The following is a 57671-nucleotide window of genomic DNA, read 5'->3' on the forward strand; positions in this document are numbered from 1 at the left end:
ATGATTCGCCATCACCAGCTTGTAGACGCCCTCGGTGACCTTCACCAACGTGAACCGAATCAACGGGGGCACAGCCATATCGAAGCGCACAGCTGCATCGGCAGCCAACAACTCAGCCAACGCCTCATCGCGCGCGACCTCGTCGTCGATGTCGCTCAAATCGACCTCGCGCCACGGCACAGTCAGGTCCTCGAGAACGACCGATACCGGCTCGCCGGCGCTGTCGGCGACAAACGCGGTCCGCAGATTCGCATACCGATCCAGCACACCCTGAGCCGCGCCGCGCAGGCGCGCGGCATCTACGACACCCGCCAAATCGAGCACCATCTGAATCGAGTACATATCGACCGACGCGTCGGCGAGCAACGCGTGGAACAACAACCCCGACTGCAGCGGCGCCAACGGCCAGACATCCACGACACCGGCGAACCGAGACTCGAAGGATTCCAAGTCCCTCTGCCGCACCTGCACCAGATTCACATCCGACGGGGTCAAACCACCCGCGCCCGGCGTCTGCGTGTGAGCGGCCAAGGCCGTCAACGCATCCATCCAGTGATCAGCCAATTCGGTGACGTCGGCGTTGTCGAGCAGCGTGGTCGGGAACCCGAACGTCGCCCGCAGCGAACCGCCGAGAACTACCGCGTTGATGTCGATTGCAGCCATTGCAGGCATGTCCGCATCGGGTGATACGGACAGGTCACCGAGGTCGCCAGCCGGCATCCAGCCGAAGTCGGCCATGCCCTCCGGAACATCGCCCGCCGAAATCCGGCCGAGATAGTTGAAGCTGATCTCTCCGGTCCTGGCTGAAGCAAGGTCCGACGCGTGGTCGGCGGCCAAGTACTTGAGGACGCCAAAGCCAACGCCCCGGTTGGGTACTGCGAGTAACTGTTCCTTGACGGCCTTCACTGCGGCACCCGCCGCGGGTCCGCCTGCGAACGCGTCGTCGACGTCGATCCCGCGCAGATCGATCCCGACCGGGAAGATGCTGGTGAACCAGCCCACTGTCCGCGCGAGGTCCGCACCGGGAACGAGATCTTCCTCGCGGCCATGGCCCTCGAGGCTGACGAGCGTGGCGGTCGCATCGATTCCGCGGCGCTGCCGCCAGCGCAGCAACGCCAGTGCCAGTCCCGCCAGCAAACCGTCGTTCGCGGCGCCGTGGTACAGCCTGGGAAGGTCGGTGAGCAGTGCATCGGTGACGGGCTCGGGGACGGTCACGGAGAACTTCTCCACCGTCGATGCGAGATCGACCGTGGCGTCGAGTGGCCGATCGCCGAGCAGCGGGTCAGCGACGTCCACGATCTTGCGCCAGGCTGGTAGTTCGGCGAGCAGCTCGTCGCTGTGGGCGCGGTCGGCGAGTCCGTGGGCCCACCGACGCATCGAGGTGCCCACCGCAGCGAGTACTGGCTCGGCGCCGGACAACAGCTGAGCCCACGCGGACACAAGATCGGGGATGATGATTCGCCAGGACACACCGTCGATGACCAGGTGGTGCGCCACGATGATGAGTCGGCCCGATCGGGAGCCTGCGGAAGACTCGGCATCGACAATCGGGTCGAGCCAGACGAACTGCAGCACAACACCGTCCGCAGGCGCGAGCCGTCCCGCCGCAGCTTCGAGCTCTGAATGTGCGAGCGTCACCAGATCCTCGTCGGTGCTGCTCGCCTCGAACGGAACATGTGCGATCAGGTCGTCGACGGCGACCGAATCGGTATCGCGAGTCTGCAACTGCCACTCGCCATCTGGGTCGCGAAACAGCTTGGCCCGCAACATGTCATGGCGATCTATGACGGCTTTCAGCGCTGCCGATAGACCCGCCCGGTCGATACCTCTCGGCAGTTCCAGCGCAATCGACTGGGTGTAGCGATCGAAGCCGCCGCCACGCTGCACCATGAACGACACGATCGGCGTCAACGGCATGTCGCCGACGCCGCCACCTGGAAGCTCTTCCAAGACAATCGGACCCGCATCGTCGCCGAGGACGGCAACTTCTGCCAACCCTCGTACGGTCTTCTGTTCGAAGACATTGCGCGGCGTGAAGTAGACACCCCGCGCCTTTGCTCGCGACACGAGCTGAATCGAGACGATGCTGTCTCCGCCGAGGGCGAAGAACGAATCCTCGACACCGACTCGGTCCACACCGAGGACGTCCGCGAAGACTTCTGCGATCGTCGTCTCCATCGGTGTTTCCGGTGCGCGGAACGGTCTGTCGCTCACGAACTTCGGGGCAGGCAGCGCCTTCCGGTCGAGCTTTCCGTTGGCCGTCAACGGCAGGGCGTCGAGCACAACGAGCGCGTCGGGGACCATGTAATCGGTAAGGAAGCCCGACACATGCTCGAGGACCGCCGCGGTATCCACCGCGGCACCGGATTCAGTTACGACATAGCCGATGAGACGTTCGGTCGAATTCTCACCGGTCCAGACTGCGGCCACGGCGTTGGCGACACCTGGACCGGTCTTCAGCACGGATTCGATCTCGCCCAGTTCGATGCGGAAGCCACGAAGTTGCACCTGGGAGTCGCTACGCCCGGCGTACTCGAGCTGACCGGCGGCGTTCCACCGCGCGACGTCGCCGGTTCGATACATCTTGGCACCCGGCGCGCCGAACGGGTCGGCAACGAAGCGCCCGGCGGACAATTCGGGCCGGCCGAGGTAGCCGCGCGCGAGTTGCCCACCCGTCACGTAGATCTCACCCGGCACGTTGACGGGAGTCGGGTGTAGCCGCGAATCGAGAACGTAGACACCGAGTCCCGGTACGGCACGGCCGATCACGCTTGCCGAAGAACCGTCCGCCATCGACGACGTCAGCTCGAGGTACGAGACATGGACCGTCGTCTCCGTGATTCCGTACATGTTGACCAGCCGCGGCGACGCATCATCGTGCCGGTCGTACCAGCGTGCAAGCTGCTTCAGATCCAGGGCCTCGCCGCCGAAGATGATGTGCCGCAACTGCAGTGGGTCGGCAGCACGATCGGCACGATCTGCCTCGATAAGCTGGTAGAACGCCGTCGGCGTCTGGTTGAGAACCGTCACCCCTTCTCGGCGAAGAAGTTCGAGGAACTCCTCCGGGGTGCGTGACGTGAAGTAGTCCACCACCACGAGTTTCCCGCCGTGCAACAGCGGCCCCCACAATTCCCACACCGAGAAGTCGAAGGCATAGGAGTGGAACAACGTCCACACATCGGTTTCGTCGAAGCCGAACCGCTCGCGCGTATTGGCAAACAGCCGAACCACATTCGCGTGCGGAACAAGCACACCCTTCGGAGTGCCCGTCGAACCGGACGTGTAGATGACATAAGCGGTGTTCGCGGGGCGCAACGGTCTGCGCCGTTCGTCGTCCTCGAGCGCCGAACCGTCACCGGCCGTGAGATCGATCGCGTCGAGATCGATGATGGGCACATCGCCGACCGGCAGATCGGCGCCCGACGCGGCGGTCGTCACGGCACAGACAGGCTTCGAGTCCGACAGCATGAAAGCGAGTCGTTCGGCCGGATAGGTGACATCGATCGGCAGGTACGCCCCACCCGCCTCCAGCACCGCGAGCAACGCGACGACCAAGTCCAGGGAGCGCGGTAGAGCCACGGCAACGAGCGATTCGGCGCCGACGCCTTCGGCAATCAGCTTGCGTGCGAGACGATTTACGCGCTGCGACAGGTCGCTGTAGGTCAGGGACCGGCCATCGTGCACCACTGCCACTCGATCGGGGGTGCGTCGCGCCTGCACTCCGAACAGTCCGATCAGGGTCGCATCGGCCACATCGCTGCCGGGCTCGTTCCAGTCGTGCAACAGCCGGTCATGTTCCGCCGCATCCAGGACGGCAATATCGCCGACGACGATGTCGGGCGTACCGACGACAGCGCGCAGCACGCGGTCGAACTGCTCGACGAAGGTGGCGATCGTCGCCTCGTCGAACAGGTCGGTGGCATAAGTGACCACGCCAGACATACCCGCAGCCTCGCCGTGCTCGCCGATGTGCTCGGAAAGTGTCACTTGCAGATCGAATTTCGCGATGGCCAGGTCGAAATCCACTGCGGATACTTGCAACTCCGGGAATGTCAGATCGGTGCGCGCGAGGTTTTGGAACGTGAGCATCACCTGGAACAGGGGGTGCCGCGCTTGCGAGCGTTCGGGGTTGAGCACCTCGACAAGGCGCTCGAACGGAAGATCCGCATGTCCGAATGCGCCCAGATCTGTCTCCCGAGCGCGCTCGAGGAGATCGGTGAACGAGGAATTCGGATCGACCTCGGTGCGTAGCACCAGCGTGTTCACGAACATTCCCACGACGTCGTCGAGCGCTTGCTCGCCACGACCCGCGACCGGCGTGCCGATGGCAATGTCGGTGGTGCCGCTCAGTCGAGCGAGCAGTACGGCGAGTAGAGCGTGCGCGACCATGAACGTCGTCGAATGGTGCTCTTTCGCAATGGTGTTCATTCCGGTGTGGAGGTCCGCGTCGATCGCGAAAGCGAAGTCGGCACCGCGGTTCGAGGCAATCGCCGGACGCGGCCGATCCACTGGAAGGTCCAACTGGTCCGGCAATCCGGACAGCCTCGTACGCCAGTAATCGATCTGTTGCGAGATGAGCGATGCGGGATCGTCCAGCGAGCCGAGTACCTCGCGCTGCCAGATCGCGAAATCTGCGTACTGCACCGGCAACGGCTCCCAGTTCGGAGCGTCACCATGGGTTCGCGCCAGGTAGGCCACCATGACATCGCGGGTCAATGGCCCCATCGAGAATCCGTCACCACTGATGTGGTGAACGACGACCGCGAGCACATGGTCGCGCGCATCGAGAGCGAACAACTGAGCGCGGACGGGTACCTGGGTTGTGACGTCGAAGCCACGCGACACGAAATCCCCTACGGCGGAGAGGATGTCGTCAGCCGCGACAGCCACCGGCGTCAAATCTGGAACCGCGACCTCGGCCGAGACGATCTGCTGATAGGCGGTCCCGTCGTATTCGGGATAGAGCGTTCGCAACGACTCGTGGCGCCACAGAACGTCGGTCACGGCGTCGCGCAGCGCCGTCACATCGAGCTCTCCGGACAGTCTGATGGCAATCGGCAGGTTGTTCACCGCCGAATCCGAATCGAACCGGTTCAGGAACCACATCCGCTGCTGCGCCAACGACAGCGGAATCCGCTCGGGCCTGGTCTGGCGTCCCAATGGCAACCGACTATCGCCGGTGTGCGACTCGGCAGCAGCGGCAAGCGCTGCGACAGTAGAGGATTCGAACAACATCCGCACCGGCACGCGCGTATCGAGCGTCGCACCGAGCCGCGCGACGACCTGTGTTGCGATCAGCGAGTTGCCACCGAGTGCGAAGAAGTCGTCGTCCAGTCCGACCCGTTCGATACCGAGCACATCGGCGAACACCCCGGCCACGATCTCCTGCACGGGCGTGGTCGGTGCACGAAACTCGCGGTCTTGCAACGTCGGTGACGGCAAGGCCTTTCGGTCGAGCTTGCCGCTGGTGTTCAGTGGGAACTCGTCGAGCACGACGATCGCCGACGGCACCATGTAGGGCGGCAACCCGTTTCCGACGGCGGAACGGAGGGACTGGCCATCGAGGGCCGCGGCCGGGGCGCCGACGACGTAGCCGACCAGCTGATCGCCCTGGGGTGCAGTCATCACAAGTGCTGCAGCCTGAGTCACGCCAGGTTGGGCCAGGAGTGCCGTTTCGATCTCGCCCAGCTCGATTCGCTGCCCGCGGAACTTCACCTGGAAGTCGGTGCGTCCGATGTAATCCAACCCGCCCGCACCGTGCCAGCGCACAAGGTCGCCCGTGCGATACATCCGAGCACCAGGGCCGCCGAAGGGGTTGGCCACGAACCGATCCGACGTCAGATCCGGCCGGCTCACGTAGCCGCGTGCCAGCTGGCCACCGCCGAGATACAGCTCACCCGGCACGCCGTCTGGTACTGGATGCAGCCGGGAATCGAGCACGAAGATCTGAGTGTTCCACTCCGGCAACCCGATCGGAACGGCACCGACCGCGGAAGCGGCCGGCGAGTAGGTCACCGACACCGCGGCCTCGGTCGGTCCGTACAGGTTGTGCACGGCTGCGCCGCTGACCTCAGCGAACGCGGCAACCGTCGCCGGCGGGAGCGCCTCGCCGATGACGAACACGTGGCGCAGCGATTCCAAGTGGCCGGCTTCGACGTGGGCGGCGAACACCGCGAGCATCGACGGCACGAAGTCGGTGACCGTGACCTGCCGAGCGGCGATCGTCTCAGCGAGGTACTGCGGATCGCGGTGGCCGTCCGGGGCGGCGACGAGCAGGGTCGCGCCGACCCGCAGCGGCATGAAGAATCCCCATAGCGACACGTCGAACGTCGTCGCTGTCTTTTGCAGGTACACGTCGGTCGGAACAAGTCCGTACTCGGCCTGCATCCACTCCAGTTGGTTCACGATCGCGGCGTGCGAGACGGCGACGCCCTTCGGCATTCCGGTCGAGCCCGACGTGAAGATGACGTAGGCCGGACTCTCGGGACGTACGGTCCGCAGCCGCTCGGACGAGCGGACCGGAGCGCCGGAGTGCGTCGACAGGTCGAGCGAATCGATCGACACCACTTCGACATTCGCGGTGGTAGCGAACTCGTCTCGCGACGTCGACAGCACACAGACCGGGTTGGCCGTCGCAAGAATGTGGGCAATTCGCTCGGCGGGGTGGTCCGGGTCCAACGGCACATACGCGCCACCGGCGCGCACCACGGCATACATGGCAACGACCAGATCCACGGACCGGCGAATCGCAATGCCTACCAGCGACTCCGCGCCGACTCCGCGGGAAATCAGGTCCCGCGCAAGCTGGTTGACGCGAGCGTCGAACTCCGCATAGGTGAGCTGACCGTCGTCCGACGCAACGGCCACTGCGTCCGGTGAACGCAGTACCTGGCGGTCGAACCCGTCGAGCAACAGCACGCCCTCGACCGCGTGCGCGGTCGCATTGCGGTCCCTCAGCGCGACAAGCGCTTCGCGCGAGTCGAGAATGTCGATGTCGCCGACCACGACATCTGGGTCGACCGCAACCACATCCAGGATCCGGAGAAAGCGGTCGGCAAATTTCGCGACCGTCGACTCGTCGAACAGATCAGTGGCGTAGGTGAGCATCGCGGCCGTCGGTTCCTCACCAACGCCGGATCCGGTCGAAACCGTCAGTTGGAGATCGAATTTCGCGGCGGCACCGTCGAAATCGACGCCACCGACGGTCAGACCGGGCAGCTCCAGCGTCGGCCGTTCCATGTTCTGGAAGAACAGCGCCACCTGGAACAGCGGGTGATGCGCCGCCGACCGAACCGGGTTGAGTATCTCGAGGAGCCGCTCGAATGGCAGATCCGCGTTCGAGAACGCATCGAGGTCGGTCTTCCGCGCCTGAATCAGCAGGTCGGTGAAGAGTAGGTCGTCGCGAACATCGAGGCGCATCGCCAACGTATTGACGAACATGCCAACCATGTCGTCCAGCGCGGCTTCCCCCCGGCCTGCGATCGGAGTCCCGATCACGATGTCGGATGTCGCGGACATTCGCGCGAGTAGCACCGCCAAGGCCGCATGCACGACCATGAACGGTGATGCATCGTTCTCGCGCGCCACCTCCCTTATCCGGCGATCGGTCGCGGCGGCGATCTCGAAATGAAACAGCGCTCCGACGTTCGACTCGACCGACGGGCGCTGCCGGTCCGCGGGTAGGTCCAGCCGATCCGGTAACCCAGCGAGTTTAGTTCGCCAATAGGCGGTTTGGTGGGCCGCGAGGGAGTTCGGATCCTCTTCGACGCCGAGCAACTCACGCTGCCACAGCGTGTAATCGGCGTACTGGATCGGTAGCGGCATCCACTTAGGCGGCGTCCCGGCCCGCCTCGCGGTGTAGGCAACGACGACGTCACGGACGAGCGGGGCCATCGAGACGCCATCGGCCGCGATGTGATGCACAACGAGCGCAAGGACGTGTTCAGCGGGCGCCAGCCGAAGCAGCGCCATCCGCAGCGGGACCTCGCGCGTCACGTCGAATCCGCGCATCACGAAGTCTCGCACCCAGTCGAGCAGCCGATCTTCGCTCAGCGAGGTCGGTGTCAAGTCGGGACTCACATCGGCCACCGGATGAATCTGCTGGTAGCCACGTCCGCCGACATCCGGGTAACTGGTTCGCAAAGCCTCGTGCCGGTCGAGAACGTCGGTCACCGCGGCCTGCAGAGCCGCGACGTCGAGGTCGCCCGAAAGCCGGATCGCGACGGGCACGTTGTTTGCGGCCGACGTCGGGTCGAACCGGTTCAGGAACCAAAGCCGCTGCTGCGCTAGCGAGAGCGGAATCCGCTCCGGCCGGGTTCTCGGGGTGATGGCCGGGCGCGCACCCTCGCCCTTTTTCGGTTCGATCGCCGCCGCCAGACCCGCAACCGTCGGGTGCTCGAAGACCATGCGCGCGGGAAGCCTGGCATCGAGCAACGCGTTCAGCCGGGCGGTGACCTGAGTCGCGATCAACGAGTTGCCGCCGAGCTCCATGAAGTTGTCGTGCCGGCCGACCTGCTCGATAGGCAACACGCTCACGAAGACTTCGGCGACGATCTCTTCGACCGATCCCTCTGGCGCCTCGTATTCGCGAGCCTCGAATATAGGTTCCGGCAAGGACTTACGATCCAACTTGCCCGCGCCCGTAAGCGGGATCGAATCGAGCTTCATGATTACCAGCGGCACCATGTGCGCGGGCAGCGTTCGCGAGACGAATGCGGTGAGCTCATCCGGCTCGAACGGTCGGTCCGGCTCAACGAGCACATACGAAACGAGAATGGTTTCCCCGGTTGCTGATTCGCGACCCAGAGTGGCGGCAAACTCGATATCGGGGTGGGCTGCGAAAGCCGCATCGATCTCACCGAGCTCGATGCGGTAGCCGCGTACCTTGACCTGCTGGTCACTGCGGCCGACGAACTCGATCATTCCGTTCGGCCGGGACCGGACCAAGTCGCCGGTGCGATAGAGACGCGATCCCGGCTCGCCGAGCGGGTCCGCGACGAACCGCGCCGCCGTCAGCGACGCCCGGTCGTGGTAACCCCGCGCCAATTGCGGCCCGTACACATAGAGTTCGCCACCTGTATCGACCGGGACGGGCTGCAACCGGCTGTCGAGGATTCGCTCCCCCGTACCCCGGATCGCAGCGCCGATAGTCACAGGCTCCCCCGGTACCAGCGGTTCGCTGATATTGGTTACGACCGTCGTCTCGGTCGGTCCGTAGGCGTTGAACATCTTGCGCGGCCCGCGAACAAATCGGCCAACGAGTTCCGGCGACCAGGCTTCACCGCCGGTGACGACGACTCGCAGGTCGTCCAGCCCAACGGGATGCATCGAGGCGAGCGCCGCCGGCGTGACGAACGCGTGTGTTACGCGTTCGCGGCGAAGCAGGTCCGCGAGCTCGTCGCCGCCGTAGATCGTCGTCGGTGCGATCACCATCGTTGCGCCCGCACCGATTGCGAGGAGCAGTTCGAGCACGGACGCGTCGAAGCTAGGCGACGCGAAATGCAGGGTGCGCGAGTCGCCGCCGACCTCGTACCGCTCCCGTTGCTCGTCGCAGAGGCTTCCGAGGCCGGCGTGGGTGACGACGACACCCTTGGGAGTCCCGGTCGACCCGGAGGTGTAGATGACGTAGGCGGGGTGATCCTGCTGCAACACACGACTGCGATCGGCGAACGACACGGCGTCGTCGGAGAACCCGGCCAGTGCGGCGCTGACCTCCGGCGAGTCGAGGACCAGCCATTCGATATCCGTGGGTAGCTCCGCAGCGACTGCCGACACCGTCAGGCCGACCTTCGCCCCCGAATCGGTGACCATGTGGGCGACCCTGCCGGGCGGATACGCCGGGTCGACAGGCACGAACCCTGCGCCCGACTTCGCAACCGACCACACCGCCATGACCGACTCGATGGACCTCGGGATGCCCACCGCGACAATGTCCTCGGGGCCGATTCCGCGGTCGATCAGAAGTCGCGCGAGCCGCGAGGTCTGCCTGTCGAGCTCTTCGTAGGACACCTCTCGGCCCTCGAACACACACGCAATCGCGGCTGGATCGCGCTCGACGGCGGCCGCCAACAGCTGCGGCAGAGTCTTCCCCCGTCGTACGCGGCGCGCGGGACGCCGTCGGCGACCGTCCGATGGTGGCGGAGAATCAAGCCGCTCACTGTTCGAGTTCGCGGCTGTCTCGTCCATCATCATCAGAGCTCGACTCCTCGCCCGTGGGCATCTGCCCGCGATATCACGTACATCCGAAACGCCCCGGCGCGACGATCGCGCCGGACCTGATTACGACGGTCAACGGCTCAATTCTCCAACACCCGTTCGATCTCCACTATCGACCGGCCCGCCCAACGTCCCGCGTCGGCAGCGGGCATGCGACCGCCGACGACGAGTACGGCCTCCAGATCCTCGGAATCCGATACATCGATCGAACCGAGGAGTTGCGGCGCCGCGAAGAGGTGGGTCACCCAGCCGTCGATGATCGCGTTGTCGATGTCGTCTTCCTTACCGACGACGACAGATGTGGCACCCGCGACTGCCGCGACCACTGATTCAAGCATCGCACCCGCCGAGTTGGGGTCACCCACGAACGAGGTGCGCGACTCGAAGTCGACCGGCGATTCGGCGTGCACGCGGTTCACCGCGGCTGCCACCGCATCGAAGCTGGCAACTACGATCCCGCGCGAATCGCTGGCATCGACGAACATCGGGTCGTCGCCGCGCAGCGCTCGACTCCTGTCCACGTAGGTGATCGGGTGGCCGGGCAGTCCACCGACCTCTGCCGCGAACGTCGGATCGTCGAGGATCAGCCACTGCACACCCTCGATCCGCTGACCGTTGCCCGCCGCAATGCCGAGTTCGACGGGCACCGGCCAGCTCGCCGCCTCGGTGTCGGCGACCTGCGCAGAGTCGACCCCGAGGACCGCGGCACCGGTCTTGAGAACCGCCCACCTCGCGATCGCCGAGTCGATGGATCCGCCGAGCGCCACCGCGACGGCAGTCCCCGGTCCGGCACCACGGCCGATGAGGGCGCGCGCCAGTTGGGACGACCGCTGGTCGAGTTCCCGATAGGTGAGTTCATCCTCGCCCCTGGCCAGCGCCGGGGCCTCGGGATCGTCCTCGACCGCAGCACTGACGACTCCGGCGAGCGCGGTGCCACTGCTGACGACCGGACTTGCTTCGACCGAGTCACCTCGGCTGGCCGCGAGCAATTGCTCACGCTCTTGCGCATCGAGCAGGTCGATATCGCGAATCGCCACGTCCGGATCGGCGGCGACTGCCGCTAGCACCCGGTTGAGCCGTTGCCCGAACTTTTCGACCGTCGAGGCGTCGAACAGATCCACGGCGTAGGTGATCGCGACCGACACGTCAGCGGGTGACCCGTCGTCGTTGTGCTCGGCGTGCACCTCGAGTTGCAGGTCGAACTTCGCCGGAGATTCGGCGCCGTCGAGTGTCGTGATCGCCAATCCTGGCAGCTCGAACGACGACCGCTCCAGGTTCTGGAAGGCCAGCGCGACCTGGAACAACGGATGATGATCACTCTGCCGACGGCTGACCACCGCGTCCGCAACCTGTTCGAACGGGATGTCGGCATTGGTGAACGCCGAAAGGTCGGTCTCGCGAATTCGCGCGAGGAAATCGCCGAACCTTTCCGGCTGCTCGACCGGCGTCCGCAGGGCAACGGTGTTGACGAACATGCCGACGAGGTCGTCGAGGGCACGCTCACCGCGGCCGGCGAGCGGCGCGCCGATGACGATGTCACTCGTCCCCGATGTCTTTGCGAGCAAGACGGCGAGACCGGCGTGCAACACCATGAACAGCGACGACTGTCGGGACGTCGCGACGTCGATCAGCCGACCGTGCACCTCGGCGGGCACCGTGACGCGGACGACCTCACCACGCATGGACTGCACCGCTGGGCGAGGCCGGTCCGTCGGCAGGATCGGTTGTTCCGGGGCACCCGCCAGAGCCTCACGCCAATACTCAAGCTGACGCTGAGCAGGCGAATCCGCCTGGTCGACGGTGCCCACCACTTCGCGCTGCCAGAGCGTGTAGTCGACGTATTGCACCGCGAGTGGCTGCCACGCAGGTGGCGCGCCGGCGACGCGCGAGACGTAGGCCGTGACCATGTCGCGGGCGAGCGGCGCCAACGATGCACCGTCCATGACGATGTGGTGGGCCACGAGGACGAATGCATAATCCTCGGTGCCCAGCCGGATCAAGCTGACCCGCACCGGCGCCTGCCGGGCGACATCGAATCCGGCCCCCATCACTTCGGACACCCGCGCAATCGGATCGGCGGGTTCGTCCGCCGCGAGATCCAAGGTCGCGACCACTTCGGCCGTTCCCAGCACCTCCTGGCGCGGGGTGTCGATGATCGTCGGGAATCGAGTCCGCAAGGACTCGTGCCGGTCGATGACATCGGCGACCGCGGCTTGCAGCGCCGCGACGTCGAGTGTCCCGGTCAGCCGCAGACCCAACGCGACGTTGTAGGCCGACGAGGCAGGGTCGAGCTGGTTGAGCACCCACATCCGTTGCTGCGCAAGGCTCAACGGAATCGGGTCCGGACGTTCCATGCGGGTGAGCGGAAGGCGCCCACCGGTTGCCGAACCCACGACCACCCGGCCTGCCAGTGCACCGACAGTGGGTGATTCGAAGATGTCACGCACCCCGATGTCGGCGTTACATACCTCGTTCAGCCGCGCGACGAGGCGCATCGCGGACAGCGAGTTGCCACCGAGGGTGAAGAACGAATCGTCGACACCGACCCGCTCGACCCCGAGCAATTCCGCGAACACCTCGGCAATCGTCGCCTCGGTCTCCGTTTCGGGCGCGCGAAATGCTTTGTCACTGAGGAGCTCCGGCGCAGGCAGTGCCCGGCGATCCAACTTGCCGTTCGCCGTCAGCGGCAAGGCATCCAGCACCACGACCGCTTCCGGAACCATGTAACCGGTCAAGAACTCCGACACGAACTCCTTTACGGCTGCCGGATCCACGTCCGCCCCAGCCTCGGGGACCACGTACCCGACCAACCGATCACCGAGAAGGTCATCGGAGCGCACCAGAGCAACGGCCTGCGCCACACCCGCCGCAGTTCCCATGGCCGCCTCGATCTCACCCAACTCGATGCGGAACCCGCGCAACTGCACCTGCGAGTCACTACGACCCGCGTACTCCAACTGTCCGTCGGAGTTCCACCGCGCGATGTCTCCGGTGCGATACATCTGCTCGCCTGGACCACCGAACGGATTGGCCACAAACCGGCCCGCACTCAAGCCTGGCTGCCCCACATAACCTCGCGACAGCTGTTCACCCTGCACGTAGATCTCGCCCGGCACACCCACTGGGACAGGACGTAACCGCGCATCGAGCACCACAGCACTCAACCCCGGCAACGCGCGACCGATCACCGACGCCGCTCCCGTGCGAGCATCCTCCGGCGTGACCGTCACGAACGAAACATGCACCGTCGTCTCGGTGATCCCGTACATGTTCACCAAGCGCGGCGTTCCATCAGGGTAAAGCTGGAACCAGCGCGACAACTGCCCGAGATCGAGTGCCTCGCCACCGAAAATGACGTGGCGCAAGGACAATTCGGCCTCCACCAACCGCTGTGCCTCGGCGAACTGATAGAACGCCGACGGCGTCTGGTTGAGCACCGTGACCTTCTCCGCCGCCACCAATGCCACGAAATCGGCGGGCGAACGCGAAGTGAGGTAGTCCACCACCACGACGGACCCACCCCGAGTCAGCGGACCCCACAATTCCCACACCGAGAAATCGAAGGCGTACGAATGGAACATCGTCCAGACGTCGCTCTCGTCGAACTCGAACAGCGGCTGCGTATTCGCGAGCAACTCCACGACATTGCGATGAGCTACCGCCACGCCCTTCGGCCGCCCGGTCGACCCCGACGTGTAGATCACGTACGCCACGTTCGACGACCGCAGTGGCGCCACCCGATCCGCGTCGGTCACGACGGAGGCATCGAACCCGGATACATCGATCTCGTCGACCAACACCACCGGCACGGTCTCCGGAATCGTCACCTCCACAGCTGAACTCGACACCACACACACCGGCGCAGAATCCGTCAACGTGTACGCGATTCGGTCCGCAGGGTAGGTCGGATCCACCGGCACGTATCCGCCACCGGCCTTCATGACCGCCAGCAGCGTCACCACCAGTTCGGCATCCCTTTCGAGCACCACGCCGACCAACTTCTCCGGACCGACGCCCACCGAAATCAGGTACCGCGCAAGACGGTTCGACCGCGCAGCGACCTCGCCGTACGACAACCGCTCACCACCGAATACCACTGCCACGGCATCGGGGTTCGCTGCCGCGCGCGCGTCGAACATCGACACCAACGTCAGGGCCGAATCGACCTCGACCCCAGCCGAATTCCACTCTCGCAGCACGCGCTCACGCTCGGCTGCACCCAGCAGATCGATATCGCCGACCACCACCGCAGGATCCGCCGCGACCGCTGCCAGTACCCGCACGAACCGGTCCGCGATCAACGCCACCTGGTCGCGCGCCACCACCGACGGCAGGAACTCGAAGGTGAGGTGCAGTTGTGCTCCCGCACCGACGATCAGGGACAACGGGTAGTGCGGCGAATCGTTGGATGCGATGCCTTCGATCGACATCCCCTCGATAGCACCGGCCTGTTCGGCCAACCCAGCAGCGTCCACCGGATAGGACTCGAACACAGTCAAGGTGTCGAACAACGCTCCCGCACCTACGGCACGCTGAATGTCGGCCAGACCCACGTAATGGTGATCGAGTAAGTCCGCCTGCTCGCCCTGCAACCGCACCAACAACGACTCGACGGGTTCGTTCGCATCGAATCGCACTCGCACCGGCAGCGTGTTGATGAACAAGCCGACCATCGACTCCACGCCGGGCAACTGCGGCGGACGACCCGACACGGTCGCACCGAACACCACGTCATCGCGACCGGTCAACCGGCCCAACAACATTCCCCACGCCGACTGGACGATCGTATTCATCGTCACACCCAGCCGCGCACCCAACGACGCCAGCGCAGCCGTCGCGTCCTCTTCGAGGCCCACGGCGTAATCGTCTGTACGAGTCGTCACTGCCGCAGCAGGATCGCTCGGCACGAAGATGGTCGGCTCCGCGCCGGACAGCGCCCGCGACCACTCCAGCAACGACGCCGCCGGATCCTCTTGCGTCAACCAGGCCAGATACGACCGATACGACCGCGCGCGACCCAATACGGACGCATCCCCGCGCGTCGCGTACAGGACCAGCAAGTCCTTCATCAGCAACGGCATCGACCAGCCGTCGAGCAGAATGTGGTGATTCGACGCCACGAGCTTGTAGGTATCCGCGGAAGTCTTGACCAAGGTAAATCTGATCAGGGGCGGTTGGGCGAGATCGAAATGGGTGGCCTGATCGGTCATGAGCACGTCGGCGAGGGCGCGGTCGCGATCCTCCGGGGCTAGCTCACTCAGATCGACCTCCCGCCACGGAACGTCCACCGACTCGACGACGACCTGCACCGGGGCACCGGCAGCGTCGGTGACGAAAGCGGTCCGAAGGTTCGGGTACCGGTCCAGCACACCCTGTGCCGCGGCACGCAACCGGCTCGCGTCCACAACGCCGGCAAGGTCGATGACGACCTGGACCGCATACACATCGACCGACGCCTGCGCCAACAGCGCATGGAACAACAACCCGGATTGCAACGGCGCCAATGGCCATACATCGACCAGGCGACCGAACCGCCGCTCCCACTCGAGCAGATCCTGCTGCGATACCGACACCAGGGCAACGTCACTCGGGGTCAAACCACCCGCGTCAGGACGCTGCGCATAGGTCGCCAATCCGCCAAGCGACTCGACCCACAGCTCCGCCAGCGCCGTGGCATCAGCTTCCGAAAGTACCTCGGACGCATAAGCGAACGACCCGGACAGTGCCGCACCGTCGGGAGCGTCCGCGACGACGACGTTGATGTCGACGATCCGGTTCGCAGGCATATCGGGATCGAGTTCTGCGGCCACCTCGGTCAACTCGCCGCCGGGCAGCCAGCCCAGTTCTGCGAACGCATCCGGCACGCTTTCGCCACCGACCCGGCCGAGATAGTTGAAACTGATCTGGCCGTCAGGTTTACCGGCCAACTGCTCGCCCGTCTCGGCGTTGAGGTAGCGCAGCAACCCGAAGCCGATGCCCCTGTCCGGGACCTCCAGCAGAGCTTCCTTTGCGGCTCGCATCGCAGCACCAGCCGACGGGCCACCGTCGATGGCATCGACGACGTCGACGCCGTCCAGACCCAGTCGCACCGGGTATCCGGTGGTGAACCAGCCGACCGTTCGTGACAGGTCGGCTCCCGGCACCACAGCTTCTTCACGACCGTGACCTTCGAGGTGAATCAGCGGTGGCTCGACGGCGATTCCCCGCAATTGACGCCAACGCGAAAGCGCCAGCGCCAGACCGGCAAGCAGACCGTCGTTGATGCCACCCCGGAACAAGCCCGGCAACGTCGTCGACAACACCGCGGTCACATCGACAGGAACTCGGACCTCGACCCGCTTGACCGTCGCGACGACGTCGACAGTCGGATCGAACGGCCGCGAACCCAACAAGGGGTCCGGCCCGTCGAGGATCCGCTGCCACACCGGCAGTTCGGCCACCCGCTCGGCCGATATCGCCTCGTCGGCCAACGCGTACGCCCAACGCCGCATCGACGTACCGACCGGCGCCAACTGCGGCCTCTGGCCCGCCGCGATCTGCGCCCACGCAGTGACGAAGTCTGGCAACAAGATTCGCCAGGACACCCCATCCACCACGAGGTGATGGGCCACGATCAACAGCTGACCCGCACGATCGGGCCCGCGGTCCAACCACACGAACGCGAACATGACGCCGCCCGTCGGACTCAACCGACCGAGCGCAGAATCCAGCGCCGCAGACGCGATCGCCGCGATCGAGGCGTCATCGACAGCGCTGATATCGACCCGATCCACCAACGCATCCACATCCACCGCACCCGGTGCCGCGGCGTCCAGTCCCCACAGACCTGCGTTGTCACGGACTAGCCTCGATCGCCACACATCGTGGTGATCGACAACTGCGGCAATGGTTTTCACGATCCCGGAGCGCTCGATCCCGACGGGCAACACCACCGAGATCGTTTGGCTGTTCCGGTCCGTGGTTCCCGGTCCTTCGACTACAGACCGCGCAAACGGCAGCAACGGCATCCAGCCAACGCCGCCACCCGGCAACTCTTCGAGCACGACAGCAACGGAATCCTCCGTCAGCTGCGCGACCTCGGCCAGTCCGGCAACTGTCCTCCGCTCGAAAACATCGCGCGGGGAGAACACCACACCTCGAGCCTTTGCCCGCGACACCAATTGGATCGAGATGATGCTGTCGCCACCGAGGGCGAAGAACGAATCGTCCACGCCGACTCGCTCAGCACCGAGGACGTCTGCAAACACCCCGGCGATCACGGTTTCGATCTCTGTCTGCGGGGCACGGAACGCTGTCGCGCTGGTGAATTCCGGATCTGGCAACGCCTTACGATCCACCTTGCCCGATGCGTTCAACGGCAACTCATCGAGAACCCGAATATGCACCGGCACCATGTATTCCGGCAACTCACGCGCCGCTGCCGCGGTCAGTTCCGCCACGTCGATGGTGGCGTCGGCGGCTGGCACCACATACGCAGCCAACTGATCGGCGCGAACCAGCACGACGGCCTGCGACACCGAATTTTCTGCGACCAACACGGCTTCGATCTCACCGAGCTCGATACGCAATCCGCGCAACTTCACCTGGAAGTCGGTGCGGCCGATGTAGATCAGCTGTCCATCCGCCCGCCACGACACCAGGTCGCCGGTGCGATAGAACCGTGCGCCGGCCGCGCCGAACGGATTCGCGACGAACCGGTCGGCAGTCAGGTCCGGCCGCGCGACATAGCCGCGTGCCAGTTGCTGGCCTGCGAGGTACAACTCCCCGGGCACACCGATCGGCACCGGACGTAACCCTGAATCGAGCACGTACACCTGCGCATTCCACACAGGGGTACCGATCGGCGCCGCGGAACCCGAATCCTCCAGGAGCGAAGAGGCAGTCGCGTGCACGGCGAACTCTGTTGGACCGTAGAGATTGTGAATTTCGGCGCCGGGCAGCAGCTTTCGCACACTTCGCACTGTTGCGGTCGGGAGTGCTTCACCCGCAGCTTGGATCACCCGCAACGATCCGCACCGCCCAGGAGTCAGACTGTCGACGAAGACCGCGAGCATCGAGGGCACGAAGGACACCATCGTCACCGACTCGGCATCGATCACGTCGGCGATGTACTCGGGATCACGGTGGCCATCCGGCGCCGCGATGACCAAGCGGCCACCGGTGATCAACGTTCCGAAGAGTTCCCACACAGACACGTCGAAGGTGAACGGCGTCTTCTGCAAAACGGTGTCTGCGCCCGACATGTCGAATCGGTGCGTCAACCACAGGACTTGGTTCACGACAGCCGCGTGCGATACCGCGACTCCCTTCGGCCGACCCGTCGATCCTGACGTGAAGATCGCGTACGCCGGATTCGCAGCACGCAGCGGCACGATCCGCTCAGCGTCCGTCACCGGCGAGTCGGAGAAGTCGGCGAGATCGAGCGACTCGACATTTTCTACCGGAATGCTCGCGTGGAAATCGACACTGTCGCGCTGTGTCGACAACACCAACACGGGCGATGCCGTCTGCAGTATGTGGTCGATCCGATCGGCAGGCTGATCGACATCGATGGGCACGTAGGCCCCACCTGACTTCACGACGGCATAGATCGCCACGAGCAGTTCGACTGATCGGCGAATACCCAGGCCTACCGACGCCTCCGGACCCACCCCACGCGAAATCAGATAGCGGGCAAGTTGATTCACGCGCGCGTCGAACTGCGCGTAGGTCAACGATTCACCGTCGAAGGTGACCGCAACGGATTCCGGCGACCGCAAGACCTGCTCGTCGAACAACGAAACGAGCGTCGTGTCGCCGTGAACGGAATGCTCTGTCGCGTTCCACTCCTCGAGCACCAACCGTCGTTCGTCGGCGTCGAGGACATCGAGATCGGCCACCGCTGTCGTCGGATCGGTGGTGATCGACTCGAGGATTCGCAGCATCCGCTCGACAATCGATTTCACCTCCGCCTCGCCGAAAAGCGACTGCAGGTACTCGACGGAGATGCGCATCTGGGCAGCAGCGGTGATCAGCAGAGAGAGCGGGTAGTGCGGGGCGTCGTTGGAGGTGACGCCGTCGATCGTCAGGCCCTCGATGGCACCGGCCTGCTCGGCCAATCCGGCAGTGTCGACCGGGTAGGACTCGAACACGGTCAGCGTGTCGAACAACGATCCGGTGCCGGTGACTCGCTGAATATCAGCAAGCTGAATGTAATGGTGCTCGAGTAGGTCGGCCTGCTCACGCTGCACGCGGACGAGTAGGTCCTCGAGGGATTCCGACGGCTTGATTTGGATCCGGACCGGCACGGTGTTGATGAACAGACCGATCATCGACTCGACACCCGCGAGTTGCGGTGGTCGACCCGACACCGTCGCACCGAACACGACATCGGTGCGGCCGGTGAGTCTTCCGAGGAGAAGACCCCACGCGGTCTGCACGACAGTGTTCACAGTGATGCCCAGACGGGCACCGAGCGCCGTCAGTCCCGCTGCAATCTGCTCGTCGACGATGGCAACGACTTCGCCTGTTCGTTGCGTGGTCGCCAGGCCCGCTCCGGAGCGCGCAAGCAGCGTCGGCTCGTCGACTCCGTCGAGCGCGTTGGCCCAGACCTGCAGCGACGTGGCGGGGTCTTGCTCACCGAGCCAGGAAAGGTAGGACCGATACGGCCGCGCCCGACCCAACAACGCCGGGTCGGCGTGCGTGGCATACAGGACCAGCAGGTCCTTCATCAGCAACGGCATCGACCACCCATCCAGCAGGATGTGATGATTGGCCATCACCAGCTTGAACACACCCTCACCGACGGTCACCAGCAGGAACCGCAGCAACGGCGGGCTGGCGAGGTCGAAGTTGGTGGCCTGATCGGCGGCCAACAACTGTGCCAACGCCGCTTCCCGCTCCCCTTCCGGCAACGTGGTCAGATCCACCTCACGCCACGGCACGTCGAGGTGATCGAGCACCACCTGCACCGGAGTGCCATCGGCGTCGGTGAGGAACGCGGTCCGCAAGTTCGGGTACCGATCCAGCACCGCCTGCGCCGCCGCGTGCAACCGCCCGGCGTCGAGCGCACCGGACAGATCGAGCACCACCTGGATCGAGTACATGTCCACCGAGGCCCCGGCGAGCATCGCGTGAAACATCAACCCCGACTGCAACGGCGCCAACGGCCAGACATCGACCACACCGTCGAAGCGGGACTCGAACTCCTCGATCTCGGCTTGTCCCAACGACACCAAACTCAGATCCGACGGCGTCAACCCACCCGCACCGGGCGAGGACGCGTAGGCCGCGAGTGCGGTCAACGCCGCCACCCACAACTCCGCCAACCTTTGCACCGCGTCACCCGAGATCACCTGCGAGGCGTAGGCGAACGAAGCACCCAACGACTGCCCCCCACCGTCCTCGTCGGTGACGATGGCGTTGATATCGACAACCTTGTTCGCCGGCATATCCGCATCACCGGGGGCACTGAGCTCACCCAACCCACCAGCGGGGGTCCAGCCCAACCCGGCGACCTCGTCGGGCACACCGTCCAGCGACACCTGGCCGAGGTAGTTGAAACTGAGTTGCCCATCCGGCAGTGCGGCCAGCACCGGCGCGGTGTCGGGGTTGAGATGCCGCAGCAACCCGTACCCGAGGCCCTTGTCCGGAATCGCCAGCAACGCTTCCTTCACTCGTTTGAGCGCGGCCCCCGCTGCCGGGCCACCCGCCAGCGCGTCAGCGATATCGATCCCGGTCAGGTCGAGTCGGACCGGGAACGCGGTGGTGAACCACCCGACCGTGCGGGACAAGTCCGCCCCGGCGATCACCTCTTCCTCACGACCATGACCTTCCAGCTGAAGCAACGTCGCCGATTGGGTGACCCCGCGCTCGGCGCGCCACGCCGCGACCGCCATTGCCAAGGCAGTCAGTAGTCCGTCGTTGACGCCGCCGCGCAACAACCCGGGGATGGTTTTCAGCACCGCGGCGGTCACGTCGGCCGGGACCCGGACCTGCAACCGCTCGACGGTGGCGACGACGTCGCGGGCCGGGTCGAACGCTCGCGACCCCAGTACCGGGTCCGGACCGTGCAGGACCGATTGCCACCAGCCCAGTTCCGCGACCCGAGATGGTGTGGAGGCTTCGGTGACGAGGGCGTGGGCCCAGCGCCGCATCGATGTGCCGACTGCCGGTAGAGCCGGGGTTTGCCCCGCCGAGAGTTGGGCCCAGGCGGTCACGAAGTCGGGCACCAGGATTCGCCACGACACCCCGTCGACGATCAGGTGGTGGGCCACGATCAGCAACCGACCCGTCAGTGTCGGGCCGCGGTCGAACCAGACGAACCGCACCATCCGGCCCGTGACCGGGTCCAACCACCCCATCGCCGCGTCCAACGCCGCAGACCCCACTGCTTCGGTCGTCGATTCGTCGGCGGCAGGGTCGATGTCCATGACCGTGACCAGGGTGTCGGCATCCACCGACCCCACCGGCAAAGTTGTTACACCCCAACCGGTTTCGGGGTCGTGCACCAACTGTGAGCGCCACATGTCGTGGCGATCGAGCACCGCCGCGATCGTGGACACCACGCCGGCACGGTCGATCCCGACCGGCAACTCCACCATCATCGTCTGCGAGTTGCGGGTGAACCCGCCCGGACCCTCGATCACCGACCGCTCGATCGCGGTCAACGGCCGCCACCCGACACCGCCGCCTGGGAGTTCTTCCAGGACAACAGCAACCGAATCCGCCGCCAGCACGGCGACCTCGGCCAAACCGGCAACGGTCTTGCGTTCGAACACATCTCGCGGGGAGAACACCACACCCCGCGCCTTCGCCCGCGACACCAACTGAATCGAGACGATGCTGTCGCCACCCAACGCGAAGAACGAATCATCCACACCGACCCGGTCCACCCCGAGCACCTGCGCGAACACCTCACCGATGATCTGCTCGACCTCGGTCTCAGCCGCCCGGAACACCTTGTCGGACACAAACTCCGGCGCCGGCAACGCCTTACGATCCAACTTCCCGTTGCCCGTCAACGGCAACGCCTCGAGCACCATCACCGCATCCGGCACCATGTAGGAGGTCAAGAACCCCGCCACGGTCTCCGAAATCTGTGCTGGTTCCAGCGTGGCGCCCGCCTCGGGAACGACATACCCCACCAGGCGATCACCGGTGCGCTCGTCGGTCCGCACGATGGCCACCGCATCCGCGACACCCGCGCACCGGATCAACGCCGACTCGATCTCGCCCAACTCGATCCGGAACCCACGCAACTGCACCTGCGCATCCGAACGCCCCGCGTACTCGAGCACCCCAGCCGCGGTCCACCGCGCCACGTCGCCGGTCCGATACAGCCGAGAACCCTGGTCCCCGAACGGATTAGCCACGAACCGGCCCGCGCTCAGCGCAGCCCGACCGACATACCCTCGGGACAGCTGTGCCCCGGAAACATAGACCTCACCGGCCACCCCGACCGGCACCGGCGACAAGCGCGCGTCCAGCACGAACACACCCAACCCGGGCAGGCCACGACCGATCACCGACCCACCGCCCGCAGCCACCATCTCCGCGGTCAGAGCTTGGAACGACACGTGCACCGTGGTCTCGGTGATGCCGTACATGTTCACCAACCGCGGACCGGCGTCACCGTGGCGGGCCACCCACCCCGACAACCGGCCCAGATCCAGCGCTTCACCACCGAACACGATGTGGCGTAACACCAACGGCGCAAGTTCCGTGGCGTCGGCGGTCTCGGCTTCGGTGGCGACGCGGTCGGCCTCGGCGAACTGGTAGAACGCCGACGGGGTCTGGTTGAGCACCGTCACGCCTTCACGGCGCACCAGTTCCACAAAATCTTGTGGCGAGCGGGAGGTGAAGTAATCCACCACCACCAACCGCCCACCGAACAGCAACGGACCCCACAACTCCCAGACCGAGAAGTCGAACGCCGGCGAATGGAACATCGTCCACACATCCGTGGAATCGAACCCGAACTTCGGCGCCGCGTTCGCCATCAACTCGACCACATTGCGATGAGCGACCGCGACACCCTTCGGCCGACCCGTCGACCCCGACGTGTAGATCACATACGCCACGTCTTGTGATCGCAACGGGGACAGTCGATCTGCGTCCGTGACCGGTGCGGCGGAGAATTCCGACACCTCATCGATCAACACTCGCAGGGCCGTCACCGACTCCGGCACCGCCGACGCCGATTCGGAATCGGTGAGCACACAGACCGGTGCGCTATCGGTCAGCGTGTAGGCGACGCGTTCGGCCGGGTAGGACGGATCCACCGGCACATACCCACCGCCAGCCTTGAGCACCGCCAGGATCGCGACCACCACATCCAGTGACCGGCCCAGCACCACACCGACCAACGACTCCGGACCCACCCCCACCGAAATCAAATACCGCGCAAGCGCATTCGCACGACCGTCGAGCTCGGCATAGGTCAACGACACATCCTCGAACGTCACCGCCACCGCATCCGGGGCGGCAGCGACCTGCGCGTCGAACAACGACACCAACGTCACGTTCGGATCCACCACCACGCCGGGGGCCAGCGCCCACGACGACACCAACAACTCCCGCTCCCCCGCGAGGAGCAAGTCCACATCGCCGACCGCAGTCGCAGGATCGGCGGTGAATGCCTCGAGGACACTGACGAACCGGTCCGCGAACGACACCATCGTCGACTCGTCGAACAGATCGGTGGCATAGGTGAACGACGCCGACAACCCGGCCGGTTCCGCACCGTCACTGGGGTTTTCGGCCAATGTCAGTTGCAGGTCGAACTTCGCGACCGCAGCATCGAACTCGACCGCAGAAACGGTCAGACCGGGAAGCGAGAACTCTGTCGCCGCCAGATTCTGGAACGTCAGCATGACCTGGAACAGCGGGTGCCGCGCTGTGGAGCGTTGCGGGGCAAGGACTTCCACCAACCGCTCGAACGGCACATCGGCATTGCCGAACGCGTGCAGATCCGTCTCCCGGACCCGGCCCACCAACTCGGCAAACGACTCACCCGGTAGCACCTCGCTGCGCAGCACCAAGGTGTTGACGAACATGCCAATCACATCGTCGAGGGCACGTTCACCACGACCCGCGATCGGCGTGCCGATCGCAATGTCGCTGGTCCCCGACAACCGCGCCAACAGTACCGCCAACGCGGTGTGGACGGTGATGAACAACGTCGCATGGTGCGTACGGGCGATGTCGAGCAATGCCCGGTGAATGTCGGCGGAAATCTCGAAATCGACGTTCGCGCCATGGTTGGACGCCGACTGCGGCCGCGGCCGATCGGTGGGCAGATCCAACTGCTCGGGCAGGCCAGCGAGCGTGGCCGACCAGTAGGCTTCCTGCTGCGCAATCAGCGACCCGGGGTCGTCCTCGCTGCCGAGTACCTCCCGCTGCCACAACGCATAATCCGCGTACTGCACTTCGAGCGGAGTCCACCCCGGCGCCTCACCGGCAACGCGGGCGGCGTAGGCCACCATCACATCGCGAGCGAGCGGACCCATCGACCACCCGTCGGACGCCACGTGATGGACGACGAACACCAGCACGAACTCGGACGGGTCGATTTCGAACAGCGCGACCCGGACCGGGACCTCGGTCGTGACATCGAACCCGGCAGACACCAATTCGCCAACGCGAGCGATCACCTCGTCACCGGACACTGGGCTCGGTGTCAGGTCCACCGCCATATCGGTGACCGGAAGGATCACCTGGGACGGAACACCGTCGGTTTCAACGTAAATCGTGCGCAACACCTCATGGCGAGCCAGGAGGTCACCAACCGCCGCCCGCAAAGCCACCAAATCCAGTTGCCCCGTGAGCCGGATCGCGATCGGGATGTTGTAGGCCGCCGACTCCGGATCGAACCGGTTGAGGAACCACATCCGCTTCTGCGCGATCGACAACGGCACCACCGATGGACGTGGCCCGGCCACCAACGGCGCCCGACCATCCACACCCGCGTGTTGTTCCACCCGCACCGCCAACGCACCCACCGTCGGCGCCTCGAACAAGGTGCGCACCGCGATCCGGGTCTCCAACGCCGCACCCAACCGCGCCGCCACCTGCGTCGCGATCAACGAATTCCCACCCAACGCGAAGAAATCGTCGTCGAGCCCGACCCGATCCACACCCAACACCTCGGCGAAGGTTTGGGCCACGATCTGCTCGATAGGAGTCTCCGGCGCCCGGAACTCCCCCGCCTCGAACACCGGCGCCGGCAACGCCTTACGATCCAGCTTCCCGTTCACCGTCAGCGGCAACGCCTCCAACACCACCACCGCCGCCGGAACCATGTAAGACGGCAACTCCCGCACCGCCGCCGCCCGCACCACAGCCGCATCCACACTGTCTGCCGTGTCACCCACCAGATAGGCCACCAACTGATCCCCGGTCCGGGAATCCCGACGCGACACCACCGCCACCTGCGCCACCCCCGGCTGAGCCGCCAGGACCGACTCGATCTCACCCAACTCGATCCGGAAACCCCGCACCTTCACCTGGAAATCGGTGCGCCCCACATACTGCAAACTTCCCGAGGCGTCCCACGAGACCAGGTCACCGGTGCGATACAACCGGGCACCCGGTGCCCCGAACGGGTTCGCCACGAACCGGTCCGCCGTCAGGTCGGGTCTTCCGTGATACCCGCGCGCCAACTGCGCCCCGGCCAGATACAACTCACCGGCCACCCCGACCGGCACCGGCCCCAACCGACCATCCAAAACATAGACCTGGGTGTTCCACTCCGGTGACCCGATCGGCACCGACACCACATCCGCATCCGACACCGGGTGGGCGGTCACCGACACCGCCGCCTCCGTCGGGCCGTACAAGTTGTCCAGCCGCGCCTGGTTGTGGTTGCGGAACCGCTGCGCGGTCGCCGGGGGCAACGCCTCACCGATCGCCAACACCTGGCGTAGCGAGGACCCCAGCACCCCGCCCGACTCGATCAGCAACGCCTGCAACATCGACGGCACCACATGCAGCACCGTCACCGCGTGGGTTCCGATCAGTTCGTTCAAATACTGCGGGTCCTGATGACCGTCGGCCCGCGCGACCACCACCGCGCCACCGGAGACCAGCGCGGACCAGAACTCCCACACCGACAAGTCGAACGTCGCCGCGGTTTTCAGCAGCACCGCATCCCCAGCACCCAACCCGTAGGCGGACTGCTTCCACTGCAGCTGATTCGCTACCGCGCCGTGGCTGACCGCGACACCCTTGGGCACACCGGTCGACCCGGACGTGAAGATCACATACGCCGTCGTGTCCGGTCGCACCGGACCACGCCGCTCCGCATCGGTCACCGTCGACGCATCGACAGCACCGAGATCGAGGGTGTCGATCCGGACGACAGTCCGGTCCCCGTCGACGTCGAATCCGTCACGCGCAGTGGTCACTACACAGACCGGTGCCGCGGTGTCGAGGATGTGGGCGACCCGGTCGGCCGGATGATCGAGATCGATCGGCACATAAGCCCCACCAGCCTTGACGATCGCATACATCCCGACCAGCAGATCGGTGGACCGGCGAATCGCCAACCCCACCAACGACTCCGGACCCACCCCCACCGAAATCAGATGCCGCGCCAGCCGGTTCACCCGAGCATCGAACTGCCCATACGTCAGCGACTCACCCTCGAACACCACCGCCAACGCATCCGGATCACGAGCAACCTGCGCATCGAACAACGACACCAAAGTGGCGTCCGGAACGGTCGGTCGATCCGTCGCATTCCACGTGGTCAATACCGTTGTGCGCTCATCGGAATCGAGCAACGGAATGTCGCCGACGACGACGGACGGGTCCGCGACGACGGCACTCAGGAGGCGGGCGAAGATGTCCACGAACCGCTGGACCGTGGACTCGTCGAACAGATCTGTTGCGTAGGTGAAGATTCCGGTGATCCCGGCTGGGCTGCCATCGTCGTTACGGCGATCGTTCGCGATCAGGTGTAGATCGAACTGCGAGATCTGCTGATCGATTTCGATACCGCTGATCTGCAGTCCGGGCAGTTCCATGGTGGTCTGAGCCAGATTCTGAAACGACAAACCCACCTGGAACAGCGGATGCCGCGCTGTCGATCGCGCCGGATTCAGAACCTCCACGAGACGTTCGAACGGCACATCCGCATTCGCGAACACTTCGAGATCGTTCTCGCGCGCGCGGCCGAGCAACTCGTCGAATGTCGAGTCGCTGTCGACCTGTGTGCGGAAGACCAACGTGTTGACGAACATTCCGATGAGGTCGTCGAGCGCCCGCTCACCACGACCCGCGATCGGCGTTCCGATCGCGATGTCGTCGGTGCCGCTGAGACGAGCGAGCAGTACCGCCAAGGCGGTGTGCATCACCATGAACAACGACGCGTTGCGGCTGCGAGCCAACGCCATCAACGCCTGGTGTGTGTCGTCATCGATCGAGAGCGGCACGGATCGGCCGACCAGCGACTGCGACGCCGGTCGCGGCCGGTCACTCGGCAGATCGAGCTGGTCCGGCAAGTCGGCGAGCGCCGTTTTCCAATACGCCACCTGGCCCGAGGCCAGGGACTGCGGATCATCTTCGCTACCAAGCAGTTCGCGCTGCCACAATGCGTAGTCCGCGTACTGCACTGCCAGCGGCTCCCAGCCCGGCGCCTCGCCCTGGGCACGCGCCGCGTACGCGATCATCACGTCTCGTGCCATCGGTCCGACAGACGAACCGTCGGCACCGATGTGATGGACAACCATCGCCAGCACATACTCGGCTGCACCGATCTCGAACAGCGCAACCCGGAGCGGCACCTGGGTCGTCACGTCGAAACCAGCGGTGCCGAAATCGAACAGGCGGGCCTGAAGGTCCTTCTCCGGCAGTACAACCGGCGTCAGATCGATCGGCACATCGGTGGCAGGCAGAATCACCTGGACCGGTCCGTCGACCGTTTCCGGGTACACAGTGCGTAGCACTTCGTGGCGGGCGATCAGGTCTGTGACGGCGGACTGCAGTGCGTCGACGTCGAGGTTGCCGACCAATCGGATCGCGACCGGAAGGTTGTAGGCCGAGGACTCCGGATCGAACCGGTTCAAGAACCACATTCGCTGCTGCGCCAGCGACAACGGCACCCGATCCGGGCGTGGCTTCGCCACCAGTGCCGGCCGTCCACCCGCACCGGCATGCTCTTCGACCCGCACCGCCAGCGCCCCGACTGTCGGGGCCTCGAAAATCACTCGCACGGGGACTCGGGAGTCGAGCGCTGCACCGAGTCGCGAGGCGACCTGCGTCGCGATCAGCGAGTTGCCACCCAAGGCGAAGAAGTCGTCGTCGACACCGACGCGGGCGACGCCGAGCACGTCGGCGAACACCCCTGCCACGATCTCCTCGATCGGCGTGGTCGGTGCCCGGAACTCCCGCACCTCGAACACCGGCTCCGGCAACGCTTTACGGTCCAACTTGCCGCTGGTGTTGAGCGGGAACTCGTCGAGCACCAACACCGCCGACGGAATCATGTAGGACGGCAACCACCCACCGAGTGCGGCGGTCAACTCGGCTGCGGTCGGCGCAGACCCGGGCACCGGGATGACGTAGCCGACCAGTTGGTCACCGGTGCCGGTCGCGCGGACCACTGCCGCGGCCTGACTGACGCCGCCTTGTGCGAGCAGGGCGGTTTCGATCTCGCCGAGTTCGATGCGCTGGCCGCGGAATTTCACCTGGAAGTCGGTGCGGCCGATGTAGTGCAACACTCCGTCGCCGCGCCAGGACACCAGGTCACCGGTGCGATACATCCGCTCACCATTGGGGCTGAACGGGTTGGCGACGAACCGGTCCGCCGACAAATCGGGGCGTGCCACGTACCCGCGGGCCAACTGGGTTCCGGCCAGATACAGCTCACCCGCCACCCCGGCCGGGACCGGGCGCAGTCGGGTGTCGAGGACGTAGACCTGACTGTTCCACTCCGGACGACCGATAGGAACGGTCGTACCACTACCGGTCGCGGGCCAATAGGTGATCGACACCGCAGCCTCGGTCGGTCCGTACAGGTTGTGCACCGCCGCCGGGCTCAGTCGTGCGAACGCTGCCACCGTCTCCGGGGGCAGCGCTTCACCGATGACGAACACCTGCCGCAACGACCCGACCCGGTCGGCATCGACATAGGCGGCGAACACCGCCAGCATCGACGGCACGAAATCGGTCACCGTCACCGCGTGTTCGGCGATCGTCTCCGCAAGATAGCCCGGGTCGCGGTGCCCGTCCGGGGTCGCCAGAACCAGCGTTGCCCCCACCCGAAGCGGCAGGAAGTAACCCCACAGCGAGACGTCGAACGTCGTCGCCGTCTTCTGCAGATACACATCCTCGGTGGTAAGTCCGTACTCGGACTGCATCCACTCGAGCTGGTTGACGATCGCCTCGTGAGTGACCGCAACACCTTTCGGCCGTCCGGTCGAACCCGAGGTGAAGATCACGTACGCGGTGTTGCGTGCGCGCAGCGGCGACAGGCGCTCGCTGTCGGCAATCGGCGACGCGTCCAGGTCGTTGAGATCCAGCGCGCCGATGTCGAGCACCGTCACCCCGCTCGGTGCGGCGAAACCGTCATCCTCGGTCGTCAGGACACACACCGGTGCCGCGGTATCGAGGACGTGGACCGTCCGCTCGGCGGGATGGCTCGGATCGATCGGCACGTAGGCGCCGCCGGCTTTGACGACGGCGTACATGCCCACCAGCAGCTCTGTCGAGCGGCGCATGGCAAGACCGACCAGCGACTCGGGACCGACACCGAGGGAAATCAGATGCCGGGCAAGACGATTGACTCGAGCATCGAACTCGGCGTAGGTCAGCCGCTCACCCTCGAACACCACGGCGGTGGCGTCGGGGGTCCGGGCGACCTGGGCGTCGAAAGCCGGGACCAACGTCAGTGCGGCGTCGAGGGCGTGATCGGTCGCATTCCAGGCGTCGAGCACGGTGGTGCGTTCGGTGTCGTCGAGCAGTTCGATATCCCCGACCGGGATCGACGGATCGGCGAGGACCGCGGCCAGGACTCGTGCGAACCGGTCGGCGAACTCCTCCACAGTGGAGGGGTCGAACAGGTCGGTGGCGTAGCTGAATTCAGCGTGAATGCCCGCGGCGGCGCCGGTGTCGTCGTACTGCTCCACCAACGTCAACTGCAGATCGGTCTTCGCCAGTTGGGTGTCGAACTCCACCCCACTGATATGCAACCCGGGCAACTCGAGGGAGGCCTGCGCCACGTTCTGGAACGACAACCCGACCTGGAACAACGGGTTCCGTGCCGTCGACCGCGCGGGATTCAGTACCTCGACAAGCCGCTCGAACGGCACATCAGCGTGGGCGAACGCCTCGAAATCCGATTCCCGCGACGCCGCCAGCAGCTCGTCGAAGCTGGTGTGCCCGGCCACCTCGGTGCGCAGGATCAACGTGTTGACGAACATCCCGATCAGGTCGTCGAGGGCCCGCTCGCCACGCCGCGCGATCGGCGACCCGACCGCAATGTCCTCGGTGCCACTGAGCCTGGCGAGCAGCACCGCCAACGCGGTGTGCATGAGCATGAACATCGACGCATTCCGGCTGCGCGCCAACGCCGACAACGCCCGATGGGTCTCGGCGTCGATGCCGAACGACACCGACTTCCCGACAAACGACTGCACCGCCGGACGCGGTCGATCACTCGGCAGATCCAACTGGTCCGGCAACCCTGCCAGCTTCGTTCTCCAGTACGACACCTGCTGGGCAGCAACCGAATCCGGATCGTCCTCGCTACCGAGTAGTTCCCGTTGCCAGATCGCGTAATCGGCATACTGCACCGGCAACGGCGCCCAACTCGGCGCCTCCCCATGCGCACGCGCCGCATAGGCCGTCATCAGATCCCGCGCCAACGGCGCCATCGACGACCCATCCGCCGCCACATGGTGCGCGACGAACACAATCACAAAATCGTTGTCACCCAGCGCGAACAACGTTGCCCGCAACGGCACCTCGACGGTCACATCGAATCCCGTGGTGGCGAGATCGAGGACCCGCCCGAGCAACTCGCCCTCGGTGATCTGCACCGGCGTCAAATCCGGAACCGCCTGCGACACCGGCAGAATCACCTGATGCGGACCCTGCGCAGTGTTCGGATAGACCGTGCGCAACACCTCGTGCCGGCCGATCAAATCCGACACCGCCGCACCCATCGCCACAACATCGAGGTCCCCGGTCAACCGCACCGCAAGCGGGATGTTGTCCACCGCCGAGGTGGTGTCGAACTGATTGAGGAACCACATCCGCTGCTGCGCCAACGACAACGGCAGCCGATCCGGACGCTCCTTGGCGACCAGCGGGGGACGCGCCGGGGCACCGGCCGCGCGTTCCGCACGTGCCGCCAGGCCTTCGACCGTGGAGGCTTCGAACAGCTCCCGGACCCCGAGCTGCACGTCCAGCGCCGACCCGATCCGCACCACCACCTGGGTGGCGATCAACGAGTTCCCACCCAGATCGAAGAAATCGTCATCCAAACCCACCCGGTCGATACCGAGGACCTCGGCGTAGACCGCCGCCACCACCTGCTCGGTCGGCGACACCGGAGCCCGGAACTCCCGCGCCTCGAACACCGGCGCCGGCAACGCCTTCCGATCCAACTTGCCGTTGGCGTTGAGCGGCAACTCCGGCAGCACAACCACCGCATCCGGCACCATGTAGGACGGCACCGCCCGCCCGACCGCCTCGAGCAGGGCGGGCACGTCGACCTCGACGCCAACGGGTGGGACGACGTAGCCGACGAGACGTTCACCGAGGCGGTCGTCGCTGCGGACCACCGCGACAGCCTGGGCGACCGACTCGTGCGCGAGCAGCGCGGTTTCGACCTCACCCAGCTCGATCCGCAACCCGCGCAGCTTCACCTGGAAATCGGTGCGCCCCACATAAACCAGTTCCCCGGCGGCGGTCCAGCGGACCAGGTCACCGGTGCGATACAACCGGGAGCTTTCAGCGAAGGGGTTGGCGACGAACCGGTCCGCGGTCAAACGTCCGCTGCCGACATATCCGCGGGCCAATTGGGTTCCGGCGACATACAGCTCGCCTGCCACACCGACGGGAACCGGGCGCAGCCGGGCGTCGAGCACGTAGGCTTGGGTGTTGAAGACCGGGGCGCCGATCGGGACCGCCACCACATCGTCGGCCCGGCTTTGTCGGCGGGTGACCTGCACCGTGGTCTCGGTCGGCCCGTAGAGGTTGTGGACGGCGGCGCCGGTCGACTCGGCGAATCGGGTCGCCAACCCTGCCGGCAACACTTCACCACCAGCGAAGACGCGACGTAGTCCGGGGATGCCGGTGTCGCCGATGCTGTCCTGCAACACCGCCAGCAACGACGGCACGAACTGGACGGTGGTGACGTTCTCGGCGGCGATCACGTCGAGCAGGTATGCCGGATCCCGGTGACCGTCGTGACGTGCCACGACGAGTCGGGCACCAGTGAGCAACGGCCACAACACTTCCCACACCGACGCGTCGAACGTCGCCGGGGTCTTGAACAACACGGTGTCGGTGGAATCGAGCCGATACTCCGCCTGCATCCACAGCATCTGGTTCACGATCGCGCGGTGGCTGACCGCCACCCCCTTCGGCCGACCCGTCGACCCCGAGGTGAAGATCACGTACGCGGTGTTGTCCGGCCGCAACGGAGTCAGCCGCTCCATGGGCGTGATCGGTGCCGCATCGATGCCGGAGAGGTCGAGGTCGTCGATCCGATAGACAGAGCTGTCCCCTGCGCCGACGAATTCGTCACGCGCTGTGGTCAATACACAGACCGGTGCCGCTGTGGCGAGCACGTGCGCGGTGCGCTCCGCCGGGTGATCGGGGTCGAGCGGCACGTAGGCACCGCCCGCTTCCAGGACCGCATACATTGCGATGAGGAGATCGGTGGACCGGCGAATCGATACCCCGACCAACGACTCCGGACCGACGCCGACCGAGATCAGGTACCGGGCAAGCCGATTCACCCGCGCCGAGAACTCCGCATACGACAAGACCTGGCCTTCGAACACGACTGCAGTCGCATCGGGAGTGCGTGCGACCGCCGCGTCGAACAACTCGGGCAGAGTTGCCGCGTCCGCCGGATGGTCGGTCGAATTCCATTCGTCGACAACGAGACTGCGTTCCACGCTGTCGAGCAACTCGACGTCACCGACAACGACCGCGGGGTCGGCGACCACTGTCCGCAGCAGGCCGACAAATCGATCCGCCAACCCGGCCACAGTGGACCGGTCGAACAGGTCTGTCGCATAGGCAAGGTGGGCGTGCAGCCCGTCGTCGACCTCGACCAGGGTCAACGCCAGATCGAACTTCGCCGTATCCACCGCGACGTCGACCGCCGAGACAGTCAGGCCCGGCAACTCGAACGCCGTCTGACCCAGGTTCTGCAACGTCAGCATCACCTGAAAGAGCGGATGCCGCGCTTGCGAGCGGGCCGGGTTGAGCACCTCGACAAGGCGCTCGAACGGCACATCCGCGTGACCGAATGCCCCCAGATCCCGCTCCCGCACTCCTGCAAGGGTTTCCGCGAAAGTCGCCGATCCATCGACGCGCGTCCGCAACACCAACGTGTTGACGAACATCCCGATCAGATCGTCGAGCGCTGCCTCACCACGCCCGGCGACCGGAGTGCCGATCGCGATGTCGTCGGACCCCGACAACCTCGACAGAAGCACCGACAACGCTGAGTGCACGACCATGAACAACGTCGCACCATGCGCCTGCGCCAAGCTATTGAGACCGGCCCGCAGATCGGGGTCGAGGTCGAACTCGTAGTCGGCACCACGATTGGACGCCACCGCCGGCCGCGGCCGATCCCGCGGCAGGTCCAGTTGATCGGGCAGATCGGCCAATGCTGTCGACCAGTACGCCTCCTGGCGGGCGATGATCGAGGTCGGGTCGTCTTCGCTGCCCAGGACTTGGCGTTGCCACAACGCGTAGTCGGCGTACTGCACCTCCAACGGCGCCCACCCCGGCGCATCCCCCTGCACCCGCGCGGCGTAGGCGACCATCACGTCCCGGGTGAGCGGGCCCATCGAGAAACCGTCGGCACTGATGTGATGCACGACGAAGACAAGGACGTATTCGTCCACCGCACTGGAGATTTGGTAAAGCCGTGCCCGTACCGGAACCGCAACGGTGACATCGAAACCCGCCGACACGTCGGCGATGATCCGACCGATCACCTCGTCTTCGGTGACCGCGATCGGGGACACATCCACCCCGGCTTCCGCGGCGGGCAACACCTGCTGCCAGCCGACACCGTTGGCGGCGGGATAGACGGTGCGCAACACTTCGTGGCGCTCCACCACATCGCTCACCGCGGCCCGCAATGCGGCCACATCCAACGCACCCGACAACCGGACCGCCACCGGGATGTTGTTCACCGCCGAGGTGGTGTCGAACCGGTTGAGGAACCACATCCGTTGCTGGGCAAGCGATAGCGGCACCCGATCCGGGCGCTCCAGGGCGACCAGCGCGCGCTGACCGGCCTCCGAGCCCACCGTCGCCAGGGTCGTATCGACCAGGGCGCCGAGTTGACTGACCGTCGGGGCTTCGAAGAAGTCCCGCACATCGATGCGGACCCCGAAGTCGGTGTTGATTCGAGCGATCGCCCGGGTTGCGATCAGCGAGTTGCCGCCGAGAGCGAAGAAGTCGTCGTCCACGCCGATCCGGTCGATACCCAACAAATCGGCGAACAGCTTCGCCAGGATTTCCTCGGTGGGTGTCTCGGGTGCCCGGTATTCCTGCGCAAGCACCGTGAAATCCGGTGCCGGCAGGGCTTTGCGGTCCAGTTTGCCGCTGGGGTTGAGCGGTAGAGCAGGGAGCGGAATGAACAACGCGGGGATCATGTAGTCCGGCAACTGATGCCGCGCCACCGACACCAAAGCGTCGGAGTCGACCTCGGTCCCGGGTGTGGGGACGACATAGGCCACCAGTTGGTCACCGGCATGCGGGTCGGCGTGCACGGCGGCGACAACGTCGACGACCCCGTCCGCGCCGCGCAACACCCCCTCGATCTCGCCGAGTTCGATCCGCAGACCGCGGATCTTGACCTGAAAATCCGTGCGCCCCAGATACTCGATGATCCCGTCGCCGCGGCGGCGGACCAGATCCCCGGTCCGATACATCCGCTGCCCCGCGGTGAACGGGTTCGCCACGAACCGATCCGCCGTCAAATCCGGGCGCGCGATATAACCCCGCGCCAACTGCACCCCGGCCAGATACAACTCCCCCGCCACCCCGGTCGGCGACGGGCGCAACCCGTCATCGAGAACCAGCAACTCCGTGTTCGCCACCGGCAACCCGATCGGGATCGACGCCACATCCTTGTCGGTGACCTGGTAGTAGCTGACCTCCACCGCCGCCTCGGTCGGCCCGTACAAGTTGTGCAACTGAGCGGCACTGATCTCGCGCAACCGGGCCGCCACCTGCGCCGGCAACGCCTCCCCCGACGCGAACACGTACCGCAACGACGACACCCGCGCCGCAAGGGGTTCTCCGACATACACCGACAACATCGACGGCACGAAATGCACCGCCGTCACACCGTGTTCGATCATCGTCGCCGCCAAATACCCCGGATCCCGATGACCGTCCGGCTCCGCAATCACCAACGACGCCCCGACCTGCAACGGCCAGAACAACTCCCACACCGACACATCGAAAGTGAACGGCGTCTTCTGCAACACCACATCACTACTGGTGAGCTGGTACTGATCCTGGCGCCAGGTCAGATAGTTCAGCACCGACCGATGCGACACCACCACACCCTTCGGGCGACCCGTCGACCCGGACGTGAAAATCACATACGCCGCAGACTCCGGCCGCAACGGAGCAATGCGGTCCGCATCGGTCACCGGATCCGGCGAGAACTCCGACACATCAAGCTGGTCGAGCCGTACCACCGGCACCGTCGAGGACGATGCGAATTCGTCACGGGCGGTGCTCAGCACCACCACCGGGTGGCTGGTGTCGAGCACGTACTCGATCCGCTCGACCGGGTGATCCGGATCGATCGGGACATACGCCCCCCCGGCTTTGAGGATCGCGTACATCCCGACCAGCAACTCCACCGACCGCCGGACCGCCAACCCGACCCGGGTTTCCGGACCCACCCCGAGACCGATCAAATGCCGGGCCAACCGGTTCGCCCGCGCATCGAACTCCGCATACGTCAGCGTCGTGTCACCGAACACCAACGCCACCGCATCCGGTGACGCCGCCACCGCACGCTCGAACGCCGCGACCAACGTCTCCACCACATCGACGGCCGCCGACGCACCGCCGCCGATATCGGTGACCGACACCGCATCCGACACGATCGCCTCGACCACCCCGTCGAGCCCACCCGCCACCGACTCCACAAACCCCGGAACCACATCACCCAGCACCACCGGCACCAACGCCTCGGCCGGCAACGCCCCACCCATCGCCGCATCCATCGCCTGCAACTGCTCGGCCAAAGCGCGATACGTCACCGTCACACCGTCGAAAACCACCACCGCCCGCTCCGGCTCACACTCGGCGACAGCCGCGACCAAACGCGGAATGTCGGCGACCGTCAGCGTTGGTCGACCGGGGTTACGATCCGACATCTTTGGTTCCTCTCACGCGACAGCACATTCAAAGGCAGACGAATGCACTGGCTAACCTGCCAAGTTGCTGACAGCGGGCGTACGGACGGGGCAATCGAGGCGTTCGGACGCCGCGTTACATCGCTTGGCCATCTTGGTCACGCATCATCGGCCCGCCCCGAGCCCATCGGCCTGGATCAGAGCACTCGTCTTGGCGAGAACATCGGTGAACAGCGCGGCGAGTCCGCTCGCGCCGAGTGCGGGCAATATTCCGGGGACAAGCCCCGAAACTACGACCGTGAGCAACGCGTCCGGCTTGAGTGCTGAGCCCATCGACTTGGACATAGCCTCGATCTTCTCGTGCAGTTGCCGGTAGGTCACGTCGATTTCGCCGTGCGACAGTGCCACCACATCCGGGTGCAGCGGAGCAGCCTCGGCGATGAGGCGTGGCAAATCGGCGATCGTTGCGCGCGGCGCGCGTTCCGAATCGGTCCGAATATCGATGGCACGGATCGTCGCGGTCGGGTTGTTGCTGACCTCGCTGAGCACTCGGAGGAATCGCGCCGCGAAAACTTCGATCGACGCCGCGTCGTAGAGGTCGGATGCGTAGCCGAAACTCAGGGTCATGCCCGACAACTCGCCGGAGTCGCCGCGCTGCTCGATCACGGTCAACTGGATATCGAATTGCGCCCGATCGAGACCGCCGTCGAGCGCGCTGACCTCGAGGCCCGGTAAGGCGAACGACGTCGGAGCGAGGTTCTGGAAGACGAGCATCACCTGAATCAGCGGCGAATAGGCCGATGACCGTCGGACACCCAAGGACTCCACGACGCGGTCGAACGGAACATCGGCATGACCGAATGCTGCGAGATCCTTGTCCCGAGTTTCGAGCAGTACGTCGGCGAACGACTGCCCAGGCGCCAACGTAGTGCGCAGTACAAGGGTGTTGACGAACATTCCGACAAGGTCGTCGAGGACTCGTTCGCCTCGACCAGCGACCGGAGTACCGATCGCCACATCGTTCGCGCCGCTCAACTTCGACAACAGAATCGCGAAAGCTGCATGCACGACCATGAATACGGTCGAGCCGTACTCCCGCGCCGTCTTCGAAATGCGTTCCGCCAGCACAGCATCGACCGAGATCTCGACCGACGAACCCTGCAGCGACTGCCGCGGTGGGCGCGGCCGATCCGGGGATAATGTCGATTGTTCCGGCAGACCGGCAAGCTCTCTCGACCAGAACGTGAGCTGTTGCGCGAGAGCAGATTCGGAATCGTGCTCGTCGCCCAGCACCTCGCGCTGCCAGATCGCGTAGTCCGCGTACTGCACCGGCAACGGATCCCAGCCGGGAGTCTGCCCTTCGATACGTGCGACGTAGGCCGTCATCACGTCACGGGCGAGCGGGCCCATCGAGAAACCGTCACCACTGATGTGGTGGACGACCACGACGAGTATGTGCTCGGTGGGACTCAGTTGGACCAGTCGAGTACGGATCGGGATTTCGGTCGACACGTCGAAGCCACCCGACGCGGTTTCGATGACCAGAGATTCGACCGACGCCTCGGTGCCCCCGACCGGCTCGAGATCGATCGTGACCTGCTTCACGGGCAGCACAACCTGAGTCGGGCCATTCCCGTCGTCGGGATACACCGTCCGCAGGACTTCGTGTCTGGCCAGAACGTCGCCGACCGCCAGGCGAAGCGCGTCGACATCGAGCGATCCCGCCAAGCGGAGTCCGATGACGATGTTGTACGCCGGTGAGGACGTATCGACCTGGTTGATCACCCACATTCGCGACTGCGCCAGCGACAACGGCACTCGCTCCGGGCGTGGACCTGCCACCAACGCAAGCTGATTGCCGTGTCCAACATGCGATTCCACGAGAGCAGCCAACGCAACGACGGTCGGAGCTTCGAACAGCTCACGCACGCCGATCTTGGCGTTCAACGCCGTTCCGAGGCGTGCCATGACTTGTGTCGCGATCAGCGAGTTGCCACCCAAGGCGAAGAAGTCGTCGTCGAGACCGACGCGTGGAGCGCCGAGCACCTCGGAGAACGTGTTAGCGACGATCTCCTCGACCGGATTCGTCGGCGGACGGTACCCGCGCGCTTCGAAGATCGGCGCAGGCAATGCCTTTCGATCCAGCTTGCCGGACGGGTTCAGCGGCATCTCGTCGAGCACGACGAGCGACGCAGGAACCATGTACGCGGGTAGCCGAGCGGCGAGGTCGGACCGGACCTGGTCGGCATCGACTGCGATGTCACCCGCGCCGACGACGTAACCCACGAGCTGATCGCCGGTGTGCGGATCCGACCGGACGACCACGACAGCCTGCGCAACCGAATCCTGTGCGATGAGTGCGGCCTCGATCTCGCCGAGCTCGATGCGGAGACCACGCAGCTTCACCTGGAAGTCTGTGCGCCCGATGTACTCGAGCGATCCATCCGAGTTCCAGGCAACGAGGTCACCGGTCCGGTACATCCGGGCGCCCGGCTCGCCGTACGGGTTGGCGACGAAACGGTCAGCGGACAAGTCGGGCCGCGTCACATACCCGCGAGCCAACTGCACGCCGGCCAAATACAATTCGCCCGCGACACCGACAGGCACCGGCCGCAAACGCGCGTCGAGCACGAATGTCTGGGTATTCCAGACCGGTGTACCGATCGGCACCGCTGCCAGGTCCGCGTCGGTCACCTCGTGGAACGTGACGTCCACGGCGGCCTCGGTCGGGCCGTACAGGTTGTGCACTCGCGCGCCGGTCAGCTCACGCAACCGTTGCGCCGTCTTGCCCGGCAACGCCTCACCGGACGCAAACACACGTGACAACGAGCGCTGTTCGAGTGCCTCTGCGCCGAGTGCATCGACGAACACCGCCATCATCGACGGGACGAAGTGCAGCGTCGTCACGTTCTCGGACGAGATGACATCGAGCAGATACTCGGGATCCCGGTGACCGTCGGGACGCGCGATAACGAGGCGCGCACCGCACTGCAGCGGCCAGAAGAACTCCCACACCGACACGTCGAACGTGGCAGGCGTCTTCTGCAACACCACATCCGAGGAATCCAGCTCGTAGCTGTGCTGCATCCAGACAAGCCGGTTCACGATCGCGCGGTGACTGACGGCCACGCCCTTCGGGCGGCCGGTCGAGCCCGACGTGAAGATCACATAGGCAGTGTTCGACGGCCGCAATGCACTGGTCCGGTCGTCGTCACTTATCGGACCGTCCGCGAAGTCCGCCAGATCGATGGTGTCGATCTGCACCGAGCGAGATCCGACGGGCATGACGAAACCATCACGGCTCGTGGTCAACACGCACACGGGAGCCGCGGTCTTCAGGATGTATTCGGTCCGCTCGGCGGGATGATCCGGATCCAGTGGCACGTAACCGCCACCCGCGGTGACGACGGCGTACATCCCGACCAGGAGATCGAGCGAACGGCGCATCCCAAGGGCGACAAGCGATTCCGGACCCACACCCTCCGAAATCAGATGACGCGCGAGCCGATTGACCCGCGCCGCGAACTCCGCGTACGTCAACTCCGCGCCCTCGAAGCGCAAGGCCACAGCGTCGGGAGTCCGCTCGACCTGTGCTTCGAACATCGAGACCAGAGTCGACGCCGAGTCGACATCGTGGCTGGTGTCGTTCCATTCCGTCAGTACGAGGTTGCGCTCGGCCGCATCGACGAGATCGATATCGCCCACTGCCGCAGCAGGATTGGCGGCCATCGCCGAAAGCAACCGCACCAGCTGATCGGCAATCCGCGAGACGGTCGCTGCGTCGAACAGGTCGCTCAGGTAGCCGGCCTTGACGCGCAGCTGCGAATCCAGTTGCGCAACAAGGGTCAACGGGTAGTGGGTGGCGTCGACCGCCTCGAGCCCAGAGACCGACATGCCGTCGATATCCGACGCCTGCTCCCGGATCCCGGCCGCGTCGACGGGATAGGACTCGAACACGACGAGTGTGTCGAACCGGCTGCCCGGACCCGATGCCGCCTGGATGTCGGCCAAGCCCAGGTAATGGTGGTCCAGCAGCCCCGCCTGCTCACCTTGAACCCGGCTCAACACGCCCGCAACGGTTTCCGACGGATCGAAGCCGACGCGCACAGGCACGGTGTTGATGAACAGCCCGACCATCGACTCGACGCCGGCCAACTCGGGCGGACGGCCCGAGACGGTCGTGCCGAACACGACGTCGGTGCGTCCGGTCATCCTGCCGACGAGGAGTCCCCACGCGGTTTGCAGCACGGTGTTCACGGTGACGCCTGCCAAGGAAGCAAGCTCAACAAGTGCGGCCGTCGCGTTTTCGTCCAACTCGAAGGCATGTTGCGCGGAGAGCGTGGTGATTTCGCGACCGGCGCCGAGCGGCGCGAGAACGGTCGGTTCGTCGAGCCCGGTCAGCGCTTCGCGCCATGCTGCGACAGATGGCGCCTTGTCGCGCTGCGAGATCCATTCCAAATACGTGCGGAAGTTGCCTGCAGGTGGCAGCACCGACGTATCGGAACGGGTCGCGTAGAGGATCAACAGGTCCTTCATCAACAGCGGCATGGACCAGCCATCGAGCAGGATGTGGTGGTTGGTGACGACGAACCGGAAGTCGTCGTCGCTCAACTTGAACAGGGTGAATCGGATCAGCGGTGGCTTCGTCAGATCGAACTGAGCCGTTCGGTCGATCGCGACGAGCCTGCCCAGTTCGGCCAGCGGATCGGACGACGCACTGAGGTCGGTATCTGCCCACTCGATCGGGGCATCCTCGACCACGATCTGAACAGCCGCACCCTTCTCGTCGCTGACGAAAGCAGTGCGCAGGCTTGTGTACCGGTCGACGACCGTCTGCGCAGCCGACCGCAACCTCGCCGAGTCGACCGACCCGGTCAGTTCGAGCACGATCTGCGCGGTGTAGACGTCGATCGACGACCCTGCGAGCAGTGCGTGGAACAATAGTCCGGCCTGCAACGGCGCGAGCGGCCACACATCGCTCAAAGATGGGTACGCGGCTTCCCAGGCATCGATGTCGGATTGCGCGACCTGTACGAGCCGGAGATCCGACGGGGTACGCCCGCCTGCGCCCGGCTGCGAGACGTGCGTATGCAGCGCCGTCAGCGCATCCACCCACAGCGCCGCGAACTCTTCGACATCGGCACGGTCGAGCAGGGTCTCCGGGAATCCGAAGTCGGCGCTCAGCTTGCCGTCGGTGACGATCGAGTTGATGTCGACCGGTGCCATCGCCGGCATATCGGCGTCGGGCGCGGCGTAGAGATCACCAAGATCACTTGCCGGGGTCCAGCCGAGGCCTGCGAACTGCTCCGGAACGTCAGTCGCCGACACCTGACCGAGATAGTTGAAGCTCACCTGCCCAACCGAGTTCTTCGGTAGTTCGGCTGCGGTCTCCGCGTTCAAGTAGCGCAGCATTCCATAGCCGATGCCCTTGTCCGGAACCGCGAGCAACGTCTCTTTGACCAGTTTGATCAATTGGCCCATTGCGGACCCGCCCGCCAAGGCATCCTCGATATCGATGGTCGCGAGGTCGAAGCGAACCGGGAAGATCGTCGTGAACCAGCCCACCGTGCGGGACAGGTCCGCGCCGGGCACGACCTCTTCCTCACGACCGTGGCCTTCCAACCGGATCAGCGTCGATGTCTCCGCCACGCCCCGTCGTGCCCGCCACGCGACCAGAGCCAGGGCAAGTGCGCCGAGAAGCGCATCGTTGACGCTGCCATGGAACAGCGCGGGAACCGTGGTCAGCAGCGACCGGGTCACGTCCTCGCCGACGTCGACGCGCAGTTTGTGCACGGTCGATGCCAGGTCGGTGCCGGGGTCCAGCGGACGGGGCCCGATGAGCGGGTCTGGGCCGTCGATGACGTTGCGCCACATTGCGAGTTCGCGAACGCGTGCCTCGTCGTTGGCCCGTTCGTTCAATGCGTGCGCCCAGCGTCGCATCGACGTTCCCGGCGCGGTGAGCGCGGGAGTATTGCCCGCGGCAACCTGGTACCACGCGGATACGAAGTCCGGCACCAGGATTCGCCACGACACACCGTCGACCGCCAGGTGGTGTACCGCGACGATCAACCGCCCGGTGCGCTCGGGCGATCCTGCCGCCGGTCGTGGATCGAGCCAGACGAACTGCGCTTCGATACCGCGGCTCGGTGCGAGCCTGCCGAGGGCCGAATCGAACTCCTTGACCGCGATCTCGTTGACACGTTCGGGTTCGAGCGTCGACACGAACTCGACGCGATGAACGAGCGCGTCGACATCGATTGCGCCGACCGGCAACGTTTCGAGCCGCCACCGGCCGTCGTCATCCTGGTAGAGCTTCGAGCGGAGCATGTCGTGGCGGTCGATCACGGCGGCGATCGTCGCGACGAGCCGCTCCCGATCGATACCGATCGGCAACTCGAGCACCATCGTCTGGTTGAACCGATCGAAGCTGCCGCCGCGCTCGGTCATGAACGCAACCACTGGCGTCAGCGGCATCTCGCCGATACCGCCACCGGTCAACTCTTGAAGAACGGCAGGTGCATCGGAGTCGACGGGTTTTGCGACCGCAGCAAGGCCTGCGACCGTGCGCTGCTCGAAGACCTGTCGCGGCGTCAAGAGGACTCCGAGCGCTTTCGCTCGCGAGACCAACTGGATGGAAACGATGCTGTCGCCGCCGAGCGCGAAGAACGAATCGTCGATGCCGACGCGTTCGACGCCGAGTACGTCGGCGAACGTCGCGGCGATCGTCTCTTCTAGCTCGTTTCGCGGTGCGCGGTACGCCGCAACTTCAGCGAAGACGGGTTCCGGCAACGCATTCCGGTCGAGTTTGCCGACCGGCGTGAGCGGGATGCTGTCGAGCACCATCACCGACGCAGGCACCATGTAAGACGGCAGGCGACGGCCGACGAATTCCGTCAACTCGGTCACATCGATCGTCTTGTTCGGTGCCGCAACGACATACGACACCAAGTTCGCCGCGCCTGCGGCGTTGCGATGGCCGATCGTCGTTGCGAAGTCGACGCTGTCGTGGCTGGACAATGCAGCGTCGATCTCGCCGAGCTCGATCCGGAAACCGCGGATCTTCACCTGGAAATCGCTGCGCCCCACATACTCCACAGTCTGCTGCGGGGTCCAGCGCACCACGTCCCCAGTGCGGTACATCCGCTCGCCGGGCTCGGCGTACGGATTGGCGATGAAGCGCTCGGACGTCAGTCCGGCGCGTGCGTGATAGCCGCGCGCCAACTGGATACCGGCGAGGTACAGCTCGCCCGAAACCCCTTCCGGCACCGGTCGCAGCCGCGAATCCAGGATCAGCGAACGCATTCCGCGGATCGGGCCACCGATGGTGACCGTCTCGCCCGGCACCAGCGGATCGCTGATGTTCGTCATGATCGTGGTCTCGGTCGGACCGTAGCCGTTGTAGAACTCCCGGCCCGGTGCCCACTTCTGCACCAACTCGGGCGGGCAGGCCTCGCCGCCGGCGACCAGGACGCGCAAGTCGTCCAGCCCGGCCGGATTCATCGATGCCAGCGCTGCCGGCGTGATGAACGCGTGGGTGACCCGCTCGCGCGCAAGCAGCTCTGCGAGCTCGTCGCCGCCGTAGATCGTCGGTGGTGCGACGACCAGCGTCGCGCCCGCGCTCACCGCCAGGAGAAGCTCGAGGACCGATGCGTCGAAACTCGGCGACGCAAAGTGCAAGGCGCGCGACTGCGCGGTGATCCGGTACCGATCACGCTGCTCGGCAGCGTAATTCGCGAGGCCGGCGTGAGTGACCACCACACCCTTGGGGGTGCCGGTCGATCCCGACGTGTAGATCACATAAGCCGGATGCGAGGACCTCAATGGGCGTACTCGTTGCTCGTCACCGATGGGAGCCGTCGACAGTGACTCTGCTTCAGCGGCGATCGAATCCGAATCGATCACCAGCCATTGCACCGTGTCCGGCAGGCCGGCACGGGAGCCAGCGACGGTGAGTCCGACAGTGGCGCCAGAGTCCGTCACCATGTGCTCGATGCGGTCCGGCGGGTAGTTCGGATCGATCGGCACGAAGGCGGCACCCGCCTTCGTGATCGCCCACGCGGCCAACACCGATTCAGTGGATCGGGAGATGCCGACTGCAACCAGATCTTCCGGTCCGATGCCGTGCGCGATCAGCAAGCGCGCCAACCTGTTCGAGCGCGCGTCCAGGTCCGCATACGTCGTCTGCGTTCCCTCGAACACGACGGCTGTGTTGGTCGGGTCGATCGCGACGGCGTCAGCCAACAGGTCCGGCAACGGACGCGACGGAACCGCATCGCCGCCTGCGCGCGACACGAGCGCGGAATGCTCGACAGGCGAAAGGATTTCGATCTCACCGACCGTGGTGTTCGTGTCCGCAGCGACGGCGTCCAGCACTCGGAGCCAGCGCTGTGCGAACATGTCGATGGTCGATTCGTCGTACAGATCGGTCGCGTACGTGATCGCCACGGTCATGCCCGTCGGACCGTCTGAGTCGGACGCGTCCTCCGACAGAGTCAACTGCAGATCGAAGCGAGCGATGTTCTCGTCCAGATCGATCGCGGACACCGTCAGGCCCGGCAGCTCGAGTGTGGTGCGGTCGAGGTTCTGGAACGCCAGCATCACCTGGAACAACGGGTGCCGTGCCTGCGAACGCTCAGGGTCGAGGACCTCCACGAGCCGCTCGAAGGGCACATCGGCGTGACCGAACGCATCGAGGTCTGCTTGACGGACGCGCAGGAGCAGGTCGGCAAACGACTCGGCCGGATCGATCTCGGTGCGCAGGACGAGCGTGTTGACGAACATACCGACGAGGTCGTCGAGCGCGGCCTCGCCGCGCCCCGCCACCGGCGTACCGATGGCAATGTCCGCGGTCCCTGACAGCCGCGCCAGCAGGACCGCGAGCGCCCCGTGCACGACCATGAACAGCGACGAATTCTGCTCGCGAGCGACGCGATTCAGTCCGTCGAGGACTGCCTTGTCGATGGTGAAGGTGGCAGTGCGACCACGGTTGGACGCGACCGGCGGCCGCGGACGGTCCGCGGGTAGATCGAGCTCGTCGGCGATGCCCGTCAGCGTCGTTTGCCAGTAGCGGACCTGCTGTGCGATAAGCGATTCCGGATCGTCCTCCGAGCCGAGTACCTCACGTTGCCACAGCGCATAGTCGGCGTACTGCACCTTCAGCGGTGCCCACGACGGCGATTCGTCACGAACTCGCGCGCCGTATGCCGCCATCACGTCACGCGCCAACGGAGCCATCGAGAACCCGTCACCGCTGATGTGGTGGATCACGATTGCCAACACGTGCTCGGCAGCGCTCGCAGCGAACAGCTGCGCCCGCAGCGGCACTCCGGCACTGACGTCGAAGCCGCCCGACACGAATTCGACGATCGAATCGATCAGCCCGTCCGCGGCAACCTGTCGCACGGGGACGTCTGGCAGCGCCTTCTCGGCGGCGACGACCACTTGGTGCGGCGTGCCGTAGTGCTCGGGATAGTAGGTGCGCAGCGCCTCGTGGCGACGAACGACGTCGATGATTGCCAGTCGCAACGCCTCGCGATCGAGTTCGCCGGACAGCCGGATCGCGATCGGGAGGTTGTACGCGGACGACGATGTGTCGTACTTGTTCAGGAACCACATCCGCTGCTGTGCATAGGACAGCGGAATGCGGTCTGGGCGAGGGCCCGCGGTCAGCGCTTTGTTTCCTGGACCGCCGGTGTGCGATTCGAGCCGCGCGGCAAGCGCCTCGACCATCGACGCCTCGAACAGCACCCGGACCTGCACTCGCGCATCGAGTGCAGCACCGATCCGCGACACCACTCGGGTCGCGATCAACGAGTTTCCACCGAGATCGAAGAAGTCGTCGTCGAGACCGACGCGATCGACCTCGAGCACCTCAGCGAACACAGCGGCCACGATTTCTTCGACCGGTGTCGACGGTGCACGGAACCGCCGCGCCTCGACCGACGGTGCGGGCAACGCCTTGCGGTCCAGTTTGCCGTTGGCGGTCAGTGGAATTGCGTCGACGACAACAAGGGCCGACGGCACCATGTAGGCGGGTAGCAGGTCTGCCGCGCCGTCCCTGACGCCTTCGATATCGACCGTCGCGCCATCGGCGGCAACGACATAGGCCACGATGCTCTGGCCACGCGCGGCGTCGTCACGCACGATCACCGCGACTTGCGCGACCGAGTTCTGCGCCAGCACAGCGGCTTCGATCTCGCCGAGTTCGATACGGAAGCCACGAAGCTTGACCTGGTCGTCCGCGCGGCCGAGGTATTCCAGCTCACCTGCACGGTTCCACCTGGCGAGGTCCCCGGACCGGTACAGCAGCGAGCCGGGCTCGCCGTACGGGTTTGCGACGAATCGTGCAGCGCTCAGGGCAGACTGGCCCAGGTAGCCGCGCGCCAATTGCGATCCCGCAACGTACATCTCGCCCACGACTCCGGCCGGGACCGGAATGAGTCGGGTATCGAGGACGTAGACGCGCAGGCCCGCGATTGCCGTGCCGACGACGCTGCTCTTCGCTGCGTCGGCGGTCGCACTGTCCAGCGCGCGGTAGGAGACATGCACGGTCGTCTCCGTGATGCCGTACATGTTCACCAGGACCGGTGCGTCGTCCGCGTGCCTGCGATACCAGTCGCGCAGGCGGCGGACCTCCAACGCCTCACCGCCGAAGACGACGTAACGCAAGGCGAGCGGCTCGGCAGCCGGCTCGGCGTATCGGTCGACCTCGGCAAGTTGGTAGAACGCCGACGGTGTCTGATTGAGGACCGTCACCCGCTCGCGCCGCAAGAGTTCCATGAACTGTTCCGGCGACCGCGATGTGTAGTAGTCGACGACGACGAGCGTTCCGCCGTGCAGCAGCGGACCCCACAGCTCCCATACCGAGAAGTCGAACGCGTAGGAATGGAACATCGTCCACACGTCGTTCTCGTCGAAGCCGAACTCCGACTGTGTGTTCGCGAACAGCTTGACGACGTTGCGGTGCGGGACGAGCACACCCTTCGGGCGGCCGGTCGAGCCCGAGGTGTAGATGACATAGGCGACGTTCGCCGAGCGCAGAGGCGCCAGCCGCTCGGCATCGGTGATGGGCCCCGCATCGATCGACTCGTCGAGCGTGTCGATGTCGATGACGGGCAACGTGTTCGGCAACACCACGGCACGTTCCGAGCTGGTGAGAACGCATACCGGCTTGGCGTCGGCGAGCATGTACTCGATGCGCTCGCTGGGGTAGGTCGGATCGACGGGCAGGTAGCCACCACCCGCTTTGACCGTCGCAAGCAGCGCGACCACGAGGTCGACCGAACGCGGCAAGGCCACCGCGACAAGCGATTCCGGCCCGACGCCCGCGTCGATCAGATGGCGGGCCACCTGGTTCGCGCGCTTGTCGAGCTCGGCATATGTCATCGAGACATCGCCGAACCGCACCGCTACCGAGTCACCGTGCGCCGCAGCAGCCTGCTCGAACAGCGACACCAGATCGCCTTCGGCGCCGGAATCTGCGCCCATCGAGTTCCACAGCTCGAGCACCTGTGCGCGCTCCGCGGTGTCGAGGATCTCGACATCGCCGATCGGATGATGTGGCTCAGCTGCGACAGCCCGGAGGATCGTGACGAATCGTTCCGCGAAGCCTGCGACCGTCGACTCGTCGAAAAGATCTGTCGCGTAGGTGAACTGACCCGACAGCGGAGTCGGACCAGACCCGCCGTGCTCCTGAATCGTCAACTGCAGGTCGAACTTCGCTGTGCCGGTATCCAAATCCAGCGGTTCCGCGACCAAGCCCGGTAGCGCGAAGCTGCCGCCGAAAGCGTTTTGGAAGGTCAGCGCGATCTGGAACAACGGGTGGTGAGCCTGCGAACGGGCCGGGTCGAGCACCTCTACGAGTCGCTCGAAAGGGACATCCGCGTGACCGAAGGCGGCCAAGTCGGTTTCGCGCGTGGCTGCGAGCAACTCGGCGAACGTCTGTGCAGGATCGATCTGTGTGCGCAACACCAACGTGTTGACGAACATGCCGATCAGATCATCAAGCGCTTGTTCGCCGCGGCCTGCGATGGGTGTGCCGATGGCGATATCGGTGGTTCCGCTCGACCTGGCCGCCCACGCGGCGAGTGCTGCGTGAATGACCATGAACAGCGACGCACCGTTGTCTCGGCCGAGTTCGACGAGACGATCGTGCAGCTCTGCGTCGATCTCGAAGCCGAGTGTGCGGCCGCGGGCGCTGGCCACCTCGGGGCGGATCCGATCTGCTGGGAGTTCCAACACATCCGGCAGATCTGCCAGAGCGTTCGACCAGTACGCGATCTGGTCGGCGATCAACGAGTTCGGGTCGTCTTCGGTTCCGAGTACCTCGCGGTGCCACAACGTGTAGTCCGCGTACTGGACTTCCAGCGGCTTCCAGTCGGGCGCATCGCCATGGGTGCGCGCCGAGTACGCCGTCATCACGTCGCGCACCAACGGACCAACGGAGAAGCCGTCGGCGCTGATGTGGTGGACGACGAGCACGATGACGAATTCGGTCGCGGACAGCTGCAGCAGCCGGGCACGGAACGGGAGATTGTCGGTGAGGTCGAAGCCCTCCGTCACCAGTTCAACAACCCGACCCGGAAGGCCCACGGCGTCGGTCGATTCGATCTCGATCTCCGCGACGACCGATTGGATCGGCAGAATGACCTGCGACCCGGTGCCGTCGACGTCGGGGTAGACGGTGCGCAGCGATTCGTGCCTACCGAGGACGTCACTCAACGCAGCCCGTATGGCACCGACATCGAGGTCGCCCGTCAGCCGCACCGCCACCGGGATGTTGTTCGCGGCGGAATCCGTGTCGAAGCGGTTGAGGAACCACATCCGCTGCTGCGCAAGGGAAAGCGGAATCGTTTCCGGCCGCGGCCAGGGCATCAAAGCCGGCCGGCCACCGGCACCGGCGTGCTCCTCCACGCGGACTGCGAGGGCACCGACCGTCGGCGCCTCGAACAGCGCACGCACCGGCACCTGAGTGTCGAGCGCAGCGCCGATCCGTGACACGACCTGCGTCGCGATGAGCGAGTTGCCACCGAGTGCGAAGAAGTCGTCGTCCAAACCGACGCGGTCGACGCCGAGAACGTCGGCAAGGACCGACGCAACGATCTCCTCGACCGGCGTCGTCGGCGCGCGAAACACCGTCGCCTCGAAAACAGGCGCCGGCAACGCTTTTCGATCCAGCTTGCCGCTGGCGTTCAATGGGAACTCGTCGAGAACCATCACCGCCGACGGCACCATGTAGCTCGGCAACTCGCGACCGACGAACGACAGAAGCTCGTTTACATCGACGACCTCGCCGGCAACCGGCGTCACATAGCCGACGATCTGATCGCCGGTATGGGGATCCGAACGGACCACGGCCACTGCCTGGCCAACCGCTTCGTGTGCCGACAGCTCGGCCTCGATCTCACCCAACTCGATTCGCAGGCCGCGCAACTTGACCTGGAAATCGGTCCGGCCGATGTACTCCAGCTCGCCATCAGCTCGCCATCGGACCAGGTCACCGGTCCGATACATCCGCTCGCCAGGCTTACCGAACGGGTTCGCAACGAACCGGTGGGCGGACAACGCCGATTCGGCCCAGTACCCGTGCGCCAGTTGAGCGCCCGCCAAGTACAACTCGCCAGGCACCTCGGGAGGAGTGACGCCGAGACGTGAATCAAGCACCAGTGCGCGTGAATTCCACACCGGAGAGCCCATCGGCACTGCAGCGCCTACGGGCTCGGGAACCTCATATTCCGTTGCGTGCACGGTGAATTCTGTGGGGCCGTACAGGTTGTGCACGGCAGCGTCGCAGACGCTGCGGATTGCCTCCACCGCGGTCACCGGAAGCGCCTCGCCCGCGACCAACAAAGCCCGCAGCGAGCGCGACATCTCCGGCGCAAGACTGCTTGCAAAGATCGACAACATCGACGGCACGAAGGACGTCAGCGTGACCGACCGCTCGGCAATCACTGTAGCGAGGTACTGCGGGTCCCGATGGCCATCCGGCGTCGCGACGACCATCGCCGCACCGGAAGTCAACGAGCTGAACAGCTCCCAGACAGAAACGTCGAAGGTCGACGGAGTTTTAAACAGCACGACATCAGCCGGTCCGATGTCGAAACGGTCGGTGATCCACTGAACCTGGTTGGCCACAGCCGAATGCGGCACTGCGACACCTTTGGGGCGTCCGGTGGATCCCGACGTGAAGATGACGTACGCGGTGTTCTGTGCGCGCAATGGCGCAATCCGATCCGAATCATGTACTGCCGCAACCGAAAAAGCACTCAGGTCGAGGGTATCGAGCCTGATTGCCGGCAGGGTGGTGCCAACAGCGAAGTCGACGGCTTCGGATGTCAACAGGCAATGCGGAGCCGCTGACCTGAGGATGTGTTCGATCCGCTCGACAGGATGGTCCGGGTCCAACGGCACGTACGCGCCGCCCGCGGCATGAACCGCGTAGATCGCCACGACCAGATCGGTCGAACGACGAATTCCGAGCGCCACCAAGGACTCTGGACCGACACCAACCGAGATGAGGTATCGGGCAAGCCGATTCACTCGGCCTGCGAATTCCTCGTACGACAGCTCGATGCTGTCGTCATACAGGGCGACGGCATCCGGTGTGCGCCGAGATTGTGCCTCGAACATCGATACGACAGTCGTCGGAGTCAGCGTATGCGCGGTCGCATTCCAGTCCGCCAGCACACGACGTCGCTCGAAGCCATCGAGCAAATCGACGTCGCCGACCACCGCGTCGGCACTGGCCGTTGCGGCGTCGAGCACCCGCAGGAAACGGTCCGCGAATATCGCGACCGTGCTCGCGTCGAACAAGTCTGTTGCGTAATTGAACTCCGCGCGGAAGCCCGCGAACGAAGTGCCATTCGGGATCTCGGACAGGGTGAGCTGCAGGTCGACCTTCGCCATCCCGGGGTCGAAATCGATGCTTTCGACCGACAGACCAGGCAGTTCGACCGACTGCATCGCCACATTCTGGAATGCGAGCATCACCTGGAAAAGTGGGTGTCGTGCCCGCGATCGCGCCGGGTTCAACACCTCCACGAGGCGCTCGAACGGAATGTCCGCGTGACCGAAGGCCGCCAGAGCAGATTCCCTTGCAGCAGAGAGCAGTTCGGCAAAGGTCCACGACAGGTCGATTTGCAGACGAAGCACCAACGTGTTGACGAACATGCCGATCATGTCGTCCAGAGCCGCTTCACCACGGCCGGCAACGGGCGTGCCGATCGGAATGTCGGTGCTGTTGGACAACCGGGACAGCAACGCGGCCAGGGCGGAATGCATGACCATGAACAGCGACGTGTTGCTCGACCGTGCAAGGTCCGCCGACCGTCGATGCAACTCGGGAGAGATCGCAAACACGTACGTCGCGCCGCGATCCGATGCGACCACCGGGCGCCGCCGATCCGACGGCAGATCGAGCTGGTCCGGCAGATCCGCCAGCGCCTCACGCCAGAACGCGATCTGTTGCGCTACAACCGAATCGGGGTCGCTCTCGACACCCAGGACCTCACGCTGCCACAGGGCATAGTCGGCGTACTGCACCGGCAGCGGTGCCCACAAAGGCTCTCCGCCATCGACTCTGGCGGAGTAGGCCGCCATGATGTCGCGCGCCAGCGGAGCCATCGACGCGCCGTCCGCTGCGATGTGATGAATGACGATGGCAAGCACATGCTCGGTCGGGCTGACCTCGAACAACTTGGCGCGGAATGGTACCTCGCGAGAAACGTCGAATCCAGCGACGAAAACTTCGCCGATGCGAGCCAACAGTTCGAACTCGGGGACCTCAGCCGCGGACAGGTCCGGGATCACGCGCGCCGTGGGGACGACGAGCTGGTACGGAACGCCATCGTCGTCCGGGTACATCGTGCGCAACGATTCGTGCCGGGCAAGCACGTCGGCGACTGCCACCTGGAGAGCATGACGATCGAGCAGCCCCGACAGGCGAACAGCCAGCGGGATGTTGTTCGCTGCCGACGCCGTGTCGAATCGGTTCAGGAACCACATCCGCTGCTGCGCGAGCGAAAGCGGCACGCGTTCCGGCCGAACGTATGGGACCAGCTCTGTCCGAGTTCGGGTGCCGACGCTCGACTCTGCACGTTGCGCGAGCGCCGCGACATTCGGAGCCTCGAACAACTCACGAACGGTGATCGCCGCATTCAGCGCGACGTTGAGCCTTGCAACGACCTGCGTCGCGACGAGCGAGTTCCCGCCGAGGTCGAAGAAGTCGTCATCGACACCGACGCGGTCGATGCCGAGAACTTCGCTGAAGACACCGGCGACGATCTCCTCCCCCGGTGTAGACGGGGCTCGGAACGCGTGTGCGATGTATTTCGGTTCGGGCAACGCATTCCGGTCCAGCTTGCCGGAGGAGTTGAGCGGGAGCTCGTCGAGCACGACGAACGCTCCGGGCACCATGTAGGACGGCAGCCGCTGCGCGAGAGCGGTTTTCAGACCAGCGGTGTCTACGGACACGCCCGGTGCGCCGACGACGTACGCCACCAACTGGTCGCCCACCGGCGAGTCGGTACGCACGATAGCGACCGCACCCGCAACGGACGGTTCGTTCAGCAGCGCTGCTTCGATCTCCCCGAGTTCGATCCGAAGGCCACGCAGCTTCACCTGGAAGTCGGTACGCCCGATGTATTCGAGCACTCGATCGCCGGTCCATCGCACGAGGTCGCCCGTGCGATACATCCGCTCACCGGGGCGACCGTAGGGATTGGCGACGAACCGCTCGCCCGTCAGATCCGGCCGGCTCGCATAGCCGCGCGCCAATTGCGCACCCGCCATGTACAACTCGCCTGCAACACCGACTGGGACGGGATGCAGCCGCGCATCCAGAACCAGTGCCTGCGAATTCCACACAGGACCGCCGATCGGCACCGTGAGTCCCAGGACGGCGGGCACCGCGTATTCGGTCGCGTGCACAGTGAACTCGGTGGGTCCGTACAGATTGTGGATCGCTGCAGCAGACACCCGTCGGGTCGCGGCCACGGCCGACGCGGGCAGCGCCTCACCCGCAACCAGGAACGCGCGCAGTGACCGCACAGCATCGGGTGTGACGCTGCTTGCGAACAGTGCCAACATCGACGGGACGAAGGACGTCAGGGTCACCTTGTGCTCGGCGATCACGTCCGCCAGATAGTTCGGTTCCCTGTGACCGTCCGGCGTGGCGACCACCATGGAGGCACCAGTTGCCAACGGCCCGAACAGTTCCCAAACCGAGACGTCGAACGTCGGAGGTGTCTTGAACAAGACGACATCCGAGGGGCCGATCCCGAAGCGGTCGCAAATCCAGCGCACCTGATTGGCAACAGCAAGATGGGTCGCCGCTACACCCTTAGGGCGCCCTGTCGAGCCCGAGGTGAAGATGACGTACGCGACGTGACCGGGAAGGAGCGTCCCGAGCCGCTCGGAGTCCGCTATCGGAGCGGTCGAATAGCCTGATACATCAAGAGATTCGAGACTCAGTGTGGACAGATTGTTTAGCGCCGGCTCGTCCGCGTCGGTCGTCAGAATGCACACGGGTCGCGCACTCTCGATGATGTGCGCGATCCGCTCCACCGGTTGATCCGGGTCCAGCGGCACATATCCGCCACCCGCTTCGAGAACCGCATACATCGCGACGACGTACTCGAGCGAGCGCCGCATCCCAAGGGCGACGAGAGTCTCCGGCCCGACGCCTCGGGCGATCAGCGCGCGCGCCAGCTGATGAACTCGTTCGGCAAAACCGTTGTACGACAGGCTCTCCGTTCCGAATCGGACAGCGTCCGCGTTCGGTGTTCGCACAACCTGAGCCTCGAACAGCGAGACCAGCGTCGCGCTCGGGTCGAGGTCTCGCGACGTCGCATTGAACTGGTCCAGAACCAGGGACTGCTCATCCGGATCCAGCAGATCCAGGTCACCGACCGGTACGCCGGAATCCGCCGTCACTGCCTCGAGCACACGAACGAAACGCTCGGCGAAACTGGCGACAGTCGCCTGTTCGAACAAGTCCGTCGCGTAGGTGAATTCAGCAGACAACCCGCTCGACGGCTCGTCGCCGAAGGGCTCCGACAATGTCAACTGCAAATCGAACTTGGCCAGTCGTGCGTCGTACTCGACGCTGGCGACATGCAGACCGGGCAACTCGAGTGCGACGCGGCCGGTGTTCTGGAACGCCAACATCACCTGGAACAGCGGGTGTCGAGCCTGCGACCGCGCGGGGTTCAGGATCTCGACCAGGCGCTCGAACGGAACGTCGGCATGCCCGAACGCCGCCAAGTCCGATTCTCTTGCATCAGCGAGCAATTCGGTGAAATCTCGAGCCGGATCGACACGCATTCGCAGGACGAGCGTATTGACGAACATCCCGATCATGTCGTCGAGCGCGGCTTCGCCACGACCGGCGACAGGGGTACCGACCGGGACGTCCTCGCTCCCGGACAACCGCGACAACAGCACGGTCAGCGCGGCGTGCATCACCATGAACAGCGAGGCGTTGTTCAGGCGCGCGAGCTCCATCAACCGCAGGTGCAGCTCCGCAGAGATCGCGAACGCATACGTCGCACCGGAGTACGACGCGACAGCGGGACGGGGTCGATCCGACGGCAGGTCCAGTTGGTCAGGTAGCTCCGCCAATGCCTCCGACCAGTAGTGAACCTGTTGCGAGATGAGCGAATTCGGATCGTCCTCCGACCCCAGAACCTCGCGCTGCCACAACGTGTAGTCGGCATACTGCACCTGCAGCGACGACCACGCCGGCGCTTCCCAGCTCGTTCGCGCGGAGTAGGCGACCATGACGTCTCGCGCCATCGGTCCGACCGACCAGCCGTCCGCCGAGATGTGATGAACCACCATCGCGAGAACGAACTCGTCCTCGTTGATCTCGAACAGCCGCGCGTGCAGTGGAACTTCGGCTCCGACGTCGAAACCGATCGACGCGAGCGCGATCAACTCTCGATCGAGGTCGTCTTCGGACACCGTGACCGGCGTCAAGTCCGGAACGATCTGGGCGGCGTCGAGGACGATCTGTTCTGGCCCGTGCGGTGTTTCCGGGAACACCGTTCGCAACGATTCGTGGCGATCGATCAGATCGATGACGGCGACCTGAAGCGCTGCGATATCCAGATCTCCCGACAACCTGATCGCAATGGGGATGTTGTTCACAGCCGACGACGTATCGAAGCGGTTCAGGAACCACATCCGTTGCTGCGCAAGCGATAGCGGAATCCGCGCCGGGCGCTCACGCGGCGCGAGTGCGGCTCGGCCACCGTCGCCGACGTGCGATTCGACGCGGGCGGCAAGCGCCCCGACGGTCGTGGCCTCGAACACCATGCGAACGGGGACACGCGTATCCAACGCGGTCCCGAGTCGCGAGGACACGCGCGTCGCGATCAGCGAGTTTCCGCCGAGTTCGAAGAAGTCGTCGTCGACGCCGACTCGTTCGGCGCCGAGAACATCGGCGAAGATCCCTGCGATGATCTCTTCGATCGGAGTCGACGGTGCGCGGAAGCCTCTGACCTCGAAGGTCGGTGCCGGCAACGCTTTTCGATCCAGCTTTCCATTCGCGGTCAGCGGAATCCGGTCGATGACGACCACCGCGTTGGGAACCATGTGCGCCGGCAGCGTGTTGACCAGGGCCGCCTTCAGTTCCGCTGTATCCACACCATTGTCGGCGTGCATCGGAACGATGTACGACACGATCTGAGTGCCCACGACGGTGTCGACGACGACCGTCGCAGAATGCGCCACATCGGCGTTGGCGAGCACAGCAGCATCGATTTCGCCGAGCTCGATCCGGAAGCCACGGACCTTGACCTGGTCGTCGGCACGACCGAGGTAGACCAACTCGCCGTCCGCGGTCCACCGAGCGAGGTCGCCCGATCGATATAGCCGCTCACCGTGTTTGCCGAAGGGGTTGGCGATTTCGCGATCGGCAGTGAGCGACGGCTTCCCGAGATATCCACGCGTGAGCTGTTCGCCGCCGATGTAGATCTCGCCCGGAACACCGACTGGAACCGGTCGCAGGCGTGAGTCGAGCACGAACACGTCGAGGCCAGCGATTGCTCGCCCCACGACGCTGCTGTTCGCGCCGAGCGCGATGTCGCGATCCAGGCTGTGGATCGAGACGTGCACCGTCGTCTCGGTGATGCCGTACATGTTCACCAGGCGCGGCGCGTCGTCAGCGTGGCGTAGGTACCAGTCGGCAAGGCGACGGAATTCGAGCGCTTCTCCGCCGAAAATCACGTAGCGCAAAGACAATTCACGCCGTGATGCATCGGCGTACCGGTCTGCCTCGATCAGTTGGAAAAACGCCGAGGGTGTCTGGTTGAGCACCGTGACCCGCTCGCGACGCAGCAGCTCGAGGAACTGCTCGGGCGAGCGTGATGTGTAGTAGTCGACGACGACCAACTCGCCGCCGTACAGCAACGGGCCCCACAGCTCCCACACCGAGAAGTCGAATGCATAGGAATGGAACATCGTCCACACATCGGTGTGATTGAACCCGAAGTACTTGTCGGTGTTCGCGAAGAGCTTGACCACATTGCGATGTGGAATGAGTACACCCTTGGGGCGACCGGTCGAGCCCGATGTGTAGATGGCGTACGCGATGTTGGCAGGAAACAGTGGCGACAGTCGTTCGGAATCGAGAATCGGCGAGGAGTCGACCGTGTCGTCGTCCAGCTGATCGATCGCAAAGACCGGCAACCCTTCAGGCGCCGCTATGTCAGTGGTCGAGTCCGTCAGAATGCAGACCGGTTCCGCATCCGACAGCATGTATTCGATCCGCTCCGACGGATACGCCGGATCGATCGGAAGGTACGCGCCGCCAGCTTTCATCGTCGCGACCAAGGCGACGATGAGGTCCGCGGATCGCGGTAGCCCAACAGCCACAAGCGATTCCGGCCCGACGCCCGC

General features: G+C 65.1%; 3 protein-coding genes (2 of these 3 cut by a window edge). All 3 read right to left on the minus strand.

From position 1 onward, the window contains the following. Window positions 1-10191, minus strand: partial view of a non-ribosomal peptide synthetase gene (locus tag FGL95_RS15070; RefSeq protein ID WP_240962989.1) — the 5' portion only. 3552 nt of this gene lie to the left of the window's left edge; 10191 of the gene's 13743 nt are visible here — the first part of the coding sequence; the start codon lies at window positions 10189-10191; the stop codon falls past the left edge of the window. Between the two features lie 104 nt (window positions 10192-10295). Beyond that, window positions 10296-36794: a non-ribosomal peptide synthase/polyketide synthase gene (locus FGL95_RS15075; RefSeq protein ID WP_169588106.1), complete on the minus strand. Its 26499-nt coding sequence runs from the start codon at window positions 36792-36794 to the stop codon at window positions 10296-10298. Window positions 36795-36938: 144 nt separating this feature from the next. Then, window positions 36939-57671, minus strand: partial view of a non-ribosomal peptide synthase/polyketide synthase gene (locus tag FGL95_RS15080; RefSeq protein ID WP_169588108.1) — the 3' portion only. The gene runs 4755 nt beyond the window's last position; only the last 20733 of its 25488 coding nucleotides appear in the window; its start codon lies beyond the right edge, outside the window; it ends in the stop codon at window positions 36939-36941.

Source organism: Antrihabitans stalactiti (genome assembly GCF_012932915.1).
Lineage (GTDB): Bacteria > Actinomycetota > Actinomycetes > Mycobacteriales > Mycobacteriaceae > Antrihabitans > Antrihabitans stalactiti.

Coding starts and splice junctions, on each gene's coding strand:
- FGL95_RS15075 (WP_169588106.1), bottom strand. CDS start 36,794: ATGTCGGATCGTAACCCCGGTCGACCAACGCTGACGGTCGCCGACATT.